Here is a 57,671-nt window from a genome sequence, read left to right as displayed (position 1 = left end):
GAACACGTCGATCAGCGGCGCGAGCAGCGGCGCCAGCACCATGAAGAGGGAGACCAGCGGCAGGCCGACACGGCCGAAGCGGCCGGACGGGCCGCGTTCGACCAGGGCCCCGCGGTGCTTCCAGATCGCCTGCATCGTGCCGTAGCTCCAGCGGTAGCGCTGGGACCACAACTGCTGGACGGACTCGGGCGCTTCGGTCCAGGCGCGGGCGCGCTCGGCGTACACGACACGCCAGCCGTCGCGGTGCAGGGCCATGGTGATGTCGGTGTCCTCGGCGAGGGTGTCGTCGCTCATCCCGCCGACCCGCTCCAGGGCCTGGCGCCGGAACGCGCCGACCGCGCCCGGGATGGTGGGCATGCAGCGGAGCAGGTCGTACATCCGCCGGTCCAGGTTGAAGCCCATCACGTACTCGATGTGCTGCCAGGCCCCGATGAGGGTGTCGCGGTTGCCGACCTTGGCGTTGCCCGCCACGGCCCCGACGCGCGGATCGCCGAACGGCTGCACCAGCTCGCCCACGGTGGAGGGCTCGAAGACGGTGTCGCCGTCCATCATCACGATGATGTCGTGGCGGGCGTGCGCGATGCCGTTGTTGAGCGCGGCCGGTTTGCCGGCGTTCTCCTGGCGTACGACATGGACGTTGGGCAGCCACATCTCCTCGACGATGTCGGCCGTCCCGTCGGTGGAGCCGTCGTCGACGACCACGACCTCGATGGGGTGGCCGCTCTCCATCAGGGAGCGGACGGTGTTGGCGATGCACTCGCGTTCGTTGTACGCGGGGACGAGCACGCTGACCGGTTCGGTGACCGGGTCGCCCCAGCGGAAGCCGCGGCGGCGGACCTTGCGCGCGTGGGCGAAGGACAGCGCCAGCATCAGGCCGAAGCGGAGGAGGACGAGGACACCGATCACGGCCAGGCCGACGACCAGGACATCGGTGACGCTGTCCGAGAGCGCGACCGCGGCGACCCAGGCCTTGCCCTTCCACAGGTCGGCGCCGGTGACCGGGGTGAGGGCGCTGGGCGCGCCGAGCGCCTCGGTGAGATTGACGAAGCGGAAGCCGCGCTCCTGCATGGCGGGCAGATAGCGGCCGAGGGCCTCGACGGTCTGCGAGCGGTCGCCGCCGGAGTCGTGCATCAGTACGACCGAGCCCCGGTGGCCCTTGGGGGTGGCCCACTCCACGATCCTGTCGGCGCCGGGCCGCTTCCAGTCCTCGCTGTCGACGCTGTCGAGGACCGTGATGTAGCCGAGGCTGCCGATGTACCGCGTGACCGGCCAGGACTTGTTGTCCATGGCGTCGGCGAAGGAGGAGTACGGCGGCCGGAAGAGCGAGGTCCTGACGCCGGCGGCGCCCGCCAGCGCCAACTGGTTCTGGGTCAGCTCCCAGTTGGTCCTGGTCCTGGTCTGGTACGAGAGGTCGGGGTGGCTGAAGGTGTGCAGGCCGACCTCGTGGCCCTCGTCCACCATGCGCTTCACCAGGGCCGGGTAGCGCGAGGCCATCGTGCCCGTCACGAAGAAGACGGCGTGGGCGTCGTACTTCTTCAGCTCGTCCAGGACCTTGGGGGTCCACTGGGGGTCGGGGCCGTCGTCGAACGTCAGGACCAGCCGGCCGTCCGGGATGCTCAGCGACTTCGCGGGGGCCGCGGCGGAGCGCGCGTCGATGACGGGGCCGCCGTCGAGGATCCGGTCGGGCACCTGGTCGGTGGCGACCGGGGGGCGGACGCGGTGGTCGGCGAGTATCTCGCTGTGGACGTAGCCGCGGAGCATGAGCATCGCGAGCATGGCGACGAGGACGAGGGACGGCAGCAGGTAGCGCATGGGCAGTCTGCGGCGGGCGGCGCGGTTGGCGCGGTTCTGACGAGAGGTACGGCCCTGAGGGGCGGCGCGGCCCTGACCTGAGGCGCCGTCCTGGCGTGAGGCGCCGTCCTTGCGGGCCCGTCTGCCGGAGGTTCCCCGGCCGTGGGCGGCGGCGCCGTGGGGTGGCCGTCTGCGGGAGGAAGGCATCTAGCGCGCCCCTTCCGCGGCCACTTGCTGGGCGCCCGCCTGGTCCGGCGGCGGATCGGCCGGCGGTGTGGTCGGGTCGACGGGCGGCGGGCTGGAGTCCGGGGAGGCCGGCGGCGACTCGCCGCCGCTTCCTCCGGCGGCGGTCCCGGGGTCGTCGACCGGGGGGCCGCCGGGTATGGACGGGGCCCCGGTCCCCGAATCCGTACCGCCCGCGCCTCCGGCGGCTCCCGCTCCCGCGCCGGCGCCCGCGGCCGTTCCGGCGCCGCCGGTCGGCGCCTTCACCGTGGCCCCGGGCTTCGACACACCGGGGTCGGGCGTGCCCGTGGCGCCGGGCGGGACGCTGCCCGAAGGGCCGGGAACGACCACGCCGTTGGAGTCCGTGGCCGTGGGCAGGACCGCGGGATCACCCGGCGCTCGCGAGCCTGATCGTGTCGCTTTTGGGGCTGGCTTGTTTTCGACCGTATCGGGTTTCTTTTTGTCCGCGAGGCCGGGTATTTGCAGCCACGGCGCGCTGGAGCTGCCGCCTATGACGGCGGCGCCCAGCATCACCGCATAACAGGCACACGCGATCGCCACGACCCAGCCGGCCCGCCGGAACTTCCTGCCCCGCCGGCCGCTGGCGTCGACGAACACCGGGCCGTCGGAACCGTCTACCTGCCCCTCCCGCGCGGGACCTGACTCCTGCGCGGGGTGGGCACCGACGGGCAGCTCCGAGAGCTGACGACCGAGGCCATCCCGTTCGATAGTGACATCAATCGGCTCATGCGAATGCCCGTTTCGGGCGTCATCTCGCCATTTTTCCACTGCTGCGCACATCCCCCACTGACCGTCTTGGGTGCGCAATCGACTGGTCGGGCAGGCCGTCGGTCCAGGCCCCCACCTGAACCGGAATGCCCCCTACCACACCGCACCCGGACGACGAATGTAGCGCAAGGAGGTGTCGCCCGTACCTCGGCTTGACGGACACCATGCATCAATGCTGTGACGGGCGCGGAACCCAACTCATGGGTAACACTTCAAGCCACCTGTTCTTACTGCCGAGTTCGACCGCGGCGGCCCGCAAAGCGTTCACACCGGCATGTTTCAGCCCCTCCCGCCATACCAGAAACACGGGTGACAGAGGTACGGGCGCCACGAGCGGCCGCAGCACCGCTCCCGGCATCTCCGGCGCGTCCACCACCGTGAGGACGGGGGTGCGATGTTTCGCCATGATCCGCCGGAACTCCTCCCGTCCGACGGCCATCGGCGCGGGTCCCTCGACCGCGATGGACCGTCCCGCGAAGAGCTGCCGGGCCAACGCGGTCCACTCCTGCGTCCGCGGATTGCCGGCCCCCGCGTACACGCGCTCCCCGGCGAGCGCGGAGAGCGGCACCTCCGCGCGGTCGGCCAGGGGATGGTCGTACGGCAACAGGACAGCCATCGGCTCGTACCGCACCAGCTGACACCGCAACCCGGCGCGCAGCCCGCGCGCGAGCCCGTCGACGTACCCGAAGGACACGTCGAGCCGGCCTGCGTGGATCTCCCCGGCCGCACCGGTCAGACCGCTCTCGAACCGCGCCATCAGCTCACAGTCCGGCGCGAGTTCACGGGCGCGCGCCAGCACCCGCCCGGAGGTCAGCCCCTCGGAGTTGAGGTCCACGAGCAACGGCCTCGGCACCTGGGCACAGGCGGCGAGCAGGTCGTCCTGCGCCGCCAACACCCGCCGGGCGTACGGCAGAAGCCGCTCGCCGTCCCCCGTGAGCGCCACCCGCCGGGTGGTCCTGACGAAGAGTTCGGCACCCAACTCCCGCTCCAGACGGCGGATGTCGCGACTGAGGGCCTGCTGGGCGACGTACAGCCGCGCGGCGGCGCGGGTGAAGTGGAGTTCCTCGGCGGCGGTGACAAAGGCGCGGAGGAGTCGGGGTTCGATGTCTCGGGACATCCGCCGCATTCAACAACACGGGTGCGTGAATGGCCACCGATGAGGTGTTGGACCGCGCGCCGCACCGGCCGTGAGGGTGGGGCCATGCCTCAATTCACCGGCCGTCCGCCCGAAACTCCTGAGCGCGTAACGGCGTACCGGCGCCCGGCCCGGCGCGTGAATCCGTACGCCCGCCTCTTCGCGCCCCCGGGCGCCCGCGCCTTCACCGCCGGATCCCTGCTCGCGCGGCTCCCCGCCGGGATATTCACCGTCAGCGCGGTGATCATGATCGCCGGGCAGCGGGGCTCGTACGCGCTCGCCGGGGCCGTCACCGCCACCGGTCTCGCCGTCACCGCCCTGGCCGCCCCCGGGGTGGCCCGTCTGACCGACCGGCACGGGCAGGCCCGGATCGCCGTCCCCGCCGCCGCGTCGGCCGTCCTCGGCTCACTCGCCCTGGTGCTCTGCGTCTATCACCGCGCACCGGACTGGACGCTCTTCGCCGCGTACGCCGCGACCGCCACCACCCCCAACACCGGCGGAATGTCCCGCGCGCGCTGGGCCCGGCTGTTCCGGGACGACACCCCGGAGCACCGCGCGGCGCGGCACACCGCCCGCTCCTTCGAACAGGCCGCCGACGAGCTGTGTTTCATGCTGGGGCCGGTCCTGGCCGCCGTCCTCTGCTCGGCACTCTTCCCGGAGGCGGGCACACTGGCCGGTGCGGTCCTTCTGCTGACCGGCATCCTGGTCTTCGCGGGGCAGCGGTCCACCGAACCACCGGCCTCGGGGGGTACGGGGGCGGCGCGCGCCCCTCTCCGCTCCCCCGCGCTGACCTCGCTGCTCGTCGTCCTCCTCGCCACGGGCGCGGTCTTCGGCGCGACCGAGGTCGTGACCCTCGCCTACGCGGACGACGGCGGTCGTCCCGCCTGGGCGGGCGGCGCCGTGCTGGCGCTCCAGGCCGGCGGGTCGTGCGTGGCCGGACTCCTGCTGGGCCTGCTCCCGCCGCCGCGCCGGGCCGCCCGCCGACTGGTGCTCTGCCTCGCCGCGATGAGCGCGCTGCTGGCCGTCCCCCTGCTCGCGGCCATGTCGGGTTCGCTACCGCTGCTGGCCGGGAGCCTCCTGCTAGCGGGTGCGGCGACGGCCCCGACCATGGTGACGGGGATGGGGCTGGTCCAGGGGCTCTCCCCCGCCGGGCGGCTGAACGAGGGCATGACCTTGGCCGTCACCGCCCTGCTCGGCGGCATCGCGGCCGGCTCGGCGGTGGGCGGCTGGACCGTGGAGCGCCTGGGCCCGGCGCTCGGATACGCCGTCCCGCCCGCCGCCGCGCTCCTCGCGCTGCTGGCCGCCGGCATCGGAGCGGGGGTCGGGGTGCTCGCGGCCTCCGGACACGACTGAGGCCCCGCTGCCTTGGGAGCAGCGGGGCCTCGGCCTCACATGGGGTTTGTGGAGATGGCGGGAATCGAACCCGCGTCCAACGGTGCAGAACCAGGGCTTCTCCGAGCGCAGTCCGTTACGATTTTCTCGGCCCCGGAGATCACACGGACAAGTCTCCGACGGGCTCAGTCACTGTTTGATTTCCTTCCAGGTCCCGTGACCGGACCTAGAAGTTTAGTTCCCTAATTGATGCCAGGATCCGGGTCGGGAACAGCCCCGGGCTGACACTCCGCGGAGTCTTCGCTAGCTGCTAATTAGGCAGCGAGAGCGAAGGCGGAGGAATCGCGCTTAGAAGTGGCGATTATTGTTTGCGACATATGGTTTACGAGATCATTGCCGCTTCCTCGGCTCGCTTCACCTGCTTCGACATCCGCTGTCGAAACCGATCATCCCCATGTTGTTTTTTCAAACTGCTTCCTGCATGCACCCTCGATGGAGTGCACGCCCCATCCTACGTGATCAACAGACCACGGTCCACGCGTATTCCCCGCGCGGTGCGCGCCGGCACCCGGAACCGTCAGGCCCGCTGCTTGCGCCGGACCGCCGCGACCGCGCGGTTCGTCTCGCGCAGGTCCTGCTTCTCCCGCAGCGTCTGCCGCTTGTCGTACTCCTTCTTGCCCTTCGCCAGCGCGATCTCGATCTTCGCCCGGCCGTCCTTGAAGTACATGGCCAGCGGCACGATCGTGTGCCCCGACTCGCTCGACTTGGAGTCCAGCTTGTCGATCTCCAGCCGGTGCATCAGGAGCTTCCGCTTGCGCCGGGCGCTGTGGTTGGTCCACGTCCCCTGCGTGTACTCCGGTACGTGCACGTTGTGCAGCCAGGCCTCGCCACCGTCGATCTGGACGAAGCCGTCCGTGAGGGACGCCCGCCCCTGGCGCAGGGACTTCACCTCGGTGCCGGTCAGCACCAGACCGCACTCGTACGTGTCGATAATGAGGTAGTCGTGCCGCGCCTTCTTGTTCTGCGCGATCAGCTTGCGCCCTGTTTCCTTAGCCATAGTCCTTCCATTTTCGCACCTGGACGCGGTTTTCCTTAACCATTTCCGCCGAGGCCGCTGAGCACGGTCCGCGCCCGGTCCTGTGCCCGCTCGCTCACCTGCACGTCGGGGGTGATGCCCCGGCCGTCGACCCCGTGGCCGGCCGGTGTGCGGTAGTGCCCCACGGTCAGCTCGGCGACAGAGCCGTCCGGCAGCTTGCTCGGCATCTGCACCGAGCCCTTGCCGAACGTACGCGCCCCGACCGTGATGGACCGGCCCCGGTCCTGGAGGGCGCCCGTCACCAGCTCGGCCGCGCTCATCGTGCCGCTGTCCACCAGCACCACCAGGGGCCGGGTGGTGTCGCCCCCCGGATCAGCGTTCAACACCCGCTGCTCCCCGTTTATGTCGTACGTGGCGACCAGGCCGCCGTCCAGGAACGCGGAGGCGGCCGTGACGGCCTCGGAGACCAGCCCGCCGCCGTTGCCCCGCAGGTCGAGAAGGACGCCGGCCTCGCCGGGGGCGTCCAGCACCGCGTCCCGTACCCGCGCGCCCGTGCCTTTCGTGAACGCCTCGACCTTGATCAGCCGGGCGCCGCCCGCGAGCGTGCCGACCGTGACCGATTCGGTGGTCAGCTCGGCCCGCCGCAGCGTACGCGTCCAGCGGTGGCCGTCCCGCTCCAGGCCCAGCACCACGGAGGAACCGGCCGGCGCGCTCCTCGTGTCGCCGCGCAGCAGCGCCATGACCTCCGTCACGGGCCGCTTCGCGACGGACGCGCCGTCGATGGTCCGTACGGTGTCCCCGGCCTTGATGCCGGCGCGGGCCGCGGGCGCCCCCGGCTGGACCCGGGTCACCTCGATCAGACCGCCCGCCGCGCCACGGGCCGCGAGCCCGACGCCTGTGTACCGGCCGTCGAGGCCCTGTTCAAACTCTTCGTACTCACTCTTGTCGTACACCGCGCCCCAGCGGTCACCGCTGCGGCTGACGACCTCCTCGGCCGCTTCCGTGGCCGACTTGCCGTCGGCCATGGCCTCGGCGGCGGCCCGGGCGACGTCGTCGCCGTGGACCGTGGAGGAAGCGGCGCGCAGGGGCAGCACCGGCGATTTCTCGTCGCTGCGCGGCAGGGAGTTCGTGGCCGCGGCCGTGGCCAGCACGCTGGCGAATACGAAGGTCAGGGCCGCGCCGCGGCGGACGCCGCGGGATCTTTGAGGCAACTCGGAGCCCGACATGGCGTTGAGTCTAGGACAACGCCCCCCGGCGGACCGGCCCTTGGCGACACGACGCCAGGGGCACTTGTCACACCCTGAGGTACTTGCGCAACGCGATGAAAGCGGCCAGAGCGGGCATCAGCAGCGCGATCGCCAGCACCAGCGGGAGCTTGGTGAGCACGGCGTCCCAGCCGATGAAGTTGACGAGTTCCATCTTGTGCGACAGATCAAGACCATGATCGATCAGGAAGTAACGCCCGAGGAGCAACATCGCGCACGCGACGACACCACCGAGCAGCCCGGCGAACGCGGCCTCCATGATGAACGGCATCTGGATGTAGAAGCTGGAGGCGCCCACCAGGCGCATGATCCCGGTCTCACGCCGTCGGCTGAACGCCGAAACGCGCACGGTGTTGACGATCAGCATGATCGCGATGACGAGCATCAGCGCCATGACGAAGAGCGCGGCGACATTCATGCCCTGCATCAGCCCGAACAGGTTCTGGAGGATGTCGCGCTGGTCCTGCACGGACTGGACGCCGTCCCGTCCCGCGAAGGCGGTCGCCACCACCTTGTACTTCTCGGGGTCCTTGAGCTTGACGCGGAACGATTCCGGCATCTGGTCCGGGGTGATCGTGGCGGCGAGCGGTGAATCCCCGTACTGCTCCTTGTAGTGCTTGTACGCTTCATCGGCGTTCTCGTAGTGAACGGTCTCGACGATCGTCGTCATCTTCTTCAGATCGCCCTCGATCTGCTTCCGCTGCTCCGTCGTGACCGCGCCCTTGGTGCACTGCGGCGACGTCGTCACATCTCCCTTGTTGCAGAGGAAGATGGAGACGTTGACCTTGTCGTACCAGTAGTCCTTCATCGTGCTGACCTGATCGCGCATGAGCAGCGCGCCGCCGAACAGGGCGAGCGAGAGGGCCACGGAGATGATGACGGCGAAGGTCATCGTGAGATTGCGGCGGAGGCCGACGCCGATCTCCGACAGGACGAACTGGGCGCGCATGGCGTCCTTTCAGCTTTCGGTGCTCAATGCGGTCGTGCTCACTGCCCCGTACGTACGCGACGCGGGCGGTGCTCAGTGCTGGTAGCCGTAGACGCCGCGCACCTGGTCGCGCACCAGGCGGCCCTGGTCGAGTTCCAGCACTCGCTTGCGCATCTGGTCGACGATGTTCTGGTCGTGTGTCGCCATCAGCACGGTCGTACCGGTGCGGTTGATGCGGTCCAGCAGCTTCATGATGCCCACGGAGGTCTGCGGGTCGAGGTTACCGGTCGGCTCGTCCGCGATCAGCAGCATGGGGCGGTTCACGAAGGCCCGCGCGATGGCGACGCGCTGCTGCTCACCACCGGAGAGTTCACCGGGCATCCGGTCCTCCTTGCCGCCGAGTCCGACCAGGTCGAGGACCTGCGGGACGGACTTGCGGGTCTCGCCGCGGGACTTGCCGATGACCTCCTGCGCGAACGCCACGTTCTGCGCGACGGTCTTGTTCGGCAGCAGCCGGAAGTCCTGGAAGACCGTGCCCAGCTGGCGGCGCATCTGGGGCACCTTCCAGTTGGACAGGCGCGCCAGGTCCTTGCCGAGGACGTGGACCATGCCGGTGCTGGTGCGCTCCTCGCGGAGGATCAGTCTCAGGAAGGTCGACTTGCCGGAACCGGACGAGCCGACGAGGAAGACGAACTCCCCCTTCTCGATGTCGAGCGAGACATCACGCAGCGCGGGACGGTTCTGCCTCGGGTAGGTCTTGGAGACGTTGTCGAATCGAATCACGAGATACACCACGGTCGGCCGGGAGCAGGTGTGCGTGACCTTACGCGAACCGGACTGGCGCGCGCAGTCCGCTGCGGAGGTTGGGACGGGCTTGGGCGATTTATCACGAGTGCGCGGCGGCCGCCAGTGGGAGCGGTCACACCGGAAACCGGCCGGGCGCGCCGAAACGGCCGGGAACTGGCACAGTGGTAAGGGGAACAGTCACGATTCCCCGAGCGTTGAGCGGGGAGACACTGGCTGCGGCTCCGCCGCGCGGTGAGGAGGGATGCGCATGACCTACGACAGATTGGTGTGCGCCAACTGCGCGGGACCCGTCAGCGAGGGCAGGTGCCGCGTCTGCCGGGCGAACCGGGAGCGCCTCCAGCAGGAGGGCCCCCTCGGCGGCCTGAGCCCGATGGCCCTGTTGACGATGATCGTTGTGCTGCTCGCGGCGGTGGCCTTCGTGGCGGTGCAGCAGACCGCGTAGCGCGCGGCGCGAACGGTGCGTACGAACGAGGAAGGGCCCGGACACCATGCACGGTGTCCGGGCCCTTCTCCATGCGTGTCCTGATGTCCGGGACGACGTCCTCAGACGGCGGTACGCCCGCCGGCCACGAGACGCGGCAGCATCCGGAAGCCGATGCCACCCGCGATCATGGTCGCGGCGCCGATCAGCAGGAACGTGGTCTCGAAGGCACCGGTCTCGGCCAGCTCCTCCTTGGCCTCACCCTGCTGCACCGGCTGCGAGCCGAGGCTGTCGGTGTCGGCCCCGCCACTGGTGGAGCCACCGGTCGTGGAGGCGGAGCCGCCGGCGTCGCCACCGCCGGTGGTGCCCCCGCCGCTCGTGTTGCCGCCCGTGGTCGCGCCACCGTCGCCGGTACCGCCCTGGTCGCCCGAGCCGCCCTGCTCGCCACCACCCACGGCGGCGGCACCACCCTGCTCGCCACCACCCACAGCAGCGGCACCACCCTGCTCACCGCCACCCACAGCAGCGGCACCACCTTGCTCACCGCCACCCACAGCAGCGGCACCACCCTGGTCGGCGCCACCCTGCTCACCGCCACCGACCGCGGCGGCACCACCCTGCTCGCCACCACCCACAGCGGCGGCACCACCCTGCTCGCCACCACCCACAGCAGCGGCACCACCCTGCTCGCCACCACCCACGGCAGCGGCACCACCCTGCTCACCGCCACCCACAGCAGCGGCACCACCCTGGTCGGCGCCACCGTCCACGCCGCCCGGGTCGCCGCCGCCGTCGACGCCACCCGGGTCTCCGTCGTTGCCGATACCGAGACCGGCGTCTACGGTCACACCCGCACCTGCGGCCTGGGCGACGCCCGCGACGGTCAGTGACGCGCCGGCGGCGATCACCGCGCCTGCCGCGATCCGTGCCACGCGAACGCGTGTCTTCTTGGTCATCTGCTTGCTACCCCCAGTAGCTGATTCGTTGAGGTGCAGCGTCCGGGACAGCGGCCGCGCGGGGGGTACATCTGGTCCGCCCCCGGTCACACGCGCCCCAGGAATACGCATGCCACGGGCAGCCTTCCCATTTTCCATATACGCGTCAAGGCCGTTGCGCGCGCGATGACCGCATTCACGCCAGATGTCCCGGGCATGGGCATGCAACTGTGACACAAAAGGGAACTGCCGCCCCTGGGGCGGCAGTTACGGTGTCGACAAAGCGCGTTTCTACCGTTCGCGCTGCTTGCGCCAGCGAATTCCGGCTTCCAGGAAACCGTCGATCTCGCCGTCGAGCACCGCGTGCGGATTGCCGACCTCGAAGTCCGTCCGCAGGTCCTTGACCATCTGGTACGGGTGCAGGACGTACGAACGCATCTGGTTCCCCCAGGAGTTGCCGCCGTCGCCCTTGAGGGCGTCCATCTCGGCCTGCTCCTCCTGGCGGCGCCGTTCCAGCAGCTTCGCCTGGAGCACGTTCATCGCGCTCGCCTTGTTCTGGATCTGCGACCGCTCGTTCTGGCAGGAGACCACAATGCCCGTCGGTACGTGGGTGATCCGCACCGCCGAGTCCGTGGTGTTGACGCCCTGACCGCCGGGACCCGAGGCGCGGTACACGTCCACGCGCAGCTCGGACTCGTCGATCTCGACGTGGTCGCTGGACTCCACGACCGGCAGCACCTCGACACCGGCGAACGACGTCTGGCGGCGGCCCTGGTTGTCGAACGGCGAGATACGGACCAGGCGGTGGGTGCCCTGCTCCACGGAGAGCGTCCCGTACGCGTACGGGACCTTCACCGCGAAGGTGGTCGACTTGATGCCGGCCTCCTCCGCGAAGGACGTCTCGTAGATCTCCGTACCGTAGTTGTGGCGCTCGGCCCAGCGCAGGTACATCCGCTGGAGCTGCTCCGCGAAGTCCGCGGCGTCCACCCCGCCCGCCTCGGCGCGGATGTTGACCAGCGCCTCACGGGCGTCGTACTGGCCGGAAAGGAGCGTACGGACCTCCATCTCGTCCAGCGCCTTGCGCACCGACTCCAGCTCCGCCTCGGCCTCGGCGAGCGCGTCGGCGTCGTCCTCGCCCTCGGCGAGTTCGAAGAGGATCTCCAGGTCGTCGATGCGCCCGCGCAGGGTCTCCGTCTTGCGGAGTTCGGCCTGGAGGTGCGAAAGCTTGCTGGTGATCTTCTGCGCGGCCTCCGGGTCGTCCCACAGGGACGGGGCCGCGGCCTGCTCCTCGAGAACGGCGATGTCGGCCCTCAGTTTGTCGAGGTCCAGGACGGCCTCGATCGACCCCATGGTCGAGGAGAGGGACTTCAGCTCTTCGGATACATCGACGACTGCCACGGGTCCAGCGTAACGGCTGAGCGCGCGAACCCTCCCCGCGCGGGGATCCGGGGTCCCCTCCCCGCGTATCCGCCGTGCCTACGGCCCCGTGTCCACGGCCCCGCTCTCACGGCTCCCGCTCTACGGCTCCGGGGACGCCGTCCGCTTGGAATCCTGCGGGGAGCCGTCCCCGCCGCCGCTCGCCGCCATCCAGCCGCCCACGCCGAGAGCCGCCGCCAGCAGGACCGCGGCCACCGCCAGGGTGATCCGGCGCTTGCGCACGGTCTCCGCCTTGTGCCGGGCCGCGCCCGGCTTGCGCAGGCTCGGCGACCGGGGCGCGCGGGCCGTACCGCGCGCGCCGCCCGCCAGCTCGTCCGGCGCCGGGACGCGCATGCTGGTGTGGGTGTCCCGGTTGGAGTCCGGTACGGCTCCGGGCACGAGCGGGACCGCGCCGCGGCGGCGTGGCTCCTCGGGGGAACCGGGCCGCGGTTCCTCGTACGGCTGCTCGGTCGGCTCGCCGTCCGGCTCGTCCACGTCCAGCGGCGGGATGCCCGCGAGTCCGGGCAGCTGTTCCCGCAGGCGGGCGGCGAGTTCCGAGGCGCGCAGCCGGGAGGCGGGCGCCTTCGCCAGGCACTGGACGAGCAGCTGCCACAGCTCGTCGGGGATGCCGGGCAGCGGGACGACGGTCTCGGTGACGTGGCGGCGCAGGACGGCTCCGGGGTGGCCGCCGCCGAACGGGGTGAAGCCGGCGAGCAGTTCGTACAGGACGGTGGCGAGCGCGTAGATGTCGACGGCCGCGCGCGGCGGGAGTCCTTCGACGATCTCGGGCGCCAGGTAGTCGGGGGTGCCGATGATCCTGGTCGCCTTCGTACGGCGCGGGGTGTCGATCAGCTTGGCGACGCCGAAGTCGGTGAGCAGGGCCGGGTGCGCGCCGCCGGGGCCGAGAGGGCCCTCCATGTCGAGCAGGATGTTCTCCGGCTTGACGTCGCGGTGCACGATCCCGGCCTTGTGGGCGGCCGCGAGCGCGTCGGCGACGTCGGCCACGATCGCGACGGCCGCCTCGGGGGCGAGCCTGCGCTCGCGGTCGAGACGGGTGCGCAGATCGGTGCCGCGTACCAACTCCATCACCAGCGCGAGGTCGTTGCCGTCCACGACGAGGTCGCGGACGCCGACCACCCGGGGGTGGTCGAGCCCGAGCAGGGCCGTGCGCTCCTGGACGAAGCGCCCTACCAGCTCCTGGTCGGACGCCAGGTCCTCGCGCAACAGCTTGATGGCGACGGGGCCTTCGGGCCCCTCGCCGAGCCACACCGTGCCGGCGCTGCCCCGTCCCAGGATCTGGTGGGCGATGTACCGGCTGCCGATATTCCGTGCCAAGACTGCTCCCTCAGCGGCTGGCGTTGCCCCTCAAAGTACGCGGCAATCGGGGTGTTCAGTGCCCAGGCCGGGACACGCCCGCACCTCCGTGGGGCGAAAAGTGTGGTTGTGGGGCGTCCGCGCCGCCGTATTGCCCTCGAAAGGGTCACTACGCGCCGGTCGAATCCGTCAGTCTCGAGAACCAGTCCGTCACCTTCGAGATGCCGTCACCGATCGTCGACAGGAAGCTCTTACTGGTGCCGATCCAGTCCTGGAGCGGGGTCAGCTCCCAGACCAGCCAGCCGGCGACGAAGAGCACCACCAGCGTGAAGAGGCAGCCCTTGAGGCAGCCGAGGCCCGGGACGCGCATCGGGTTGGCGCTGCGCTGACGGGGCTGGCGGGGCTCACGCGGCTGCCGGGGGGCCGGTTGCTGGGGCGGCGGCTGCGGCGGCGCGTACTGCTGTTGCTGCGGGGGCGGCGGGGCGTACCGCTGCTGCTGAGGCTGCTGTTGCTGCTGCTGTTGTTGTTGTTGTTGCTGCTGCTGCTGCCGGCGTGACTGCGGCTGCTGCGGCGGCGGGTATCCCTGTTGCGACGCCTGCCGGTTCGCGGGCGGAGTCGGCGGCTGCTGCTGGCGCGGGGGCTGCGGCCGGTGCGGACGGCGGCGCAGCGGGTCCTGGCTCGGGTCCAGGTACTGGACCTGGGTCTGTTCGTTGCGGTCCCTGGCGGCCTGGAGCTGGCTCTGCCAGGGGTGCTGGCCGTCCGGTTCCCCCGGGGGTACGGGCGGCATGACCGACGTCGGGTCGGCGTTCTGACCGGGCGCGCCGTAGCCCTGTCCGGGGCCGCCGGGGCCGCCCGCTCCCCCGTATCCGCCGGAGGGCAGGAAGCTGGTCGCCGCGTTCGGGTCGAAGGCGGCGGCGTTGCTGGGCAGGACCTGGGTCGGGTCCGCCGCGCCGGGGGTGTCCGGTACGGCGGCGGGCGCCGGGTCGGGCGCGAGCAGCGCGCCGACGCCGAGCGCCGCGTCGATCTGGGCGGCGCTGGAGTGGACGCCGACCCCGGCGGCGACGACCCGCAGCGCGCGGGCCAGGTTCTCGGCGCTGGGCCGCTGGTCGGGGTTCTTGCGCAGGCAGCGCTCGATGACCGTCCAGAGCGGCTCGGGCACGGTGGAGGGCCGGCGCGGCTCCTCGCTCAGGTGGCGGTGCAGCACCTCCAGCGCGGTCGCCCCGGCGAACGGCGGGTGGCCCGTGACCAGCTCGTACATCAGGATGCCCGCGCCGTAGATGTCTACGGCGGAGGTCTGCGGACGGCCCTCGGCGGACTCCGGCGCGACATAGGCGGGCGTGCCGACGAATTCGTGGGTACGGGTCAGGCCCGGCGAGTCCGCGAGGCGCGCGATGCCGAAGTCGGTGAGCATCGGGTGCATCTGCCCGTTGTCGTCCTTCAGGAGGACGTTGGCGGGCTTGAGGTCGCGGTGGACGACGCCGTCGGCGTGGCTGGCGGCGAGCGCGTCCGCGATCTGGGCGGTGAGCAGGGAGGCGGCGACGGGGCTGAACGGGCCGTTGTCGCGCAGGTAGCGGTGCAGGTCGGGGCCGTCGACCAGGTCCATGACGAGGGCGAGGAGATCCCCCTCCACGACCAGGTCGCGGGTGCGCACGATGTTGGGGTGCGTGAGGCGGAGGAGGACGGAGCGCTCCCGCAGGAACCGCATCACGACATCCGCGTCGTTGGCCAGCTCCTCCTTGAGGACCTTGATCGCGACGGTCTCGCCGGGCTGGCCGGCGACGGCCGCCTCGGCACCCGCGGTCTCGCGCTGACGGGCCCGCCAGACGACACCGGTGGCGCCGCGCCCGAGCGGCTCCTCCAGGAGGTACTTGCTGCCTACCGGCCGCACGTCATGGGCTCCCTGCTGCTGGTGTGTCCTCTTGCATCGTCCCGGACCCCCCGGGGTTCCGACCCACTTTAGACCGGCCGAACGAGTCGAAGGCCGGTCATCGGCGGGTCCCGTCGCACACACGGTCGCATGTGTGTCGTACGTCTGTCCCCTCCGGACGAGAGACGCGAACCGGAAGGTGATGGTTGCCGAACGGCTGTCCCCAGGGCGTCCGTGATGATCTCGGCGGCGTCCGAAGGGGCGCCCAAGCAGGCACTTTTGCACGCACAGCCGACCATTCAAGATCACTTGTCTGCGGCCCCCGGGCGTGTTGTCGGTGGCAGGTGCGAGGATGCCCTCAGCGCGTCGTGTGCCGGGCGGGGACGGCACCGTACGCGCCGACCTGTACCGGACGACGCGTCCCGTGCGTGGTGGGGGGAATCACAGGGCAGTACCCCTGCCGGGCACCCCGCGCAGAGCCGGGGACCCCGCGCAGAAGGGACCGCCGACGCGATGCAGATCCGGCTGACCGTCCTCGCGCCGCGCAGCGGCCACGCCGCGGGGCGCGCGTGCGACGTGCTCGTCACCGCACCCGCCGGGACGGCGCTGGCCGCCGTCGCCTCCGCCCTCGCCACCGCCGTGTCGGGACCCGACACGTCGGGCACCGTGGTGCTGTACGCGGGCACGGAGCGGCTCGACGCGCAGCGCTGCGCCCTCGGGGAGCCGCCGCTGATCGACGGCGCGGTGCTCTCCCTCCAGGTCCCGGGCCAGGACGAGACGCACGGGGTGGCGGAGATGGACGCGCCCGCCCAGCTGCGGGTGGTCGCGGGGCCCGACGCGGGCGGGGTCCATCTGCTGCACGGCGGGCAGATCAGGATCGGCCGCTCCGCCGACGCGGATGTCCCGCTGGACGACCCGGACGTCTCGCGGCTGCACTGCGCGGTGACGGTCGCGGACGACGGCGGGGTGTCGGTCGCGGACCTGGGATCGACGAACGGTACGACGCTGGAGGGCGCCGAGGTGGGGCCCCGGCCGGTGCGGCTGCCGCCCGGGGCGCTGCTGCGCATCGGCGAGTCGGCGGTCCGGCTCATGACGGGCGGCCTGACGCCCCCGCTGCCGACGACCCCGGACGGGGAGGGCCATCTGCGGGTGGTGCGCCCGGAGGGCGGGTTCGGGGACGGTGCCGGCGCACACGCGGGCGACGCCGACGGCAGGTCCACGGAGACCGGCGCGTACGGCTCCGGGGGGTACGGCTCGGACGGCTCGGGCCTCGGCCCCGCGGGCGTCTCGCCGGGGCCCCAGTACGGCGGACAGCGGTCCGGGACCGGGTCGTCCGGGTCCGGGGCGCCGTTCCCGGAGCAGCGGTCCGTACCGGGAGCGCGGCAGGGACCGCCCCAGGGTCCGCCGTCGGACGGATCACAGGACGGCGCGTACGGCGACGGATCGTACGGCGACGGATCGCGCGGACCTCAGCACACGCCCGCGCACGCCCCTCAGCCCGGACTACGGCCCGGCACCGGCCGGACCTCCGGCCAGGATCAGCGGTACGGCACCGGGCAGGCCCGGAGCGTGCCCGAGGAGCCGCACGGCCGGACGGTCCACTCGTACGGAAGCCGGTCCCGCGACCCACGGGTGCCCGATCCCCGGAGCGCCGTCGACACGCACTACGGCTTCTCCACCTCCGGACGGGGCCCCGACGGCCGGGGCTCCGAAGGCCGGGGCTCCGAAGGCCGGGGCCCGGACGCCGACACCGGCCCGGGAGGCGCGCACAGCAGGGCGGCGGACAGCGAGCAGCCGTCCGCCCCCGCCGCCGACGACCTCGGAGACGGCCCCCAGTCCCACAGCAGGACCACCGGCACCCGCCGCCAGGGCACGCCCACCCGTGGCACCCAGCTGCCCGACGCGGCGGCCCGGCGGCGCGGCGGCATAGGAGCGTGGGCCAGGCGGCTGGCCGGGAGCCGGGAGGAAGAACCCGCCGAGAGCGCCCCGGGGCCCCGCCCCCCGGCGGACCCGGCGGGGCGCGCGCCGCTCGCGGAGACCTGGCCGGACCCCGCCGAGGTCCTGCTGACGGCCCTCGGCCCGGGACCGCGCCTCTGGGAGCGCGACAGCGACCACCCCGAGGCGCTGGTCGTCCGGCTGGGCACGGCGGACCGCCCGGCGCCGGACGGCGCGGGGCTTCTGCCCGGCGTGCCGGTGACCCTCGGGCTGCGCGAGGCCGGTTCGCTGGGCCTGGCCGGGCCCCGGGAGCGGCTGACCGGCCTGGCCCGTTCGGTCGTCGCCCAGCTCGCCGCGCTGCACTCCCCCGCCGATCTGGAGATCGTCCTGATCAGTACGGACCGGGCGCGCACCCCCGAGCAGCGCGGGCAGGAGTGGGGCTGGCTCGGCTGGCTGCCCCAGGTGCGCCCCGCGCACGGCCAGGACTGCCGGCTGCTGCTCGCCTACGACCGGGACCAGGCCACCGCCAGGACCGCCGAGCTGACCCGCAGGCTCGACGCCGGGCCGCTCGGCACGGGCTGGGCCTCGGCCGACCCGGAGTCCGTCGCGCGGGCCGCCGCGCGCCACGAGGGGCCGTACACGGTCGTGGTGGTGGACGGTGATCCCGGTTCCGCGTCGCTGCGCCAGGTGACCGCGCGGCTGGCGAGCGCCGGCGCCGCCGCCGGCATCCATCTGATCTGTCTGGCCGAGACCCCGGCCGCCTCGCCCCTCTCGCCGGTCGCCGCGACCTACGAGACGGCGTGCGCGGCCTCGCTGCCCTTCCGTGAGTGCGGGGCCGTCGGCCTGCTGAGCGGCGATGTGGCCACCGCGCTGCGCCTGTTGCGTACGGCGGTCGGGGAGCCCGCGGGGCACGGCACGGTCGCCGTGGTGGACGCGGTCTCGCCGGCCTGGGCCGAGCGCTTCGGCCGGGCGCTGGCGCCGCTGCGTACGGCGGTCGGTGGCGGTGGCCCGGGGCGGCCGGCCGCCGCGCTGCCGTCGTCGGCGCGGCTGCTCGACGAGTTGGGGCTGGCGCGTGCCACCCCGGCGTCCCTGATGGCCCGTTGGGCGTCCGCCGCGGACGGTACGGCCGACTGCACGGCGGTGCTCGGCGCGGGGCCGCACGGCCCGGTGAGCGTCGATCTGGCCGAGGAGGGCCCGCATCTGCTGATCGAGGGCCCGTCCGGCAGCGGCCGTTCGGAACTGCTGCGCTCCGTCGCCGCCTCGCTGGCCGCCGCCGAGCGGCCCGACCGGCTGGGGCTGCTGCTGGTGGACGGCGCGGGCGGCGAGCGCGGCGAGGGGCTCGGTGCCTGTACGGAACTGCCGCACGTCCTGGAGCTGTTGGTCGCCTCGGAGCCGGTCAGGATGCGGGAGTTCGCCCAGGCGCTGGGCGCCGAGCTGAAACGCCGCGCGGAGCTGCTGGGCCGGCTGGACTTCACCGAGTGGCACAGCAGGCACGAGGTGGCGGAGCGGATGGTCGGCCCGCGTCCGCCGAGCGGCGGCGAACAGCGCACCCCGCCGAGCGGGACGCTGCGGCTCAGGACGACCTCGGCGCGTACGGAACCGGAACCGGAACAGCCGTCGCTGCCCCGGCTCGTCGTGCTGGTGGACGACTTCGACGCGCTGGTGGCGCCCGCGCTCGGCAGCCCCGGCCGTCCGGCGGCCGGTTCCGTCGTACGGGCGCTGGAGGCGGTGGCCCGGGACGGTGAGCGGCTCGGCGTCCACCTGGTCGCGTCGTCCGCCTGTCCGAACCGCACCAGCGACACGGATCTGGCGCAGGGCGCGCGGCTCCGCGTGGTGCTGGACCCGCCGCCCGCGACCCCGTCCCCGGACGATCCGTCGCCGGGCCGGGGCCGCCTCGGCCATCCGGACGGCCGGGTCACCCCGTTCCAGGGCGGCCGGGTGACGGGCCGCATCCCCCGTACGGCGACGCTGCGGCCGACCGTCGTACCGCTGGAGTGGGAGCGCATGGGCGACCCGCCGGCCCGCAGGCCTGTCAGGGAGCTGGGCAACGGGCCGACGGACCTGGCGCTGCTCGCCAGCGCCCTGGAACGGGCGGCCCGGTCCGTCCACGCCGTACCGGTCGCTCCGCTCGCTCCGGCCCACCCCTAGAAACGGTCGTCGGACCGCCGCCCGCCTCGTCGTCGGACCGCCGCCCGCCTCTAAGACACACAAGATCCCCATACGTCCGCCGAACCCCGTTGTGGCACGTCACGAGCCCATCACGATCAGCGAGTTGGCCATGAGCGCAGTATTGCGGCGCCCGGTCACCCGGCGTAGGACTGTGCCCACGGGACGAGAGCGGCGCCGCCACGTCACGGCTGCGACGCCGGTTCCGTATGCGTAGAACCAGACGCGCACGGGAGAGACGGGGCAGCGATGCGCACAACTCGTACAGCACGTAGGGCTCTTGCCACACGTACCAGCACACGTACCACCCGCACGGTCGCCGTGGCGATCGTCGCCGCGGGCGCCGTGACCCTCGCGGGCTGCGGCGGCTCGGACGACGGCAAGGGCACGGACACGGACACACCGGCGAGCAAGGCTCCGGCGGCCACGGTCCAACTGCCCAAGCTCGACGGGGAGAAGATCGAGGTCGCGGCGGTCTGGACCGGCCCCGAGCAGGAGAACTTCACCAAGGTCCTCACGGAGTTCGAGAAGCGCACCGGCGCGAGCGTCACGTTCGTGCCCGCGCAGGACCCGATCGTCAACTTCCTCGGTACGAAGATCGCCGGCGGCAGTCCGCCCGACGTGGCGATGCTGCCGCAGGTCGGCGCGATCCAGCAGGCCGTGGCGAAGAAGTGGGCCAAGCCGGTCGGCGCGGAGGCGAAGGCCCAGCTCGCGAAGAACTACGACCAGGGCTGGCAGGACCTCGGCGCGGTCGACGGCACCCAGTACGGCGTGTACTTCAAGGCCGCCAACAAGTCGCTGGTCTGGTACAACAACGCCGCGTTCGAGAACGCGGGCGCCACGGTCCCCACGACCTGGAAGGACTTCCTGACGACCGCCGAGACGATCTCGGCCTCGGGAGTCACCCCGGTGTCGGTCGCCGGCGCGGACGGCTGGACGCTCACCGACTGGTTCGAGAACATCTACCTCTCCCAGGCGGGCCCGGAGAAGTACGACCAGCTCGCGCAGCACAAGATCAAGTGGACCGACGGCTCGGTGCGGGACGCGCTGACCACCCTCGGCCAGCTCTTCGGCAAGCCCGCGCTGATCGCGGGCGGCGCGGACGGCGCGCTCCAGACGGAGTACCCCGCGTCCGTCACCCAGACCTTCACCGGCGGCGACCAGCCGAAGGGCGCGATGGTCTTCGAGGGCGACTTCGTGGGCGTCAACATCGGCCAGACCGAGGCCAAGATCGGTACGGACGCCAAGGTCTTCCCGTTCCCCGCGGTCGGCCCCGACGCCCCCGTGGTGACCGGCGGCGACGCGGCGGTGGCGCTCAAGGACTCCAAGGGCGCGCAGGCGCTGCTGACGTTCCTGGCCTCCCCGGACGCCGCGAAGATCTGGGCGGAGTCCGGCGGCTTCCTCTCGCCCAACAAGGGCCTGGACGTGGCCGCGTACCCGAACGACGTCCAGCGGGACATCGCGAAGGCGCTGATCGCGGCGGGCGACGACTTCCGCTTCGACATGTCGGACCAGATGCCGCAGTCGTTCGGCGGTACGCCCGGCAAGGGCGAGTGGAAGGCCCTCCAGGACTTCCTGAAGAACCCGAAGGACGTCGCGGGGGCCCAGCGGAAGCTGGAGTCGGACGCGGCCAAGGCGTACAAGAGCTGACGGGATGTCGGCGACAGCGGAGGGCACCAAGAGCACCACGCCGGTGCCCTCCGTCCCGGGCAACACACGCAAGAGCGTGACAGGCACACGTAAAACGATCGCGGCCGGCTTCCTGCTGCCCGCGCTCGTGCTGCTGGGCGCGCTCGTGGTCTACCCCATCGGGTTCTCGGTCTACCGGTCCTTCTTCGACAAGTCCGGCGGCAGCTTCGCCGGGCTCGACAACTACATCGAGATATTCACCGACGACACCATCCTGACGGCGGTCAAGAACAACGCGATCTGGGTCGTCGTCGCCCCGACGGTCGCCACCGCGCTGGGCCTGATCTTCGCCGTGCTCACCGAACGGGTGCGCTGGGGCACGGCGTTCAAGCTCGTGGTCTTCATGCCGATGGCGATCTCGATGCTCGCGTCGGGCATCATCTTCCGGCTCGTGTACGAGCAGGACCCGGAGCGCGGGATCGCCAACGCCGTCTGGGTGGGCGTGCACGACACGTTCAGCGACTCGGCCGGCTTCCCCAAGGCCCATCCGCTGCCGGTGCACCCGCTGAAGGCGGCGGGCGGCGGCGCGTTCGTCACCAAGGACACGGTCCGGGCGGGTACGGACGTACAGCTGCCCCTGGTCGGGGTGGCCCCGGACGTGATGCCGTCCGACGCCGAGCGGGCGAAGGCGCCGCAGCCGTCGGACAGTTCCGGCTCCGAAGACAAGGTCAACGGCACGGCCTGGCTGGACTTCACCCGGGGCGGCGGCGGAAAGCCCAACGTCATCGACGCGTCCGAGCTGGGCCTCAAGGGCATCAAGGTCGAGGCGGTCAAGGACGGCAAGGTCGTCGCGAGCACCGAAGCCGCCGCCGACGGTACGTTCACCCTCCCCGCCGAGGCGGACGGCGCCCAGCTCCGGCTGCCCGCCTCGAACTTCCGGGAGCCGTACAACGGGGTGAACTGGCTCGGGCCGAACCTGGTCACCCCCGCCATCATCGGCAGCTATCTGTGGATGTGGGCGGGCTTCGCGATGGTCCTCATCGCGGCGGGCCTGGCGAGCGTGCCGCGTGAACTGCTCGAAGCGGCACGGGTGGACGGCGCCAACGAGTGGCAGGTCTTCCGCCGGATCACCGTGCCCCTGCTCGCCCCGGTCCTCGCGGTGGTCATGGTCACCCTGATGATCAACGTGCTGAAGATCTTCGACCTGGTCTTCATCATCGCGCCCGGCTCGTCCCAGGACGACGCCAACGTACTGGCGCTCCAGCTCTACCGGTCGTCGTTCGGCACGGACGCGGATCTCGGCGTCGGCAGCGCCATCGCCGTACTGCTGCTCCTGCTGGTGATCCCGGTGATGCTGTTCAACGTCCGCAGGATGCGAAAGGAGACTCGCCGATGACCACGACCGAGCCCGCGGTCAAGGCGAAGCAGTCCCTCGCGGCCCGGCTCGCGGCCCGGGCGGGGGGCGGCGTCCTGCGTGTCTTCCTGCTCCTGGTCGCGCTGTTCTGGCTGATGCCGACGATCGGGCTGCTGTTCTCCTCGCTGCGCGACTCCACGGACATCAGCGCGAGCGGGTGGTGGCAGGTCTTCACCGCCCCCGCGCAGCTGACCACGGAGAACTACTCCCGGCTCCTCGACAACGACGTCATCACCAACTCCCTGTTCTCCACGATCCTGATCACCGTCCCGGCGACCCTGCTCGTCGTGGTGATCGGTTCGCTCGCCGGATACGCCTTCGCCTGGATGGACTTCCCGGGGCGCGACTGGTGGTTCCTGGTGGTGGTCGGCCTGTTGGTCGTGCCGGTGCAGGTCGCGCTGGTCCCGGTGTCGAAACTCTTCGGCGCCGTCGGCATCTTCGAGACGACCTTCGGCGTGATCCTCTTCCATGTCGCCTTCGGTCTGCCCTTCGCGATCTTCCTGCTGCGCAACTTCTTCGCCGAGATCCCCAGGGAGTTGCTCGAAGCGGCGCGGCTCGACGGGGCGGGCGAGATCAGGCTGTTCACGCGGGTAGTGATGCCGCTGGGCGGGCCGGCCATCGCCTCGCTGGGCATCTTCCAGTTCCTCTGGGTCTGGAACGACATGCTGGTGGCGCTGGTCTTCGCGGACTCCAAGAATCCGCCGATCACGGTCGCACTCCAGCAGCAGGTACGGCAGTTCGGGAACAACGTCGACGTGCTGGCGCCCGGGGCGTTCGTGTCGATGGTGATCCCGCTGGTCGTGTTCTTCGCGTTCCAGCGGCAGTTCGTGACGGGCGTGATGGCGGGGGCCGTCAAGTAGCCGTGAACACAGCCGTCAAGTGACCGCGCGCCGGGGAGGGTTCACTCCTCCCCGGCGCGTTGTCCCGTGCGGGCGTCCCGCGCGTCCTGTCCCCCGTTCGGCCCGTCCCGCGTAACCCCGGCGCCTCTGCGGCCGTTCCCGGGCCATGCCCCGGTTCAGCGTGATCGTCACCGCGTACAAGGTCCAGGCGTACCTCCAGGACTGCCTGGAATCGGTACGGACGCAGACCTGCGACGACCTGGAACTGATTGTGGTGGACGACGGTTCGCCCGACGCCTGCGGCGAGATCATCGACGCGTGCGCGGCCCGTGACCCCCGTCTCACCCCGGTCCGTCTCACCGCGCACGCGGGCGCGGGACCGGCGCGCAACGCCGGACTCGCCCGCGCCACCGCCGATTACGTGATCTTCCTCGACGGCCGGGACACCCTCGTCCCCGGCGCGCTCCAGGCCCTCTCGGACCGGCTCAAGGAGACGGACAGCCCCGATGTCCTCGTCCATGACCACGCCGTCGCGCACCCGTCGGACGGGACCGTACGCACCCCGTGTGTGGCCACACTCACCGAAGAGGTCGCCCCGGACGCGCTGCCCTTCCTGCTGACGGCCACCGACAAGGCGTACCGCAGGGAGTTCGTGGAGAGCGCGGGCCTCACCTTCCCGCCCGGCCGCTTCTCCGACGTCGCCTGGACCTACCCGGCGCTGATGACGGCCGCGTCGATCGTGACACTCGGCCAGGTGTGCGCGGTGGAGCGCCCACTCCCGCTGCCCGCGCCGCCGTCCGCGCACCTGGACGTCTTCGCCCCGTACGACCGCGTCTTCGCCTTCCTCACCGGCCGCCCCGAGGAGGCCCGTTGGCGCCCGGTCGTGCACCGGCGCATGCTCGACCACCTCGCGCTGCTGGCGGCCACCGCCCGGCCGCGCGCCGCGTTCTTCCGCCGGGCCCGCGCCCACCACCGCCGCTACCGCACCCCGGGCACGCTCGTCGGCCATCCCCTGCTGCGTCACGGCGCCCACCGTACGTACGCCGTCCTCCGCGCCGCCCGCGCCCTGCGCGCCCGCGCACGCCGTACGACCACCGCCGTACGCCGCGCCGTGCGCGCGGTGGCCCTGCGCCTCCACTACGCCGTCCAGCGCCGGCTTCCGCTGCGCGCCGACCGCGCGGCCTTCGCCACGTACGGCCCCGGCGGCGACCCCGCCGCGATCGAGCGGAAGGTACGCGAACTGGCGCCGGGCATCCGGACGTCCTGGCTCACCGACCCGGACTCCTTCGCGTACTGGACCGCGCTGGCCAGGTCCGCGTACCTCACCAGCGACACCCTCTTCGACCCCCGGCTGGTCGAACGCCCCGGCCAGACGCTGCTCCAGACCCACCGCGGCACCCCGCTCGGGTCCGTCGGCCTGGACCTGGCGGACCGCCCGGCGGTGCCGATGGACCTCCCCAGGCTCCTCAAGGATGCGGCCCGGTGGGACTACACCCTCTCGGCCAACCGCCACGCGACCCTGACCCACGAGAAGGCGTACCCCTCCCCCGCGACCACCCTCGAATACGGCCACCCCCGCCACGACACGCTCCACGCCCCCGCCGACGTGCCGGGCCTGAGGGAGTCCCTGGGCATTCCGGAGGGCTTCACCACGGTCCTGTACGCCCCCGCGCACCGCGACCACCACCGCGTGCAGACGCCGTCACTGGACCTGGAACGCCTCGCCCGGTCCCTGGGCCCGCGCTACGTCGTCCTGACCCGGGTGGCTCCCGCCGCGCCCCACCCCCGGATCATGGACGTGTCGGAGCACCCGTCCGCGGAAGTCCTCTGTCTGGTCTCGGACGCGCTGATCACGGACTACGCGCCGCTGATGTTCGACTACGCGCACCTGGACCGGCCGATCGTCCTGCACCACGCCGACCGCCAGGTCTTCGAGGCCGTCCGGGGCACCTCCGTGGACCTGAGCGCATTCCCGCCGGGCGCGGTGGCCCGTACCGAGGACGAGCTGATCGACATCTTCACCACGGACCACTGGCGCGGCTCGCGCTCGGCCCAGCTCAGGACGGCGTTCCGGGCGCGCTTCTGCCCGTACGCGGACGCCGGGGCGGCGGAACGGGTGGTGCGCCGCGTCTTCCTGACGTGACACCGCCCCGATCCGGTTCCGATGCCCCGGGCGGGGCCTACGCGCCGCCCTTGAGCGCGGCCACCGCCGACGCCGCCAGCATGTCCAGATACCCCTTGGGCAGGTCGTTCCTGACCACCACGAGCCGCCAGTACAGCGGCCCCACGGTCAGGTCCAGCGCCCGGTCCGGGTCCGTGCCCTCCGGCAGTTCCCCCCGCTCCACCGCCTCCCGCACGATCACCGCCGCGATCCCCTGCTGACCGTCCAGCAGCGCCGTCTTGATCGCGTCGGAGATCTCCGGGTGGCGCGCCGCCTCCACCAGCAGGTCCGGGATCACCTGCGAGGCCACCGGATGGCGCAACGCGTGCGAGGCCACTTCCAGCAGCGCCCGTACGTCCCCGTAGAGCGACCCGGTGGCCGGCGCGGGCAGGCCCTGCGCGGCGAAGACGGACAGCAGGTCCAGCACGAGCGCCAGCTTCGACTTCCACCGGCGGTACACGGCGGTCTTGCCGACCCCGGCCCGCCGCGCGATGCCCTCGATCGACATCCGGGCGAACCCGACCGCGGCCAGTTCCTCGAACACCGCGGCGCGGATGGCGTCGGTCACGTCCTCCCGGAGCACGGCGGCTCCCGCGGGTACGCGGCGTGAAGTGCGCGGATCCGTGGTCATGAGTTGAGCATAGCTTGACCAAGGCGTCACGACGCTACGGTTGCGTTCCGTCGGAAAATCGTCCTAGCATCGACGTTGCGACGATACGGACCCGTTCCATCGCCTGCGTCGACCCAGCCACCGTCGAAAGCGGTACCTGTGAGCCAGACGATCTCCCCCACCACGCCGAACCCCGGACAGGACCCCGACCGGAAAGGCGAGAACGCCCAGGTCGGAACCGGTCTCCTGCCGCCCGGTACGGACCTGGCCGCCCTCGCCGCCCGCCACGGACTGACCGTGAGCGGAGCGCGCCCCTCACTGCCCGCGTACGTCCGCCAGCTCTGGTCGCGCCGCCATTTCATCACCGCGTTCGCGACCGCCCGGCTGATGTCCCAGTACAGCCAGGCGAAACTCGGCCAGGTCTGGCAGATCATGACCCCGCTGCTCAACGCGACGGTCTACTACTTCATCTTCGGCATCCTGCTGAACACCAAGCACGGCGTGCCGGACTACATCCCGTTCCTCGTCACCGGCGTCTTCATCTGGACCTTCACGTCCAGCGCGATCACCTCCGGCACCCGGGCGATCTCGGGGAACCTGGGCCTTGTCAGGGCCCTGCACTTCCCCCGCGCCTCGCTGCCCCTGGCCTTCGCGCTCCAGCAGCTCCAGCAGCTGCTCTTCTCGATGGCCGCGCTGGCCGCGATCCTGGTCTGCTTCGGGCAGTACCCGACGCTCAGCTGGCTGCTGGCGGCGCCCGCACTGCTGCTCCAGTCGGTGTTCCTGGCCGGCCTCTCGATGATCATGGCCAGGCTCGGCGCCAAGACGCCGGACATCGCCCAGCTGACGCCCTTCCTGCTGCGCACCTGGATGTACGTCTCGGGCGTGATGTACAGCATCGACAAGGTGTCCGGGAAGCTGCCGCACTCGGTGGCGCTGCTCCTCCAGTGGAACCCCGCCGCCGTCTACATCGACCTGATGCGCTTCGCCCTCATCGACAGCTTCGGCTCCGACAAACTGCCCGACCACGTCTGGGCCATCGCGCTCGGCTGGGCGGTGGTGGTCGGGGTCGGCGGATTTGTCTACTTCTGGAAGGCAGAGGAGGAGTACGGACGTGGCTGACCTGACCAGGACCGACCTCACCAAGGCCGAAACGCGGGCCGCCCCCGCCCCCGAACCCCCCGCCCCCGAGCCCACCCCCACCGTGATCGTCGACGGTGTCCACATCACGTACAAGGTCCACGGCACCAAGGGCGGCAAGGGCTCCGCGACCTCCGCCCTCAGCCGTATCGCCTCCCGCCGCGCCGCCCCCGGCGTCCGCGAGGTGCACGCGGTCAAGGGCGTCAGCTTCGTCGCGTACAAGGGCGAGGCCATCGGCCTCATCGGCTCCAACGGCTCCGGCAAGTCGACCCTGCTCAAGGCCATCGCCGGGCTGCTGCCGCCGAGCGAGGGCCTGATCCACACCGAGGGCCAGCCCTCCCTTCTCGGCGTCAACGCGGCGCTGATGGGCGACCTCACCGGCGAGCGCAACGTCATCCTCGGCGGACTCGCCATGGGCATGACGCGCGAGCAGGTCCGCGAGCGGTACGCGGACATCGTGGAGTTCTCCGGCATCAACGAGAAGGGCGACTTCATCTCACTGCCGATGCGGACGTACTCCTCGGGCATGGGCGCCCGCCTGCGCTTCTCCATCGCCGCCGCCAAGAACCACGACGTCCTGCTGATCGACGAGGCGCTCTCCACCGGCGACGCCAAGTTCCAGCGCCGCAGCAAGGAGCGCATCGCCGAGCTGAGGAAGGAGGCCGGCACGGTCTTCCTCGTCAGCCACAGCAACAACACCATCACCGAGACCTGCGACCGCGCGCTCTGGCTGGAATCGGGGGTCCTGCGGATGGACGGCCCGGCGAAAGAGGTCGTGGCCGCCTACCAGAAGTTCACCGGTGGCAAGAAGTAGGAACAAGAACCAGGAACAGGACGGCCACGCGCCCCGGCCTCCGTACGAGCTGAGAGACAGCTCGTACGGAGGCCGGGGCGCGGCGCGATTCAGCTGAACGGCTCAAGCTGAACGGCTCAGCTGTGCGTCCGCAGCAGCGTCCGCATCGTCCGCATCGCCACCGACAGATTCGCCAGGTCGAACGCGTCGGAGCTCTGGATCTCCTCCAGTGTCGTACGCGACCGCCCGAGGATCGCCGCGTTCTTCTGCTCCCACGCCTTGAAGCGCTCCTCGGGAGTCGAGTTGGCGTCCCCGACGGACAGCACGTCCGCGGTGAGCCCCGCGTGCGCCGCGTACAGGTCCTCGCGGATGGAGGCGCGGGCCATGGACTGCCAGCGGTCGGCCCGCGGCAGCTCGATGATCCGGTTCATCAGCTGGGTGATCCGCAGCCGGTCCCCGAGGTCGTAGTACACCTCGGCGACGCCCAGCGGGTCCTGTCCCGTACGGTCCGCGATCGCCACGACGTCCAGCGTCGGGAAGGCCGAGGAGAACCCGGCGACCCGCAGGGCCAGCTCCTCCGGCACGTCCGCCGAGGTCAGCTCGTCCAGGATGCGCTGGTACCACTCCAGCTCCGCGCCGCGCAGCATCGTCGGCAGCTGCGCCCAGACGTCCTCCACGCCGGCCGCGAAGAACTCGATCGTGGACGCGATCTCCAGCGGCTGCGGCCGGTTGCCCAGCAGCCAGCGCGTGCCGCGCTCGACCAGGCGGCGCGAGTGCAGCCGGATCCGGGTCTGGACGTCGGCCTCGACCTTGTTGTCGAGCGCCTCGACGGAGTCCCACACGGCGTTCAGGCCGAAGATCTCGCGGGCCGCGGTGTGCGCCCGTACGATCTCCTCGATCGACGCCCCCGTCTCCTCGCGGAGCCGGTGCAGGAAGGTCGAACCCCCTGTGTTCACCGTGTCGTTGACCAGCACCGTCGTGATGATCTCGCGGCGCAGCGCGTGCCCGTCGATCTGCTCGGCGAACTGCTCCCGCAGCGGGGCGGGGAAGTACGCGTGCAGCAGCTTGCGCAGGTACGGGTCGTCGGGCAGATCCGTGTGGATCAGCTCCTCCGCCACCGTGATCTTGGTGTAGGCGAGCAGCACGGCCAGCTCGGGCTGGGACAGTCCCTTGTTGGCGTTGAGCAGCTCCCGGACCTGCCGGTCGGTCGGCAGGAACTCCAGCGCGCGGTTCAGATGCCCGTCCCGCACCAGCCTGCGCATGAAGCGCTGGTGGGCGTGGAGCAGGGACGGCGACTGGATGAGCGCGTTGCCGAGCGCCGTGTTCTGCGCGTAGTTGTTGCGCAGCACGAGCGAGCCGACCTCGTCGGTCATCGCGGCCAGCAGCTTGTTGCGCTGCTTGACCGTCATGTCCCCCTCCGTCACCAGGCCGTTGAGCAGCACCTTGATGTTGACCTCGTGGTCGGAGGTGTCCACGCCCGCGCTGTTGTCGATGGCGTCGGTGTTGACCTTGCCGCCCTCGCCGCCGGCGCCCCGGCGGGCGAACTCGATGCGGCCGAGCTGGGTCAGCCCCAGGTTGCCGCCCTCGCCGACGACCTTGACCCGCAGATCCTCGCCGTTGACCCGGATCGCGTCGTTGGCCTTGTCGCCGACGTCCGCGTCCGTCTCCGTGGACGCCTTGACGTACGTACCGATCCCGCCGTTCCACAGCAGGTCCACGGGGGCCTGGAGGATCGCCTTCATCAGCTCGGCGGGGGTCAGCTTCGTGACCCCGGGCTCGATGCCGAGCGCCTCGCGGACGTGGGTGTTGACGGGGATCGACTTGGCCGTACGGGGGTGGACGCCACCGCCCTGCGAGAGCAGCGCCTTGTCGTAGTCGGCCCACGAGGAGCGCTGGAGCCCGAAGAGCCTGCGGCGCTCCTCGAAGGAGGTGGCCGCGTCCGGGTGCGGGTCGATGAAGATGTGCCGGTGGTCGAAGGCCGCGACCAGCCTGATGTGCTCGGAGAGCAGCATGCCGTTGCCGAACACGTCACCCGACATGTCACCGACGCCGACCACCGTGAAGTCCTCGGACTGGGTGTCGTGCCCCAGCTCCCGGAAGTGCCGTTCGACGGACTCCCAGGCGCCTCGGGCCGTGATGCCCATGCCCTTGTGGTCGTACCCGGCGCTGCCGCCGGAGGCGAACGCGTCACCGAGCCAGAAGTCGTACGCGACCGCGACGGCGTTGGCGATGTCGGAGAAGCTCGCCGTGCCCTTGTCCGCGGCGACGACCAGGTAGGTGTCGTCCTCGTCGTGCCGGACGACGTCCGTAGGAGGCACCACCGCGCCCGCGACCATGTTGTCCGTGATGTCGAGCAGCGCCGAGATGAAGATCTTGTACGCGGCGATGCCCTCGGCCAGCCACGCGTCCCGGTCCGCGGCCGGGTCGGGCAGCTGCTTGGCGACGAAGCCGCCCTTGGCGCCGACCGGCACGATCACCGTGTTCTTGACCATCTGCGCCTTGACCAGGCCGAGGATCTCCGTACGGAAGTCCTCCCGCCGGTCGGACCAGCGCAGCCCGCCGCGCGCGACCTTGCCGAAGCGCAGGTGCACGCCCTCGACCCGCGGGGAGTAGACCCAGATCTCGTACGCGGGCCGGGGGGCCGGCAGGTCGGGGATGGCCTGCGGGTCGAACTTCATCGACACGTACGTGTGGTGCTTGGCGACCGGGGCCTTGTCGGCCTTCCCGGGCTTCCCGGGCTTCTCGGCCCGCTCGGCCTCGCCGGTCTTGTCCGTCGTGCCCGTGTCCAGGCTCGCGGACTGGAAGTAGTTGGTCCGCAGCGTGGCCTTGATGAGCGTGAGGAAGGACCGCAGGATCCGGTCCTGGTCCAGGCTCGCGACCTGGTCCAGCGCCCCGTCCAGCTCCTCCAGCAGCCCGTCCGTCAGCTCCGTGCCGGCGCGCTGGTGGCCCGGCGACATCCGTGCCTCGAAGAGCGAGACCAGCAGCCGGGTGGTGTGGACATTCGTACGGAGGGTGTCCTCCATGTAGTCCTGGCTGAACGTCGACCCGGACTGGCGCAGGTACTTGGCGTACGCGCGCAGCACCATCGCCTGACGCCAGCTCAGCCCGGCCTCCAGGACGAGGGAGTTGAAGCCGTCGTTCTCGGCGGCGCCCGTCCAGACGGCCGCGAAGGCCTCCTGGAAGCGCTCGCGGGCGTCGTCGGCGCGCGTCTCCCCGCCCAGGCCGCTCACCGGCATCCGCAGACCGAAGTCGTAGATCCAGGCGTGGGTGCGGTCCGCGCAGCGCAGCTCGTACGGACGCTCGTCGACGACCTCGACCCCGAGCCTCTGGAGCACGGGCAGGACGCGCGAGAGGGACACCTGCTCGCCCAGCCGGTAGATCTTGAAGCGCCGCTCACCGGGGGCCGCGCCGACCGGTTCGTACAGGGAGAGCGAGAAGTCCTTCCCATCGTTGGTGAGCGCCTCCAGGTGGACGAGGTCGGCGACCGCGGCCCGGGGGCTGTGGTCGGCCTTGTAGCCCTCGGGGAAGGCGCCCCCGTACCGGCGCAGCAGCCCGGCGGCGCGCTCCTCGCCGCATTCGGTGTTGAGCGCCTCGGAGAAGGCGTCCGCCCAGGAGCGGGCGGCCTCGACGAGCCGGGCCTCGATCCGGTCGGCGTCCGCGTCGGTCAGCTCGCCGATCTCGGTGCCCGGCGGGACCCGTACGACAAAATGCAGCCGGGAGAGGATCGATTCCGTGTTCCACGCGGTGAAGTCGACGCTGGTGCCGCCCAGCTCCTCCTTGAGGATGTCGACCAGCCGCAGCCTGACCCCGGTGGTGTACCGGTCGCGCGGCAGGTAGACGAGGGCGGAGTAGTAGCGCCCGTACTCGTCCTGGCGCAGGTACAGCCGCAGCCGCCGGCGCTCCTGGAGATACAGGACGCTGGTGACGATCGAGCGGAGCTGGTCGACCGGCGTCTGGAACAGCTCGTCGCGGGGGTACGTCTCCAGGATCTGCACCAGGTCGCGGCCGTCGTGGCTGTTCGGCGAGTAGCCGGCGCCCTCAAGGACCTCGGCGACCTTGCGGCGCACGACCGGCACCCGGCGGACGGACTCGGTGTACGCGGCCGAGGAGAAGAGGCCCAGGAAGCGGCGCTCGCCGACGACGTTGCCCTTGTCGTCGAACTTCTTCACCCCGACGTAGTCGAGATAGCCGGCGCGGTGCACGGTGGCGCGGCTGTTGGCCTTCGTGAGGACGAGCAGCTTGTGCTCACGGGCCTTGGCGCGCGCGTCGGCGGGCAGCCGGCTGAACGACGGGCTGACCGGGTGGTCGTCGTCCTCACTGTGGTGCGGGTCGGAGCGCAGGATGCCGAGGCCGGTGCCGGCCACGGCGGACAGCGAGTCGGTGTCCGTCAGCTGGTACTCGCGGTAGCCGAGGAACGTGAAGTGGTCGGCGGCCAGCCAGCGCAGCAGCTCCCTGGCCTCGTCGACCTCCTGGACGCGCAGGTCGTCCGCGGTCGGCTCGGTGGGCAGCTCCTCGGCGATGCGCAGCGCGGCCTCGCGCATCTTGTCCCAGTCCTCGACGGTCTCCCGTACGTCGGACAGGACGCGCCGCAGGTCGGAGGTCATCTGCCGGAGGTCGTCGCGGTCGGACTCGCGGTCGATCTCGACGTGGATCCAGGACTCGGTGAGCGCGTCGTGCGGACGCTCCGTCCCGGTGGCGGGGCCGTCGGGGAGCACCTCGATCAGCTTGCCCGTGACGTCGCGGCGGACCACGACCTGCGGGTGGATCACGGCGTGGATGCCGCGGCCCTGGCGGGACAGCTCGTTGGTGACGGAGTCGACCAGGAAGGGCATGTCGTCGGTGACGACCTCGACGACGGTGTGGCTGGACGTCCAGCCGTTCTCCTCGACCGTGGGGGTGTGGACCCGCACGTCGGCGGTCCCCTGCGGGCGGTTCTCGGCCAGTCGGTAGTGGGAGAGCGCCGCGCCGTAGAGGTCGACCGGATCGCGGTCGGCCAGGTCTTCGGGAGCGGTGTGCAGGTAGTAGCGCTGGAGGTACGCGAGAAGCGCGTCCTGTCCGGAACGCCCCTCGTGCGCGGACCCGCCCGCGGCCTGGTCGGCCAGGGGGCTGCCCCCCAGTCCTCCGGTCTCCCCCGCCGGGCTGTTCTCAGCGACCCGGGCCGCCCGTTCGAGCAGCTCGGCCTTGGCTTCGTCCAGCTTGGTCTGCATGTCCTCTGGCTCCTGTCGCGCGCCGTTGCGTGACGTAGATGAAGGAAGCGCCACAACGCCACGACGCGGGGTTTCCGGTCGGGGTCGACGTTATGCCGCGATGAGAGATGTCCGGGACGTTATTGGCCAATTTTGACGGCCGGTCCGGATAACGGCGATCGACGACGGCCCGGGCGCGGTGGCGCTCCGGGCGCAGACGGGGGGCTTCGCTGCCCCCACGGCATATCGCGCTGATCACTGCCCCAGGCTATCGCTCTCCACCGGGGCCCCGTCATGAGCCGCATGTGTACAAAAGCGCACCGCGAAGTTTGACACTCCGGCCAGCGACACAGAGGCTCCGGACTGCTCCGGCCCCATCAAGCCTCACCGGGCGCAATTCAAGCCCGTCCGGCGATTGAGGACATCAGTAAGCGGCACCCACGCACCACGCCGGGCCACAACGGAGCCCGTCCGGCGATTGAGGACGCGGTGACCCGCACCCGCCCACCACGCCGGGGCCGATCAAGCCCGTCCGGCGATTGAGGACATCACTGAGCGGCACGCCCACCGGGCTGACGGCACCGCCCACCGGACAGACGCCGGGGACCCGCTCTCAGCCCACCAGATCCTGCGCCGCCGCCACCGCCTCCTCCAGGGAGTCCACCACCGGCACCCCCGCCGCCGCCAGGCTCGTCCTGCTGTGCGACCCGCCCGTGTACAGCACCGCCCGCGCGCCCACATGCGCCGCCGCCACCGCGTCGTCCACCGCGTCGCCGATGACCACCGTGCGCTCGGGCGATATCGCGCCGACCGACGCCAGGGCGACCAGATGGCGCTCCATGTGCAGCGCCTTGCTCCCCCCGGAGGGACCCGTGCGCCCGTCGACCCGTACGAAATGGCTCTCGATGCCGTACCCCCGCACCACCGGAACCAGCTCCTCGTGGCCGTACATGCTCAGCAGCGACTGGCTGCGGCCCGCCCGCGTCCAGCCCGCGAGCAGCTCCTCGACGCCCGCCGTCAGGGCGCAGCCGACGCGCTGCTCCGTATAATGCCGGTGAAAGGTCTCGTCCATGACGGTCCATTCGGCGTCCGTCGGCAGCCGGCCCATCAGCCGCTCGTAGAAGACCGGCACGGGCACGCAGTACAGCTCGCGGTAGCGCGCCAGGGTGATCGGCTCCAGCCCGATCTCACCGAAGGCGGCGTTGGTCGCCCCGATGACGGCCTGGATGTCGTCCAGGAGTGTGCCGTTCCAGTCCCAGACCAGATGCGTGTTCTGCTTCCCCATGGCAAAACCGTACCGCCCGCCACTGACATCGGTGCAGTGGCCACGGGCCGTACGGGTCCCGGCGGCCCGCTCAGCCGATGAGGTGGCCGATCTCCTGGACGCCGTACCAGAGCAGTTCGTGGTCCTCGGCGCCGTCCACGACGAACTGCGCGTCGTCGTCGCCGTGATCCGCGGCGCCCAGCGCGGCGGCGGCGGCCGAGACGTCGGCGTCCGCGTCGTCCGCGTCGATGTGGACGGCGGCGGCCCCGGCGAGCGGCACGGCCGCGGCGATCCGCACCTCGCCGAGACCGGCGGAGTCCAGGCCGCGGTCCGGGTCGGAGACGGCTTCCCTGTCGGGGACGTCGACGGCGACGACCACCCGGCGGCGGGCGGCGTCCGGGTCCGCGGCGAGGAGGCGGAGGGAGGCGGCGGCGGCCCGGTTGAGGGCCGCGTACTCCAGCTCCTCGATGTCGTCGGAGACGTACCACTCGCGCAGCCCGGGGGTCACCGCGTAGGCCGTCAGCGGCCCGGGGCCCAGCTCGCCCGTCTTGTGCGCCTCCGCGAGACCGGGGAGGGTCGAGGGGACATAGACGCGCATGGGCTGACCGCTTTCCTAGTCGGGTGAGCGCTTAAGGATACGTGCGGGAATCCCTCGTGGGGGTGACGCGTACGAGGTCCCCCGGCGTCCACCCGGGAACCGTCCTCCCTGCCCCCGCCGGGGCCGTACGGACCGCCCGTCACCCGGATAGGTGACATCACGGCCGCGCGGCGCGCCCACGGACGGCTCTTGCCACGGTCTCCCCGGCCCCGTAGAAGATCCCCATCACAAGTTACCGCCCGGTATTCGAACCGGACGGGCAGAACGGGGGCGATCTGCGTGACCACGACAGGAACGACTCGCGCGGCAGGCGCGACGGAGGCGGCGGACACCACCCGCGACCCGGGCGCGACAGGTGCGGCGGGCACGACCCACCACGCGGGGGCGGCCACCTCGGGTACGGCGGAGGCGGCTCGCACAGCGGGCGGTACCAACAGCGCGGGCGGCGCCGCGACGGTGGCGGGGGCCGCGACGGCCACCCGTCCGACCAGGCCGACCGGCACCACCCGCTCCCCCGCCGGTCCGGCCGGCCAGGCCGGCTCCGCGCCCGCCGGACGGCCGGTCGCCGGATCCAGGCCGCCCGGTCGGCGAGACCAGCGCAGGCCCGGCACCGTGGGCCCGCAGCGCCGCCGCCACGTCCCGCCCCACGAACTGTTCGCCGAGCGCCTGCTCGCCGTCCTCAGCGGGCGCCGGCCCGTCCACTGGATGCTCGGCCAGACCGTCGGACCCGCGTACGAGCAGCTCGTACGCCTCGCGCCCGGCACCCCGCTGCGGGCGCGGGGCGTGCACCCCGTCGTCCGTACCTGCCGGAGCTTCGAGCCGCGCCCCGGCGTCCTGGAGGCGTCCGCCAGCATCGCCGCGGGCGCACAGGTGCGGGCCCTGGCCTTCCGGCTGGAGCGGGGCACCGATCTGCGCTGGCGGTGCGCGGCGGTCGAGCTGGGCGGCGACCGGACCTGAGCCGGACATGAGAACGGGCCGGGGCGCGCACCGCGTGTGCGCACCCCGGCCCGGTCCGTGGCCCGTTCCGTCGTGGTCCCTCAGGAGGACCCGTCAGGAGCTACTTCTTGCGGCGGCGCCCGCCCTGGGCCCCGCCCTTCTGCGCCTTGCGGCGCTCCGCGCGCGTCAGCCCGTCCGACGTGGAGCGCGTCGGCCCGTCCGCGTTCTGGAAGTCGCCCTCGACGACACCGCCCTCGCCGTCCACCGTGGGAGCGGAGAAGTGCAGCCGGTCCGGCCGCTGCGGGGCGTCCAGGCCCTTGGCGCGGATCTCGGGACGCGTGGCGGGCACCGTGGCGTCCTTGGTGAGCGACGTACGCTCCGCCGCGTCCTGCACCGGGACCTCCTCGACCTGCTGCTCGACCTGGACCTCCAGGTTGAACAGGTAGCCGACGGACTCCTCCTTGATGCCCTCCATCATGGCGTTGAACATGTCGAAGCCCTCGCGCTGGTACTCGACCAGCGGGTCCTTCTGGGCCATGGCCCGCAGGCCGATGCCCTCCTGGAGGTAGTCCATCTCGTAGAGGTGCTCACGCCACTTGCGGTCCAGGACGGACAGCACCACGCGCCGCTCCAGCTCCCGCATGATGTCGGAGCCGAGCTGGTTCTCCCGGTCCTCGTACTGGTCGTGGATGTCGTCCTTGATGGACTCGCCGATGAACTCGGCCGTGATGCCCGCCCGGTCGCCGGCCGCGTCCTCCAGCTCCTCGACGGTGACCTTCACCGGGTAGAGCTGCTTGAAGGCGCCCCACAGCCGGTCCAGATCCCACTCCTCCGCGAAGCCCTCGACGGTCTCCGCCTGGATGTAGGCGTCGATCGTGTCGTCCATGAAGTGCCGCACCTGCTCGTGCAGGTCCTCGCCCTCCAGGACGCGGCGGCGCTCGCCGTAGATGACCTCACGCTGCCGGTTGAGGACCTCGTCGTACTTGAGGACGTTCTTCCGCGTCTCGAAGTTCTGCTGCTCGACCTGCGACTGGGCCGAGGCGATCGCGCGCGTCACCATCTTGTTCTCGATGGGGACCTCGTCGGGGACGTTCGCCATCGACATGACACGCTCGACCATCTGCGCCTTGAACAGCCGCATCAGGTCGTCGCCCAGCGACAGGTAGAACCGGGACTCGCCGGGGTCGCCCTGACGCCCGGACCGGCCGCGCAGCTGGTTGTCGATACGGCGCGACTCGTGCCGCTCGGTGCCCAGCACGTACAGCCCGCCGAGGTCCTTGACCTCTTCGAACTCGGCCTGCACGGCCTTCTCGGCCTTCTCCAGCGCGGCGGGCAGGGCCGCGGCCCACTCCTCGACGTGCTCGACGGGGTCCAGGCCGCGCTGGCGCAGCTCCGCCTCCGCGAGGTCGTCGGGGTTGCCGCCGAGCTTGATGTCCGTACCACGGCCGGCCATGTTCGTGGCGACCGTGACCGCGCCCTTGCGGCCCGCCTGGGCGACGATCGTCGCCTCCCGGTCGTGCTGCTTGGCGTTGAGCACCTCGTGCTGCACGCCGCGCTTGCTGAGCTGCTGCGAGAGGTACTCGGACTTCTCGACCGAGGTGGTGCCGACCAGGATCGGCTGCCCCTTCTCGTGCTTCTCCGCGATGTCGTCCACGACCGCCGCGAACTTGGCGACCTCGGTACGGTAGATCAGGTCGGACTGGTCCATGCGGACCATGGGCCGGTTCGTCGGGATCGGCACGACGCCCAGCTTGTAGATCTGGTGGAACTCGGCGGCCTCGGTCATGGCCGTACCGGTCATGCCGGAGAGCTTGCCGTAGAGGCGGAAGAAGTTCTGGAGGGTGATGGTCGCCAGGGTCTGGTTCTCGTCCTTGATGTCCACCCCTTCCTTCGCCTCGATCGCCTGGTGCATGCCCTCGTTGTAGCGGCGGCCGGCGAGGATACGGCCGGTGTGCTCGTCGACGATCATGACTTCGCCGTCGATGACGACGTAGTCCTTGTCCTTCTTGAAGAGTTCCTTGGCCTTGATCGCGTTGTTCAGGTAACCGACGAGCGGGGTGTTCACCGACTCGTACAGGTTGTCGATGCCCAGCCAGTCCTCGACCTTCGCGACACCGGGTTCGTGGATGGCGACCGTGCGCTTCTTCTCGTCGACCTCGTAGTCGCCGGTCTCCTCGATGCCCTTGAGGGAGTTGCCGGCCTCACCCTTGGCGAGGCGGGTGACAAGCTTGGCGAAGTCCCCGTACCACTTGGTGGCCTGGTCGGCGGGGCCGGAGATGATCAGCGGCGTACGGGCCTCGTCCACGAGGATCGAGTCGACCTCGTCCACGATGGCGTAGTTGTGACCGCGCTGGACCAGCTCTTCCTGGGACCACGCCATGTTGTCGCGCAGGTAGTCGAAGCCGAACTCGTTGTTCGTGCCGTACGTGATGTCGCACGCGTACTGCTCGCGGCGCTGCGCGGGCGTCATGTTGGCCAGGATGCAGCCGATGGTGAGGCCCAGGAACTTGTGGACGCGGCCCATCATCTCGGAGTCGCGCTCGGCCAGGTAGTCGTTCACCGTGATCAGGTGGACGCCCTTCCCGGACAGCGCGTTCAGATACGCGGGCAGGGTGCCGACGAGGGTCTTGCCCTCACCGGTCTTCATCTCGGCGACGTAACCGAGGTGCAGCGCGGCGCCACCCATCAGCTGGACGTCGTAAGGACGCTGGCCGAGGACACGCCTGGCCGCCTCGCGAACGGTCGCGAAGGCCTCGGGAAGCAGGTCGTCCAGGCTCTCACCGTCGGCGTAGCGTTCTTTGTACTCGTCGGTGAGCGCCCGCAACTCGGCGTCGGAGAGGCTCTCGAAGTCCTCTTCGATGGAGTTGACCTGGTCCGCGATGCGGTGCAGTTTGCGCAGGATCTTGCCTTCGCCTGCACGCATGAGCTTGTTGAAGACGGACACTGAGGCTGGTCTCCTTGCCGGTCGGGCCTGGCACGTGGGTCGTATAGGAACACGGGCGCGGGCACGGCAGGCGGGCCCCACCGCATCGGCCATCGTAAGCGAGGACCCGCCTGCGCCGGGAGGGCCGCTGTCACGCAGGCCTGCTGTCACCCGCAATGAGAACGCGCGGGACGCGTGGAAGGTGCCGGTGAGACACGAAAAGTGCTCGCGCCACGGGCCGGCGATCACCAGAATCCGTACATGGAGCCCCTCACCCTCACGACCGAGCGCCTGACCCTGCGCACCTTCACCCCGGACGACACGGACGCCGTCTTCGAGGCCTGCCAGGACCCCTCGATCCGGCGCTGGACGACGATCCCCTCGCCGTACGCGCGCCGGCACGCGGAACAGTTCGTGGAACGGCTGGTCCCGGACGGCTGGCGCGACGACACCGAGTACACCTTCGCCGTGCGGCGGGGCGAAAGCGCGCTCGGTGGTCCGCTGGTGGCCGCCGTCTCGCTGCACCACCCCAGGGCCGGGACCTGGGAGATCGGCTACTGGACGGCGAAGGAGCACCGGGGCCACGGCTACATGACGGAGGCTGTGACCGCGCTGACCAGGTTCGCCTTCACGACGCTGGGCGCGATACGGCTGGAGTGGCGCGCCGAGGTGGGCAACACCGGCTCACGCGCGGTGGCCGAGAAGTCGGGTTTTGTGATGGAGGGCACGCTCCGCGCGGGGCTGCTCAACAAGGGCACGCTGCGTGACTGCTGGATCGGCGCGGTGCTCCCGTCCGACGTCGGCCTGCCGAGCACCTGTCCGTACCTGCCCGCCCGGCCCTGAGCCGCCCCGCGCGGGCGTCCCCCCGCGAGCGGTCCGCTGTCAGTGCCGCCGTCTATCGTGCGGACATGACGACTGTGCCGCCCCCCGCCGCCGAGCTGTCCGCCGACGAGGCCCGCCGTATCGCGCTGCGCGCCCAGGGATTCCTCGGCGCCCCGGACCGCCGGGGCGGGGTCCGGGGCGTGCTGCGCCACCTCGGGGCCGTCCAGCTGGACACGATCTCGGTGCTGGCCCGTTCGCACGAGCTGATCCCGTACGCGCGCCTGGGCGCGGTGGGCCGCAGGACCGTCGAGGACGCGTACTGGACGCCCCCGGGCACGGACGCGGCGCCGCACGCCTTCGAGTACTGGTCGCACGCGGCCTGCATCCTGCCGATCGAGGAGTGGCCGCACTTCGCGTTCCGCCGCCGCGCGTACCGGAACCGCCCGAACTGGTACCACGAGCTGGCGGACGGCGCGTACGAAACGGTGATCAAGCAGCTGCGCGCGGAGGGCCCCCTGACCGCCACGGAGCTGGGCGGCGCCAAGAACGGCGGCCCCTGGTGGGACTGGTCGGAGGCCAAGGTCGCCGTCGAGCGGGCGCTGATGCACGGCGAGGTGGTCTGCACGGGCCGCCGGAGCTGGAAGCGGGTGTACGACCTGGCGGAGCGCGCCGTCCCCGACGCTCTCCTCCACGACGACCTGGACGACACCGAGTGCCTTCGCCGGCTGGTCCGGCTCGCGGGCCGTTCGCTGGGCGTCGGCACCCGCGCCGACCTCGCGGACTACCACCGGCTCAAGGGCGAGCAGGTCGACGCCGTGATCGCGGACTCCGGGCTGGTCCCGGTGACGGTCCAGGGCTGGACGAAGCCCGCCTGGGCCGATCCGGAGGCGCTGGCGAGCCCGCCGAAGGGCCGGCACCGTACGACACTGATGTCCCCGTTCGACTCCCTGATCTGGGAGCGGGCGCGCACCGAGCGGATCTTCGGCTTCACCCACCGCCTGGAGGCGTACGTCCCCAAGCCCAAGCGGGTGTACGGCTACTTCGCGATGCCGCTGCTGTCCGGCGGCCGGCTGCTGGGCCGCGTCGACCCGGCGCGCGAGGGGCAGACGCTCGTCGCCAAGCACGTCTCCCTGGACACCCCGAAGGCCGTGCTCCCGATGGCCCTGGCGCTGCGCGAGGCGGCGGAGTGGGTCGGCTGCTCGGACGTACGCGTGGAGCGGGTCGACGCGCCCGAACTGCGCGGCGCCCTGGCGGAGGCGCTCACCGCGCTCTGACGTGCCGGCGCGCACACCGGCCGTCAGCGGATCTCGAGGATCTTCTCCCGCATCGCGTAGACCACGGCCTCCATCCTGGAGTGCAGTTGCAGCTTCTCCAGAATGTTGCGGACGTGGTTCTTCACGGTGTTCTCGGAGATGAACAACTCCTTGGCGATATCACGGTTGTTCATTCCCGTGGCGACCAGTTTGAGGACTTCCAGCTCCCGCTCGGTGAGACGCGGCGCCGGAACGAGTCTTCGCTCGTCGGAGCGCTGAATCATCGATTTGAACTCGGTCAGCAGCTTGGACGCCATGGAAGGGCTGATCTGCGACTGTCCGTCGGCCACCGCGCGAATGGCGGTGGCCACCTCGTCGGTGGAGATCTCCTTGAGGAGATAACCGGTCGCACCCGCCTTGATCGCGTCGTAGAGGTCGGCCTCCTCGTCGCTGATCGTCAGCATGATGATTTTGGCACTGGGTGCCACCTCTTTGATGGAGGTGCACGCCTCGATTCCGCCGCGCTTGGGCATCCGTACGTCCATCAGCACGATGTCCGGCAGCAGGTCGGCCGCCTTGTCGACGGCCTCCGCGCCGTCGCCCGCCTCGCCGATGACCTGGATGTCCTCCTCCTGGGCCAGGACGATCTCCAGGCCCCGGCGGAAGAGCGCGTGGTCGTCCACCACGAGGACCCGGATCGGCTCCTTGCGTGACCCGCCCCGGTCCGTGTCGGCGTCCGACCCCGGACCCCCGACCCTGTGGCCGGCGTCGTCCGTGTGGTGCACCGGCCCGAAGCTGTCCGCCATCGTTCCTCCCCCTGAAGGCCATGGCCCGAGTTCATGAGTGCCGGCCAACCGCAGTTCGCAGACCACCGGTTGGCTTGCGACGCCATGATTTCATGCCCGGGCCCCGGAGCGGTGACGCCGCTGCCACACGGTGGTGCCCTTGAGGGCTCACGGAGTCCTCAAGGGCACCACCGGGGGGCATGTCTCAGCCGGATCCCGACCGTTCGGTCTCAGCCACCCAGGGCCCCGCCGGCGTCGCCGGCCCGCGACTCGGCCAAGGGGTCCGTCTGGAGGTGGATGACACCGTAGTCGTACGCGTGGCGCCGGTAGACGACGCTCGGTTCCTTGGTGTCGGAGTCGATGAACAGATAGAAGTCGTGCCCGACCAGCTCCATCTCGTAGAGCGCCTGGTCGAGCGACATGGGTGCGGCGACGTGGTTCTTCTCCCTGACCACCAGGGGGCCTTCACCCTGCACCTCCAGCGAACCGATCCTGGTGGTGGGCACCGCGCGTACCTCGTCGGCGACCGTCGCGCCGTTCGCGTTCAACCGGGCCACCCCGGGAACGACGTCGACGACCTCGGCCGCCGAAAGCCGCCCGGTACCGCGGCGGTTGTGCCGCTTCTCGTGCTGCTTGCGCAGCCGCGCCTCCAGCTTGGTGGTGGCGAGATCCAGGGCCGCGTACGGGTCTGCGGCCGCCGCCTCCGCCCTGATGACGGGCCCGCGGGAGTGGAGCGTGATCTCCACCCGGTCGCATGTGCTGGCCTGACGCGGGTTGTGCTCCTTCGAGACCTCGACGTCCAGGCTGATGACCTTGCCGTCGAGCTGCTGGATTCTCTCCAACTTCAGCTTCTCGGCCACGTGCTTCCGGAACCGCTCGGGCACCTCTGTTTTGCGGCCCTTGACGACGATGTCCACGCAGAACTCCGTTCCCGGATCACTCCGCCTCGTTGCGGAGTTACTCCCTGTTGCACCAGACCCCGGTAGTCACCGGAGCCTCGGACTTGGCGACTTTCACCTCCTCCTCCCCCGACGGCATGCTCCCCACTCCCCCGAAATTCCGAGGTGCTGAAAAACGCCGTAGCAGACCAGTGCATTCAGTGAGTCACGGCTTCCACCATTCCTCACAACCGAACATAGCTCGCCCGGACGGGTGTCGGCACCTGCTACCGGCATGTAGCTCCGTTCAGGTGATTCCCTTCCCCCTCCACCAGGAAGGATGCAAGATCGGCTTCAGTTCCGGTTTATTTCGAAGGACAGCGGCGGCGCGGCCACCACCGCCGCGCTCACCTGCGCGAATCCCGGAACGCCGGGCCGGGTGCCGGCCCGCACCGCCCGCGCCGCCTCGACCAGCGAGGCGCCCGTGGTCATGAGATCGTCCACCAGCACCACTCTGCCGCCCTCCAGCAGCCGCGCACCGCCGACCGCGACCTCCAGGGCCCCTGACAGGTTCGCCAGCCTCTGAGGGGCGCCCAGGCCCGCCTGGTCGGCGACCGCGCGCCGCTGCCGCAGCACCGGCAGCACCCGGGCGGAGCGGCCCGCGCGCCGCAGCTCGGCCGCGGCGGCCAGCGCCGTACGCCGCGTGGCGTCGTGCCCCCGCGCACCGACCGCGCGCCGGGACGACGGCACCGGGACGAGCAGCAGCGGCCCCACGCCCGTACCGGGCGGCACAGCGGCCTGTACGGCGCCCGCCAGCGCCCTGCCCAGCGGACCGGCCAGCCCGAGCGCGCCGCGCTCCTTGTGCGCCAGGAGCACCGCCCGTACCGCGTCCTCGTACGGCGCGGCGGCGTGCACCGGCGGCAGCCCCGGCGGTTCCGGCACCGGCCTGACCCGGCACGGCCACATCCCGTACAGCGCCCGCCGGCAGTCCTCGCACAGCGGAGTCCTGGGGCTGCCGCAGCCGCCACAGGCGACCGGAAGCACCAGGCCGGTGATCTCCCGCCACCACCCCCGCATGGCACTCACTGTGCCAACGCCGAAGGCACCCGGCCACCCCTGTGGACAACCAGATCGGGCAAAGTCCGCTCAGCCCGGGTAGACGGGCGAAGAACCGGCCGGCACGACCGTCTGCCAGTTCGCCCCGGTGGGCAGCCGTACGATCCCGGCGTCCTCGGAATCGGCGACCAGCGGCTGCTGCTCGTCGTCCGCCGCCGCGATCGCCGTCACCTGGTTCAGCCCCGGCAGCACACTCGCCGCCGACGTCGACCCGTCGGTCTGGAGGTAGCGCACCTGCTGGACCCCGCCGGCCTCCTTGCCGACCACCACCAGCCGGCTGGGACCCGCCCAGGAGACGGCGGTGACCGTGTCCATCTGCGGGGCCGCAGCTTGCAGTTCCACCACGGACACCTGTGTGTCGGCGCCGGAGCCGTGCCGCTCCACCCGGCCGATCTGGAGGGTGGTCCGCCCGTCCTTGGACAGCAGCAGCGCGATCCGCACCCCGTCCGCCGACACCCGGAGCGCCTCCACCCGCGCGCCGCCCAGTCCGTCGACCGTGACCTCCTGCGGCGTCCCCACGCCGTCCGCCAGCCGGAGCAGCCGCGGCTTGGCGGGGTCGCGGTCCGCGACCCACAGGTCGCCGTGCCCGTCCCAGCTCGGCGCGGACAACCGGTCCTTCGCACCGACGCCCTGACTGGTCACCAGCGGCTGCCCCAGCTCGCCCGCCGCCATCACGGGCGCCACATACAGCGACTTGGAACCGTTGGTGACCGCCGCCGCGCGCCGCTCGTCCCTGGCCACCGCGACCGAGTCGAGCTTCACCGTGCCGTCACCGAACGGCCCCCTGACCCGGCTCTGTTCGGAAGAACCGTCGCCGCCGGACGCGAGCAGCGACAGCCGCCCCTCCTGGTCGACGAAGTACGGCGTGTCGGCCCGGCCCGCGCTGTGGTCCGGGGCGAACTCCTCCGCCTGGTCCCCGTCCAGGACACAGAGCGAGGAACCGTTCGCCAGCAGCTCGACCCGCCCCACCGGGGTGGACGTCAGGTCCCGCAGGGTGAAGAGCAGTTGCGCCGCCATCTTCCGGCACTGGTCGTGACCCGCCTTGGCCGCCTTGTCGTTCAGCGGCACCTTCAGCCCGTTCCGGTCGTCGAACTCCAGCGTCCGGGTGCCCTTCCGCAACGCCGTACCGGTCGGGAACGGCGAATCCACCACCGGCTTCAACCAGTTCGTCGGCCCGTCCAGCAGCGCCTTGACCGCCTGCGTGACCGGGTCCATCCGCGTCGTGGGGTCTATTCGCTGCCGGATGTAGACCGGATCGGCCACCAGCCAGCTCTCCCCCGAGGCGAAGTAGTACTTGTTCACCGAGCGGTAGTTCCGCTGGAAGTCCGACTCCCCGAGCACCAGCCCCTGCGGCAGGTCGTCGATCCGCCACTCCTTGCCCTCGGAGCCGACGTTCTGCTGCACCAGATGGATCGTGCCCGTGTACGGGATCGGCGCGACCTGCTCGTACGAGTGCGTGGAGTCCACGTCGGCGATCTGGTCGCCGTACAGCTGGAACGTCTTCCCGGACGGCTCCGCGCCGTCCGGCTGCTTGGGCGCCGCCGCCGCGGGCGCGTCCCGCAGCACCGTCGTACCGGCCTCCGGCTGCCAGGCCTTGGACCGCTGGTCCGTCAGGTACTTCCTGGCCATCGCGAAGTCGGGATCGTCACTGGTCATGGCCTCCAGGAAGCCGTCCACGATCTCGTCGGGAGCGGCCTTCGCGCGCGGCGGCACCGCGTACACGCGCACCTGCGACTCGCCCCCGCGCGGGGACGCCTTCACCGGCTCCACGTCGCCGCTGTCCGGGATCGACGCACAACCCGCCAGCAGCAGAGCGGCGGTCCCCAGCACCACGGGCACCCTCACCGCCGCTCCCCGGCCCTGACGGCCGCGGTCAGCGCCCACGTGTGTCCTCCCGCTCCGAAGCCTTGTGCAGTGGATCATCGCCGTCGCCGGCTCCGTCGGCGGGGCGCTCGCCCGCCGGCCGCGCCACCACCCGGGCGCCGCTGCCCGGCAGGGCCGTCGGATCGACCGCCGCCCCGGTGGGAGGCGGCGCCGCCAGATGGGGCGGTACGGGCAGCGCGGAGCGGTCCCCGCGCGGCTGCGACGGCACGCTCATCAGCCGCTGCGCCTGTTCGGTGCGCTGCTCGGCGGCGGCCCGCTCGCGGTTGCGCCGCGAATCCTCGGGTTCCAGCGGTATCGGCGAGCCGCGCAGCGACTCGTCCGCCGTACGGGGCAGCGTGAGCCGGAACTGCGACCCGCCGCCCGGCTCGCCCCAGGCCTGCAACCAGCCGCCGTGAAGCCGCGCGTCCTCGACGGCGATCGACAGCCCGAGCCCAGTGCCGCCGGTGGTCCGGGCACGGGCCGGGTCGGCCCGCCAGAAACGGTTGAACACCCGCGTCGCCTCGCCGGGCTTGAGCCCCACCCCGTAGTCGCGCACCGCGACCGCGACGGCACCGCCGGCCACCGCCATCCGCACGATCACGTCCTTGCCCTCGCCGTGCTCGACCGCGTTGACCAGCAGATTCCGCAGCACCCGCTCGACGCGCCGGGCATCGGCCTCGGCCACCACGGGCTGCCCGTCCCCGAGCACCCGGATCCGGCTGCCCTTGTGCTCGGCCAGCGGCGCCGCCCCGCCGATGACCCGGCGCACGACCTCCCGCAGGTCTATCGGCTCCGCCTCCAGCGCGGCGGCCCCCGCGTCGAAGCGGCTGATCTCCAGCAGGTCCGAGAGCAGCGACTCGAAGCGGTCCAGCTGGTCCCCGAGCAGCTCCGCCGAGCGGGCCGTCACCGGATCGAAGTCGGCGCGCGCGTCGTGGATGACATCGGCGGCCATCCGTACGGTCGTCAGCGGCGTACGCAGCTCGTGCGACACGTCGGAGACAAAACGCCGCTGCATGCGGGAGAGCTCCTCCAACTGCTGGATCTTGAGCTGGAGGTTCTGCGCCATCTTGTTGAAGGCCTCACCGAGCCGGGCGATGTCGTCCTCGCCGGTGACCTTCATCCGCTCCTGGAGCCGGCCCGTGGAGAGCCGCTCGGCGATCCCCGCGGCCATCCGCACCGGCGTGACCACCTGGCGCACCACCAGCCAGGCGATGGCCCCGAGCAGCACGATCACAAAAAGTCCCGCGGTGGCGAGCGTGCCCTTGACCAGGTTCAGCGACTGCTCCTCCTGCGTCAGCGGGAAGAGGTAGTACAGCTCGTACGCCTTGCCGTCGGGGTCGTTCAGCCGCTTGCCGATCACCAGCCCCGGCTCCGGCGCCCGCGCCTCCGTGGCGTCCGTGTACCGGATCTGCGCGTAGACCTGGAAGGGCTCCGTGCCCCTGGCCACCTCGTCGCGCAGATCCGCGGGGATGCTGGTGAAGTCCACCCCGTTCGACGCGCGGGGCGCACGGCTGGTGGACACCGCGTCGTCCTGCGAGTCGGCGCTCAGCGCCACCACGTTGAACGCACCGGGACCGCCACTGGCCAGCTGCTCGACCAGTTCGGTCCGCCAGTTCACCGAGTTCTTCCCCTGGACACCGCCGGAACCGTCGGTACCCTGCTTGCCGGGCGCCGACGGAGCGTCGGCGATCTCCTTGGCCACCGTGAAACCACCGGCGGCCTGGCTCTGCGCCGCCTTCTCCTTGGCTTCGAGCAGACCGTTGCGCATCTGCCCGATGACCACGAACCCGAGCAGCAGCACCACGCCGAGCGACATCAGCAGGGTGGCCGCGACCACCCGCAGCTGGATGTTGCGCCGCCAGAGCCGTACGGCGGGCAGCAGCGGACGCCGCACCCACCGCACCAGCAACCGCAGCACAGGCCCGCCCGGCGAGCCGTCCTGGAGCAGCCTGCCGTCCCGGAACAGCCGCCCGAAGCGCGCGAACGCACGCCCGGGCCCGGCAGCCCGCCCCGCACGGACTCCCGGCTCCCCGGGCTTCGGAGCAGCGCTGCCGCCGGTCATGTCAGCTCGGTCCTGCCTTGTAACCGACGCCTCGGACGGTCACCACGATCTCCGGGCGCTCCGGGTCCTTCTCGACCTTGGAGCGCAACCGCTGGACATGCACGTTCACCAGCCGGGTGTCGGCCGCGTGCCGGTATCCCCACACCTGCTCCAGGAGCACCTCACGCGTGAACACCTGCCACGGCTTACGAGCCAGCGCGACCAGCAGATCGAACTCGAGCGGCGTCAGGGCGATCGACTGCCCCTCCCGCTTCACCGAGTGACCCGCCACGTCGATCACCAGATCGCCGATGGTCAGCTGCTCCGGCGCGGGCTCCTCGGAGCGCCGCAGCCGCGCCCTGATACGGGCCACCAGCTCCTTGGGCTTGAACGGCTTGACGATGTAGTCGTCGGCCCCCGACTCCAGCCCGACCACCACGTCGACCGTGTCGCTCTTGGCGGTGAGCATCACGATCGGCACCCCGGACTCGGCCCTGATCAGCCGGCACACCTCGATACCGTCCCGGCCGGGCAGCATGAGATCCAGCAGCACCAGATCCGGCTTGGCCTCACGGAAGGCGGCCAGCGCCTTGTCACCGTCCGCTACGAACGACGGTTCGAACCCTTCACCACGCAGCACAATCCCGAGCATCTCGGCCAGTGCGGTGTCGTCATCGACGACAAGGACGCGTCCCTTCATATCGACATCATCCCATTTATCTAATCGTTACCCGGCGTGACCTGGCACACAGCTCCGCGATTCCGTCCCCGGTCACCGGGGACAGCGCGCCGTATTCGGTGACGATCGCCGTCACCAGTTCAGGGGGCGTGATGTCGAACGCCGGGTTGTACGCCTGCGTTCCCAGCGGCGCCACCGGCATCCCACTTCCCGCCTCCACTCCCGCCACCGCAGTCTGCGGCGCCGTGAGCTCCGTCACTTCCTGCCCCGGTCGCTGCTCCACCTCGATCGACGCCCCGTCCGGGGTGCCGAGGTCGATCGTCGTGGTCGGGGCGACCACGACAAACGGCACATGGTGATATGCCGCCAGCACCGCGAGCGGATAGCTCCCGATCTTGTTCGCCACCGAACCGTCGGCCGCGATCCGGTCCGCACCGATGAGGACGGCGTCGACCTCACCCGCGGCGAAGAGCGAACCAGCGGCGTTGTCCGTCAGCAAGGTGTACGCCATCCCGCTGCGCGCCGCCTCGTACGCCGTCAGCCGGGAACCCTGCAACAGCGGACGAGTCTCGTCCACCCACAGCCGCCGCAACCGGCCGGCCCGGTGAGCCGACAGCGCCACGGCGAACGCGGTGCCCTCCCCGCCCGAGACGAGCGCCCCGGTGTTGCAGTGGGTCAGGATCCGGTGATTGCCACCTGGCAGCAACTCATCGAGGAGCGTAAGCCCAAACCGCGCCATCCGCGCGCTGGCCTCGGCATCCTCCCGGTGCAGCAGCCTGGCCTCGGCGAGCGCCGCCGCGGCCGCCTGCTCCAGACCGGCGCCCCCGTCGGCCGCCGCCCGGTACGCGTCCCGGGCCCGCCGCACCCCGTACCCGAGGTTCACCGCGGTGGGCCGCGCCTGCGCCAGGATCTCCGCCGCGTCCTCCACGTCGAAACCCCGCACGGCGGCCAGCGCCACGCCGTAGGCACCCGCGATCCCCAGGAGCGGCGCCCCGCGCACCGCCAGCGTCCGGATCGCACGCACCAACGCGGGCACGTCCGTGCAGACCAGCTCGGCCTCCTCCACCGGAAGTCTCGTCTGGTCGAGGAGGACCAGTACCGGGCCCTCCGGCGGCTCGTCCCAGCGGATCGACGGAAGCATGGACGGCTCCGGGCCGGCCGGGGTTGGTACGTACTGATCAGCCATCCGCCCAGTCTGCCCGCTACACCACCCACAATGAAGGCAGGAATCGAGGTGAGAAGGAGATACAACCCCAGGTCCACCAACGGGCAACGCGTGGCACGATGGCTGGCAGCCCGCCGTCCCGTACCGCGGACAGGCACCTTCGAACCGCCGACTCGCCGAGCCGGCCCCACAACCAAGCCACGAGGTGGACGACCGTGAACGACACTCCGGGCTGGGCCTCGCCCGGATCCGCCCCGTCCGACGGCCAGGACGCTTCCGTTCCGCGGCCGGCCGAGCCCGCCGACGACACCGGTACTTCCTCCAAGTGGTCCAAGACCCAGCCGCCCGCCGGCCAGTGGTCCCCGCCCAGCGCGCAGCCCCCCGGCCAGCCCGGACCCGCCGCGCCCCGCCCGACCCCCGGCTGGGGTCCCGGCTGGGGCGCGCCCGGCCAGGGCGGCGGCCCGGGCCCCGCGTGGGGCCGCCCGCCCGCGGCCAAGCCCGGCGTGATCCCGCTGCGCCCGCTCGGTGTCGGCGAGATCCTCGACGGCGCGGTGTCCACCCTGCGCGCCCACTGGCGCACGGTGCTGGGCTTCACCCTCGCCGTCGCCGTCGTCACCCAGATCTGCGACATACTCGTCGTCCGCTACCTGGTCCCCGACCCTCAGCAGGTCGACCCGGAGGCGACCCCCTCCGAGGCACTCCGCCAGGCCGGCGACTCCGTCCGGGACAGCCTGTTCTCGCTGGCCCCCACGACGGTCATCACCCTGCTGGGCACCCTCTTCACCACCGCCATCCTGACGATGGTCGTCAGCCGCTCCATCCTCGGACGCCCCGTCACCCTCTCCGAAGCGTGGCAGGAGGCCCGCCCCCGGCTCCTGCAACTGCTCGGACTGACCGTGCTGTTGCCCCTGGCAGCCGTCGTGATCATGGGCGTCGGCGTGACCCCCGGCATCCTGGTGGGCTCCACCGCCGGCATCCTCCTCGCCATCCTGGGCGGACTGGTCGCGCTGGTCGTCATCTCGTGGCTGATGGTCCGCTACGCCCTGGCTTCCCCGGCCCTGATGCTCGAACGCCAAGGCATCGCGGCCTCGTTGCGCCGCTCCGCCAAGCTCGTCAAGGGCTCCTGGTGGCGGATCTTCGGCATCCAGTCGCTGACCCTGCTGCTGACCTTCCTCGTCGCGATGATCGTCTCCATTCCGTTCGCGATCATCGCCTTGGCCGCGGACGGCTCCGGCATCGACGGCCTGGTCTCCGGCTCCACCCCCGAGTACGGCTGGACCTACCTGGTCATCACCGGCGTCGGCGCGGTCATCTCCTCCTCGATCACCTACCCGATCTCCGCGGGGGTGACCGTGCTCCTCTACGTCGACCAGCGCATCCGCCGCGAAGCCCTCGACCTCGAACTGGCGCGCGCCGTCGGCCTGACGGGCAACGGCACCGCCGCACCGGGTACCGAGACCCCCGGGAGCTGACGGGGTGTCCATCACGGGGGGCCCGGCACCAGCACGCGCGGCACTCGGCACGGCGGCGGACGGCCCGGTGGACCCGTCCCGCCTGCCCGCCCGCGAGGCCGCGGAGCGGGAACTGTCCAAACCGATGTACCACGAGAACGACCCGAACCTGCTCCAGCGCGCGATGAACCGCTTCTGGGACTGGGTCGGCGACCTCCTCTCCTCCGTCTCCGGCGCGGCCCCCGGCGGCGTGCTCGGCCTCGTCGTCATCCTGCTGGCCGTCACGGCCCTGGTGGCCGCGCTCTGGTGGCGGCTGGGCACCCCCCACCGCACCCCCGCCAGGCCCGGCTCGCTCTTCGACGACCGGCCCCGCAGCGCCGCGGAACACCGCACCGCCGCCGACACACACGCCGCCGCGGGACGCTGGAACCAAGCCGTCCAGGAGCGGATGCGCGCCATCGTCCGCTCCCTGGAGGAACGGACCCTGCTCGACCCCCGCCCGGGCCGCACCGCCGACGAGGCCGCCACCGAGGCAGGGCGCCCCCTCCCCGCCCACGCGGACCGACTGCGCGCCGCCGCCCGGGAGTTCGACGACGTCACATACGGCGGCCGCACCACGGACCAGCAGGCATACCTGCGCATCCAGGGACTCGACCTCGACCTGGAACAGGCCAAGCCGCAGCTGAGCAACGCCGCCGGGGGAACGGCCACATGACCCTCACCACCAGCCCCACCTCCCTGTCCCTCACCCCCCGCCAGATCTGGACACGCGGGCGAGGGCTCCTGCTCGCCCTGGTCATCGTCCTGACGGCGGGAACGGCCATGGCGGCCCTCCGCTCCGGCGACCAGCACGGCCGCCTCGACCCACGCTCCGCCGACGCCCTCGGCAGCCGGGCCGTGGCCGAACTCCTCAAGAACGGCGGAGTCTCCACCGACGTCGTCACCACACTCGACGAAGCCACCGCCGCCGCCCGCCCCGACACCACACTCCTGGTCACCGCCCCCGAACTGCTGACCCCCTATCAGCAGGAGATCCTGAACGCCGCGACGACGTCCTCCGGCGGCCGCACGGTCCTGCTCGGCGCCGGCCCCTACTCCGTCGACGCACTCGCCCCCGGCGTCCGCACGCACACCCCCGCCGAGGTCACCGCCCGCGCACCCGACTGCTCCCTGCCGGCCGCCCTGCGGGCCGGCACGGTCGACATCGGCGGCGAGCGCTACAGCACCGACTCGCCCGGCGCCGAGGCCTGTTACCCGGTCGACGGGGCGCCGACCCTGCTCGTCCTGGCCGACCGGAACGACGGCGACACCGTCCTGCTCGGCTCTCCCGACCTCCTCTACAACGAGCGCCTGGACCAGCAGGGCAACGCGTCGCTGGCCCTTCAACTCCTCGGCTCCCGGCCTCATCTCGTCTGGTACCTCCCTTCGCTCAGTGATCCCACTTCTTCCGAGGACCCCGGCACCGACCGCGCGGCCGGCGGTGAGAGCGGCTTCCTCGACCTGATCCCCTCCGGCTGGCTCTGGGGTGCCTTCCAGCTCTTCCTCGCCGCACTGCTCGCCGCCGTATGGCGCGGCCGCAGGCTCGGCCCGCTCGTCGCCGAACGACTCCCCGTCGCCATCCGCGCCTCGGAGTCCACCGAGGGCCGCGCCCGCCTCTACCGCAAGGCGAACGCCCGGGACCACGCGGCCTCGGTCCTGCGCGCCGCGTCCCGCGACCGCCTCGCGCCCCTCCTCGGCGTGGCCCCCGGCAGAGCCCACCTTCCCGAGATCCTGCTTCCCGCGGTCTCCGTCCGGCTCCCGGACACCGCACTGGACCCGCACACGCTGCTCTTCGGGCCGGCCCCGGCCGACGACAGCGCCCTCATCCGCCTGGCGGACCAACTCGACGCCCTCGAAAGAGAGGTACGTACCTCATGAGTGCCCCGACCACAGAGACCGCAGAAGAGACCACGGAGCCCGCCGCGAACGCGGCGAAGGCCCGCGCCTCCCTGGAGGCCCTGCGCACCGAGATCGCGAAGGCGGTGGTCGGCCAGGACCCCGCCATCACCGGACTGGTCGTCGCACTCCTGTGCCGCGGCCACGTGCTCCTCGAAGGAGTCCCCGGTGTCGCGAAAACCCTTCTCGTCCGGGCACTCGCCGCCTCACTGGAACTCGACACCAAGCGCGTCCAGTTCACCCCTGACCTGATGCCGAGCGATGTCACCGGCTCCCTTGTCTACGACGCCCGGACCGCCGAGTTCTCCTTCCAGCCGGGACCCGTCTTCACCCATCTGCTGATCGCGGACGAGATCAACCGCACCCCGCCCAAGACCCAGTCGTCGCTTCTGGAGGCGATGGAGGAGCGTCAGGTCACCGTCGACGGCACGGCGCGCATGCTGCCCGACCCGTTCCTCGTCGCCGCGACACAGAACCCGGACGAGTACGAGGGCACGTACCCCCTTCCCGAAGCCCAGCTCGACCGCTTCCTCCTGAAACTGACCGTGCCGCTACCCTCCCGCGACGACGAGATCAGCGTCCTGACCCGCCATGCCGAAGGCTTCGACCCGCGCGATCTCCGGGCCGCCGGGGTGCGGCCCGTCGCCGGGCCGGCCGACCTGGAAGCGGCGCGCGCCGCCGTCGCCAGGACGTCCGTCTCACCCGAGATCGCGGGCTATGTCGTCGATATCTGCCGTGCCACGCGTGATTCCCCCTCGCTCACCCTCGGCGCCTCCCCGCGAGGCGCCACCGCTCTGCTGTCCACCGCCCGGGCCTGGGCCTGGCTCACCGGCCGTGACTACGTCATACCGGACGACGTGAAGGCTCTCGCCCTGCCCACGCTCCGTCATCGCGTACACCTGCGGCCCGAGGCGGAAATGGAAGGCGTCACCGCCGATTCCGTCATCACCGCGATCCTCGCCCATGTCCCCGTCCCCCGATGAGGCGATGACCCGTGGCCCTCACCGGACGAACAGCGCTCCTCGCCGCCCTGGGCACGCTGCCCGTCGGGATCCTCGCCCCCAGCTGGGCGGGGATCCTCGCCGTCAACGCGCCTCTCTCACTCGCAATTCTGTGCGACTACGCCCTCGCGGCGCCAGTGAGATCGCTCCAATTCACCCGAAGTGGTGACACTTCAGTTCGACTCGGCGAGAGCGCGGAAGTCCAGCTGACCGTCACCAACCGCTCAACCCGGCGCCTGCGCGCCCACCTCCGTGACGCCTGGCCGCCCAGCAGCTGGCCGACCGGCGACGAACAGGCCGCGTCCCGGCACGAGTTGACGGTCCCCGCCGGCGAACGCCGCCGCCTCACCACCTTCCTCCGCCCCACCCGCCGCGGCGACCGGCACGCCGAGCGCGTCACCGTACGCTCGCTCGGTCCGATGGGCCTGGCGGCCCGCCAGAGCAACCACGAGGTCCCCTGGGCGCTCCGCGTCCTGCCGCCCTTCACCAGCCGCAAGCACCTGCCCTCCCGGCTGGCGCGGCTGCGCGAACTCGACGGCAGGACCAGCGTCCTGATCCGAGGCCAGGGCACCGAGTTCGACAGCCTCCGCGACTACGTGCCGGGGGACGACACCCGCTCCATCGACTGGCGGGCGACCGCACGCCAGTCAGCGGTCGCGGTACGCACCTGGCGCCCCGAGCGGGACCGGCACATCCTCATCGTCCTCGACACCGGCCGCACCTCGGCCGGCCGGGTGGGCGACGTCCCGCGCCTGGACGCCGCCATGGACGCCACCCTGCTCCTGGGCGCACTGGCCGCCCGCGCCGGGGACCGGGTGGACCTCCTGGCGTACGACCGCCGCATCCGCGCCCAGGTCCAGGGCAGGGCTGCGGGCGATCTTCTGCCCTCCCTCGTGAACGCCCTCGCCCCGCTCGAACCGGAGCTGGTGGAGACGGACGCCCGCGGCCTCAGTTCGGCGATATCGAAGAGCGCCCCACGCCGCTCCCTGATCGTGCTGCTGACAAGTCTCGACGCGACCCCGATCGAAGAGGGCCTGCTCCCCGTCCTCCCGCAGCTCAGCCAACGGCACACCGTGCTCGTGGCCTCGGTCTCCGACCCGTACATCGAGAAGATGAGCGCCGGAAGGGGCACAGTGGACGCGGTGTACGAAGCTGCCGCCGGCGCCCAGTCGCAGGCCCAGCGCCGCCGCACGGCGGAACAGCTCCAGCGCCACGGGGTCACGGTCGTGGATGCGACACCCGACAAACTCGCTCCCGCGCTGGCGGACGCCTACCTGGCACTCAAGGCCGCTGGCCGCCTCTGAGGCGCTATCCCCTCGAACGCAAGAAAGGCCCCGACGATGCCGGGGCCTTTCTCTTTCCTTCGAGCCGCTGACGCGGATTGGTCCTGAACGCAAGAGTGCCCTGTACCAGAAGGTACAGGGCACTCTTGCGATCAAAGATTGTTCGGCGGCGTCCTACTCTCCCACAGGGTCCCCCCTGCAGTACCATCGGCGCTACGAGGCTTAGCTTCCGGGTTCGGAATGTAACCGGGCGTTTCCCTCACGCAATGACCACCGAAACACTATGAAGACATCGAAAAGCTGGATGACAACACGGCTCTTCGTTACTTCAGAACTAACACAGTGGACGCGAGCAACTGAGGACAAGCCCTCGGCCTATTAGTACCAGTCAGCTTCGACCGTTACCGGTCTTCCACATCTGGCCTATCAACCCAGTCGTCTACTGGGAGCCTTAACCCCTCAAGGGGGTGGGAGTTCTCATCTCGAAGCAGGCTTCCCGCTTAGATGCTTTCAGCGGTTATCCCTCCCGAACGTAGCCAACCAGCCATGCCCTTGGCAGAACAACTGGCACACCAGAGGTTCGTCCGTCCCGGTCCTCTCGTACTAGGGACAGCCCTTCTCAAAACTCCTACGCGCACAGCGGATAGGGACCGAACTGTCTCACGACGTTCTAAACCCAGCTCGCGTACCGCTTTAATGGGCGAACAGCCCAACCCTTGGGACCGACTCCAGCCCCAGGATGCGACGAGCCGACATCGAGGTGCCAAACCATCCCGTCGATATGGACTCTTGGGGAAGATCAGCCTGTTATCCCCGGGGTACCTTTTATCCGTTGAGCGACGGCGCTTCCACAAGCCACCGCCGGATCACTAGTCCCGACTTTCGTCCCTGCTCGACCCGTCGGTCTCACAGTCAAGCTCCCTTGTGCACTTACACTCAACACCTGATTACCAACCAGGCTGAGGGAACCTTTGGGCGCCTCCGTTACTCTTTAGGAGGCAACCGCCCCAGTTAAACTACCCATCAGACACTGTCCCTGATCCGGATCACGGACCCAGGTTAGACATCCAGCACGACCAGAGTGGTATTTCAACGACGACTCCACCTGAACTGGCGTCCAAGCTTCACAGTCTCCCACCTATCCTACACAAGCCGAACCGAACACCAATATCAAACTATAGTAAAGGTCCCGGGGTCTTTCCGTCCTGCTGCGCGAAACGAGCATCTTTACTCGTAGTGCAATTTCACCGGGCCTATGGTTGAGACAGTCGAGAAGTCGTTACGCCATTCGTGCAGGTCGGAACTTACCCGACAAGGAATTTCGCTACCTTAGGATGGTTATAGTTACCACCGCCGTTTACTGGCGCTTAAGTTCTCAGCCTCGTCACACCGAAATGTGACTAACCGGTCCCCTTAACGTTCCAGCACCGGGCAGGCGTCAGTCCGTATACATCGCCTTACGGCTTCGCACGGACCTGTGTTTTTAGTAAACAGTCGCTTCTCGCTGGTCTCTGCGGCCACCCCAAGCTCAGGAAGAAAATTCCGTCACCCAAGATGGCCCCCCTTCTCCCGAAGTTACGGGGGCATTTTGCCGAGTTCCTTAACCATAGTTCACCCGAACGCCTCGGTATTCTCTACCAGACCACCTGAGTCGGTTTAGGGTACGGGCCGCCATGAAACTCGCTAGAGGCTTTTCTCGACAGCATAGGATCATCCACTTCACCACAATCGGCTCGGCATCAGGTCTCAGACTATATGCACAACGGATTTGCCTATTGTGCGTCCTACACCCTTACCCCGGGACAACCACCGCCCGGGCTGGACTACCTTCCTGCGTCACCCCATCGCTTACCTACTACCACCTTGGTCCGACGGCTCCACCACTCCCCTTTGCCCGAAGGCTCCAGGACGGCTTCACGGCCTTAGCATTAATGGATTCGATACTGGGCGTTTCAAAGCGGGTACCGGAATATCAACCGGTTGTCCATCGACTACGCCTGTCGGCCTCGCCTTAGGTCCCGACTTACCCTGGGCAGATCAGCTTGACCCAGGAACCCTTAGTCAATCGGCGCACACGTTTCTCACGTGTGTATCGCTACTCATGCCTGCATTCTCACTCGTGAACCGTCCACCACTAGCTTCCGCTGCGGCTTCACCCGGCACACGACGCTCCCCTACCCATCCCAGCAGGCGTTGGCCCTATATGCTGGAATGACACGACTTCGGCGGTACGCTTGAGCCCCGCTACATTGTCGGCGCGGAATCACTTGACCAGTGAGCTATTACGCACTCTTTAAAGGGTGGCTGCTTCTAAGCCAACCTCCTGGTTGTCTCTGCGACTCCACATCCTTTCCCACTTAGCGTACGCTTAGGGGCCTTAGTCGATGCTCTGGGCTGTTTCCCTCTCGACCATGGAGCTTATCCCCCACAGTCTCACTGCCGCGCTCTCACTTACCGGCATTCGGAGTTTGGCTAAGGTCAGTAACCCGGTAGGGCCCATCGCCTATCCAGTGCTCTACCTCCGGCAAGAAACACACGACGCTGCACCTA

General features: G+C 70.8%; 41 protein-coding genes, 2 rRNA genes and 1 other RNA gene (2 of these 44 cut by a window edge). 18 read left to right on the top strand and 26 right to left on the bottom strand.

The window, feature by feature from the left end; translation table 11 throughout:
- The 3 genes from OG349_RS22995 to OG349_RS22985 all read right to left on the bottom strand — a co-directional run.
- A protein-coding gene (locus OG349_RS22995) for a bifunctional polysaccharide deacetylase/glycosyltransferase family 2 protein (protein ID WP_327238681.1) crosses the window boundary here: on the bottom strand, nucleotides 1–1,812 show its 5' portion. It extends 315 nt beyond the left edge of the window; the window shows 1,812 of its 2,127 coding nt (coding positions 1–1,812); the start codon lies at nucleotides 1,810–1,812; the stop codon falls past the left edge of the window.
- Between the two features lie 186 nt (nucleotides 1,813–1,998).
- The gene (locus OG349_RS22990; protein WP_327236400.1) at nucleotides 1,999–2,364 is read right to left on the bottom strand and encodes a hypothetical protein; all 366 of its coding nucleotides are present in this window, start codon (nucleotides 2,362–2,364) and stop codon (nucleotides 1,999–2,001) included.
- A gap of 607 nt (nucleotides 2,365–2,971) precedes the next feature.
- Nucleotides 2,972–3,919: a LysR family transcriptional regulator gene (locus OG349_RS22985; protein ID WP_327236399.1), complete on the bottom strand. Its 948-nt coding sequence runs from the start codon at nucleotides 3,917–3,919 to the stop codon at nucleotides 2,972–2,974.
- A gap of 84 nt (nucleotides 3,920–4,003) precedes the next feature.
- On the opposite strand from OG349_RS22985, the gene OG349_RS22980 reads away from it, so the two are divergent.
- On the top strand, nucleotides 4,004–5,290 hold the full coding sequence (locus OG349_RS22980; protein ID WP_327236398.1) for an MFS transporter: 1,287 nt from the start codon (nucleotides 4,004–4,006) through the stop codon (nucleotides 5,288–5,290).
- A 46-nt stretch (nucleotides 5,291–5,336) separates the two neighbouring features.
- On the opposite strand, the gene ssrA is transcribed toward OG349_RS22980, so the two are convergent.
- The 5 genes from ssrA to ftsE form a co-directional block, all read right to left on the bottom strand.
- Nucleotides 5,337–5,723: a transfer-messenger RNA gene (gene ssrA, locus OG349_RS22975) on the bottom strand.
- Between the two features lie 123 nt (nucleotides 5,724–5,846).
- Complete coding sequence (gene smpB, locus OG349_RS22970) at nucleotides 5,847–6,326, bottom strand: SsrA-binding protein SmpB (protein WP_161307876.1); 480 nt, start codon at nucleotides 6,324–6,326, stop codon at nucleotides 5,847–5,849.
- Nucleotides 6,327–6,361: 35 nt separating this feature from the next.
- A complete protein-coding gene (locus tag OG349_RS22965; protein WP_327236397.1) occupies nucleotides 6,362–7,531 on the bottom strand; it encodes a S41 family peptidase in 1,170 nt (389 codons plus the stop codon).
- A 67-nt stretch (nucleotides 7,532–7,598) separates the two neighbouring features.
- The gene (gene ftsX / locus OG349_RS22960; RefSeq protein WP_161311573.1) at nucleotides 7,599–8,519 is read right to left on the bottom strand and encodes a permease-like cell division protein FtsX; all 921 of its coding nucleotides are present in this window, start codon (nucleotides 8,517–8,519) and stop codon (nucleotides 7,599–7,601) included.
- A gap of 72 nt (nucleotides 8,520–8,591) precedes the next feature.
- Nucleotides 8,592–9,281 (bottom strand): cell division ATP-binding protein FtsE, encoded by a 690-nt coding sequence (gene ftsE, locus OG349_RS22955; RefSeq protein WP_161311574.1) that lies wholly within the window; start codon nucleotides 9,279–9,281, stop codon nucleotides 8,592–8,594.
- 271 nt (nucleotides 9,282–9,552) lie between these two features.
- Between ftsE and OG349_RS22950 the strand changes: the two genes are divergently transcribed.
- A complete protein-coding gene (locus OG349_RS22950; RefSeq protein WP_327236396.1) occupies nucleotides 9,553–9,747 on the top strand; it encodes a hypothetical protein in 195 nt (64 codons plus the stop codon).
- 101 nt (nucleotides 9,748–9,848) lie between these two features.
- On the opposite strand, the gene OG349_RS22945 is transcribed toward OG349_RS22950, so the two are convergent.
- On the bottom strand, nucleotides 9,849–10,247 hold the full coding sequence (locus tag OG349_RS22945) for a hypothetical protein (protein WP_327236395.1): 399 nt from the start codon (nucleotides 10,245–10,247) through the stop codon (nucleotides 9,849–9,851).
- Nucleotides 10,248–10,262: 15 nt separating this feature from the next.
- Between OG349_RS22945 and OG349_RS22940 the strand changes: the two genes are divergently transcribed.
- The gene (locus tag OG349_RS22940) at nucleotides 10,263–10,616 is read left to right on the top strand and encodes a hypothetical protein (RefSeq protein ID WP_327236394.1); all 354 of its coding nucleotides are present in this window, start codon (nucleotides 10,263–10,265) and stop codon (nucleotides 10,614–10,616) included.
- Between the two features lie 336 nt (nucleotides 10,617–10,952).
- On the opposite strand, the gene prfB is transcribed toward OG349_RS22940, so the two are convergent.
- From prfB to OG349_RS22925, 3 genes are all read right to left on the bottom strand, one after another.
- Nucleotides 10,953–12,059 (bottom strand): peptide chain release factor 2, encoded by a 1,107-nt coding sequence (prfB, locus tag OG349_RS22935; RefSeq protein WP_327236393.1) that lies wholly within the window; start codon nucleotides 12,057–12,059, stop codon nucleotides 10,953–10,955.
- 120 nt (nucleotides 12,060–12,179) lie between these two features.
- Nucleotides 12,180–13,412: a serine/threonine-protein kinase gene (locus OG349_RS22930; RefSeq protein ID WP_327236392.1), complete on the bottom strand. Its 1,233-nt coding sequence runs from the start codon at nucleotides 13,410–13,412 to the stop codon at nucleotides 12,180–12,182.
- A 148-nt stretch (nucleotides 13,413–13,560) separates the two neighbouring features.
- Entirely contained in the window at nucleotides 13,561–15,279 is a 1,719-nt protein-coding gene (locus OG349_RS22925) for a serine/threonine-protein kinase (RefSeq protein ID WP_327236391.1), read from the bottom strand.
- Between the two features lie 492 nt (nucleotides 15,280–15,771).
- Between OG349_RS22925 and OG349_RS22920 the strand changes: the two genes are divergently transcribed.
- The 5 genes from OG349_RS22920 (at nucleotide 15,772) to OG349_RS22900 (ending at nucleotide 25,384) form a co-directional block, all read left to right on the top strand.
- Nucleotides 15,772–19,341 carry an FtsK/SpoIIIE domain-containing protein gene (locus OG349_RS22920; protein WP_327236390.1) on the top strand — a complete coding sequence of 1,190 codons (3,570 nt, stop codon included), beginning with the start codon at nucleotides 15,772–15,774 and terminating at the stop codon, nucleotides 19,339–19,341.
- 267 nt (nucleotides 19,342–19,608) lie between these two features.
- Nucleotides 19,609–21,009, top strand: a complete 1,401-nt coding sequence (locus OG349_RS22915; RefSeq protein ID WP_327236389.1) for an ABC transporter substrate-binding protein — start codon at nucleotides 19,609–19,611, stop codon at nucleotides 21,007–21,009.
- A 4-nt stretch (nucleotides 21,010–21,013) separates the two neighbouring features.
- A complete protein-coding gene (locus OG349_RS22910; RefSeq protein WP_327236388.1) occupies nucleotides 21,014–22,384 on the top strand; it encodes a carbohydrate ABC transporter permease in 1,371 nt (456 codons plus the stop codon).
- Entirely contained in the window at nucleotides 22,381–23,262 is an 882-nt protein-coding gene (locus OG349_RS22905; RefSeq protein ID WP_161308693.1) for a carbohydrate ABC transporter permease, read from the top strand. The genes OG349_RS22910 and OG349_RS22905 overlap by 4 nt, the downstream gene beginning before the upstream one ends.
- A gap of 145 nt (nucleotides 23,263–23,407) precedes the next feature.
- Nucleotides 23,408–25,384: a bifunctional glycosyltransferase/CDP-glycerol:glycerophosphate glycerophosphotransferase gene (locus OG349_RS22900; protein WP_327236387.1), complete on the top strand. Its 1,977-nt coding sequence runs from the start codon at nucleotides 23,408–23,410 to the stop codon at nucleotides 25,382–25,384.
- Between the two features lie 37 nt (nucleotides 25,385–25,421).
- Here OG349_RS22900 and OG349_RS22895 read toward each other — a convergent pair whose 3' ends face one another.
- On the bottom strand, nucleotides 25,422–26,033 hold the full coding sequence (locus OG349_RS22895; protein ID WP_327236386.1) for a TetR/AcrR family transcriptional regulator: 612 nt from the start codon (nucleotides 26,031–26,033) through the stop codon (nucleotides 25,422–25,424).
- Between the two features lie 225 nt (nucleotides 26,034–26,258).
- Here OG349_RS22895 and OG349_RS22890 point away from each other — a divergent pair, with 225 nt between their 5' ends.
- Complete coding sequence (locus tag OG349_RS22890; protein ID WP_327238680.1) at nucleotides 26,259–27,131, top strand: ABC transporter permease; 873 nt, start codon at nucleotides 26,259–26,261, stop codon at nucleotides 27,129–27,131.
- Between the two features lie 82 nt (nucleotides 27,132–27,213).
- The gene (locus tag OG349_RS22885; protein ID WP_327238679.1) at nucleotides 27,214–27,963 is read left to right on the top strand and encodes an ABC transporter ATP-binding protein; all 750 of its coding nucleotides are present in this window, start codon (nucleotides 27,214–27,216) and stop codon (nucleotides 27,961–27,963) included.
- A gap of 116 nt (nucleotides 27,964–28,079) precedes the next feature.
- Here the strand turns inward: OG349_RS22885 and OG349_RS22880 are convergent, their stop codons facing one another.
- From OG349_RS22880 to OG349_RS22870, 3 genes are all read right to left on the bottom strand, one after another.
- Nucleotides 28,080–33,149 carry an NAD-glutamate dehydrogenase gene (locus OG349_RS22880; RefSeq protein WP_327236385.1) on the bottom strand — a complete coding sequence of 1,690 codons (5,070 nt, stop codon included), beginning with the start codon at nucleotides 33,147–33,149 and terminating at the stop codon, nucleotides 28,080–28,082.
- Between the two features lie 592 nt (nucleotides 33,150–33,741).
- On the bottom strand, nucleotides 33,742–34,413 hold the full coding sequence (locus tag OG349_RS22875) for an HAD family hydrolase (RefSeq protein ID WP_327236384.1): 672 nt from the start codon (nucleotides 34,411–34,413) through the stop codon (nucleotides 33,742–33,744).
- A 70-nt stretch (nucleotides 34,414–34,483) separates the two neighbouring features.
- Nucleotides 34,484–34,990 (bottom strand): DUF6912 family protein, encoded by a 507-nt coding sequence (locus tag OG349_RS22870; RefSeq protein ID WP_327236383.1) that lies wholly within the window; start codon nucleotides 34,988–34,990, stop codon nucleotides 34,484–34,486.
- 612 nt (nucleotides 34,991–35,602) lie between these two features.
- Here OG349_RS22870 and OG349_RS22865 point away from each other — a divergent pair.
- Entirely contained in the window at nucleotides 35,603–35,947 is a 345-nt protein-coding gene (locus OG349_RS22865; protein WP_327238678.1) for an Rv3235 family protein, read from the top strand.
- A gap of 100 nt (nucleotides 35,948–36,047) precedes the next feature.
- Here OG349_RS22865 and secA read toward each other — a convergent pair whose 3' ends face one another.
- Nucleotides 36,048–38,870 carry a preprotein translocase subunit SecA gene (secA, locus tag OG349_RS22860; protein WP_327236382.1) on the bottom strand — a complete coding sequence of 941 codons (2,823 nt, stop codon included), beginning with the start codon at nucleotides 38,868–38,870 and terminating at the stop codon, nucleotides 36,048–36,050.
- A gap of 240 nt (nucleotides 38,871–39,110) precedes the next feature.
- Here secA and OG349_RS22855 point away from each other — a divergent pair, with 240 nt between their 5' ends.
- Both OG349_RS22855 and OG349_RS22850 read left to right on the top strand, forming a co-directional pair.
- Nucleotides 39,111–39,692 (top strand): GNAT family N-acetyltransferase, encoded by a 582-nt coding sequence (locus OG349_RS22855; RefSeq protein ID WP_327236381.1) that lies wholly within the window; start codon nucleotides 39,111–39,113, stop codon nucleotides 39,690–39,692.
- A 65-nt stretch (nucleotides 39,693–39,757) separates the two neighbouring features.
- Nucleotides 39,758–40,945 (top strand): winged helix-turn-helix domain-containing protein, encoded by a 1,188-nt coding sequence (locus OG349_RS22850; RefSeq protein ID WP_327236380.1) that lies wholly within the window; start codon nucleotides 39,758–39,760, stop codon nucleotides 40,943–40,945.
- Nucleotides 40,946–40,968: 23 nt separating this feature from the next.
- Here the strand turns inward: OG349_RS22850 and OG349_RS22845 are convergent, their stop codons facing one another.
- From OG349_RS22845 to mtnA, 7 genes are all read right to left on the bottom strand, one after another.
- Nucleotides 40,969–41,730, bottom strand: a complete 762-nt coding sequence (locus OG349_RS22845) for a response regulator (RefSeq protein WP_161307283.1) — start codon at nucleotides 41,728–41,730, stop codon at nucleotides 40,969–40,971.
- A gap of 209 nt (nucleotides 41,731–41,939) precedes the next feature.
- Nucleotides 41,940–42,626, bottom strand: coding sequence for a ribosome hibernation-promoting factor, HPF/YfiA family (gene hpf / locus OG349_RS22840; RefSeq protein ID WP_327236379.1), 687 nt, complete (start codon nucleotides 42,624–42,626; stop codon nucleotides 41,940–41,942).
- Nucleotides 42,627–42,941: 315 nt separating this feature from the next.
- Entirely contained in the window at nucleotides 42,942–43,664 is a 723-nt protein-coding gene (locus OG349_RS22835; protein ID WP_327236378.1) for a ComF family protein, read from the bottom strand.
- Nucleotides 43,665–43,733: 69 nt separating this feature from the next.
- Entirely contained in the window at nucleotides 43,734–45,587 is a 1,854-nt protein-coding gene (locus tag OG349_RS22830; RefSeq protein ID WP_327236377.1) for an LpqB family beta-propeller domain-containing protein, read from the bottom strand.
- Nucleotides 45,577–47,628 (bottom strand): MtrAB system histidine kinase MtrB, encoded by a 2,052-nt coding sequence (gene mtrB / locus OG349_RS22825; protein WP_327236376.1) that lies wholly within the window; start codon nucleotides 47,626–47,628, stop codon nucleotides 45,577–45,579. The genes OG349_RS22830 and mtrB overlap by 11 nt, the downstream gene beginning before the upstream one ends.
- Before the next feature lies 1 nt (nucleotide 47,629).
- Nucleotides 47,630–48,307 carry a two-component system response regulator MtrA gene (mtrA, locus tag OG349_RS22820; RefSeq protein WP_003968748.1) on the bottom strand — a complete coding sequence of 226 codons (678 nt, stop codon included), beginning with the start codon at nucleotides 48,305–48,307 and terminating at the stop codon, nucleotides 47,630–47,632.
- Nucleotides 48,308–48,323: 16 nt separating this feature from the next.
- A complete protein-coding gene (mtnA, locus tag OG349_RS22815; RefSeq protein ID WP_327236375.1) occupies nucleotides 48,324–49,472 on the bottom strand; it encodes an S-methyl-5-thioribose-1-phosphate isomerase in 1,149 nt (382 codons plus the stop codon).
- Between the two features lie 194 nt (nucleotides 49,473–49,666).
- Here mtnA and OG349_RS22810 point away from each other — a divergent pair, with 194 nt between their 5' ends.
- From OG349_RS22810 to OG349_RS22790, 5 genes are read left to right on the top strand one after another with little or no spacing between them, the layout of a single operon-like run.
- On the top strand, nucleotides 49,667–50,923 hold the full coding sequence (locus OG349_RS22810; RefSeq protein ID WP_327236374.1) for a DUF7544 domain-containing protein: 1,257 nt from the start codon (nucleotides 49,667–49,669) through the stop codon (nucleotides 50,921–50,923).
- A 4-nt stretch (nucleotides 50,924–50,927) separates the two neighbouring features.
- A complete protein-coding gene (locus OG349_RS22805; protein ID WP_327236373.1) occupies nucleotides 50,928–51,617 on the top strand; it encodes a DUF4129 domain-containing protein in 690 nt (229 codons plus the stop codon).
- The gene (locus OG349_RS22800) at nucleotides 51,614–52,819 is read left to right on the top strand and encodes a DUF4350 domain-containing protein (protein WP_327236372.1); all 1,206 of its coding nucleotides are present in this window, start codon (nucleotides 51,614–51,616) and stop codon (nucleotides 52,817–52,819) included. Before OG349_RS22805 ends, OG349_RS22800 begins: the two co-directional genes overlap by 4 nt.
- A complete protein-coding gene (locus tag OG349_RS22795; RefSeq protein WP_327236371.1) occupies nucleotides 52,816–53,820 on the top strand; it encodes an AAA family ATPase in 1,005 nt (334 codons plus the stop codon). The genes OG349_RS22800 and OG349_RS22795 overlap by 4 nt, the downstream gene beginning before the upstream one ends.
- 11 nt (nucleotides 53,821–53,831) lie before the next feature.
- A complete protein-coding gene (locus OG349_RS22790; protein WP_327236370.1) occupies nucleotides 53,832–55,142 on the top strand; it encodes a DUF58 domain-containing protein in 1,311 nt (436 codons plus the stop codon).
- 140 nt (nucleotides 55,143–55,282) lie between these two features.
- Here the strand turns inward: OG349_RS22790 and rrf are convergent.
- A 5S ribosomal RNA gene (gene rrf, locus OG349_RS22785) occupies nucleotides 55,283–55,399 on the bottom strand.
- Nucleotides 55,400–55,479: 80 nt separating this feature from the next.
- A 23S ribosomal RNA gene (locus OG349_RS22780) occupies nucleotides 55,480–57,671 on the bottom strand; it runs 932 nt beyond the window's last position.

Source organism: Streptomyces sp. NBC_01317, assembly GCF_035961655.1.
In the GTDB taxonomy this organism is placed as follows: domain Bacteria; phylum Actinomycetota; class Actinomycetes; order Streptomycetales; family Streptomycetaceae; genus Streptomyces.
Note: the sequence above shows the minus strand (reverse complement) of the source record. Positions and strands in the feature narration are given on the sequence as shown.

Coding starts and splice junctions, on each gene's coding strand:
- OG349_RS22985 (WP_327236399.1), bottom strand. CDS start 3,919: ATGTCCCGAGACATCGAACCCCGACTCCTCCGCGCCTTTGTCACCGCC.
- OG349_RS22980 (WP_327236398.1), top strand. CDS start 4,004: ATGCCTCAATTCACCGGCCGTCCGCCCGAAACTCCTGAGCGCGTAACG.
- smpB (WP_161307876.1), bottom strand. CDS start 6,326: ATGGCTAAGGAAACAGGGCGCAAGCTGATCGCGCAGAACAAGAAGGCG.
- OG349_RS22965 (WP_327236397.1), bottom strand. CDS start 7,531: ATGTCGGGCTCCGAGTTGCCTCAAAGATCCCGCGGCGTCCGCCGCGGC.
- ftsX (WP_161311573.1), bottom strand. CDS start 8,519: ATGCGCGCCCAGTTCGTCCTGTCGGAGATCGGCGTCGGCCTCCGCCGC.
- OG349_RS22950 (WP_327236396.1), top strand. CDS start 9,553: ATGACCTACGACAGATTGGTGTGCGCCAACTGCGCGGGACCCGTCAGC.
- OG349_RS22920 (WP_327236390.1), top strand. CDS start 15,772: ATGCAGATCCGGCTGACCGTCCTCGCGCCGCGCAGCGGCCACGCCGCG.
- OG349_RS22915 (WP_327236389.1), top strand. CDS start 19,609: ATGCGCACAACTCGTACAGCACGTAGGGCTCTTGCCACACGTACCAGC.
- OG349_RS22910 (WP_327236388.1), top strand. CDS start 21,014: ATGTCGGCGACAGCGGAGGGCACCAAGAGCACCACGCCGGTGCCCTCC.
- OG349_RS22905 (WP_161308693.1), top strand. CDS start 22,381: ATGACCACGACCGAGCCCGCGGTCAAGGCGAAGCAGTCCCTCGCGGCC.
- OG349_RS22900 (WP_327236387.1), top strand. CDS start 23,408: ATGCCCCGGTTCAGCGTGATCGTCACCGCGTACAAGGTCCAGGCGTAC.
- OG349_RS22895 (WP_327236386.1), bottom strand. CDS start 26,033: ATGACCACGGATCCGCGCACTTCACGCCGCGTACCCGCGGGAGCCGCC.
- OG349_RS22880 (WP_327236385.1), bottom strand. CDS start 33,149: ATGCAGACCAAGCTGGACGAAGCCAAGGCCGAGCTGCTCGAACGGGCG.
- OG349_RS22875 (WP_327236384.1), bottom strand. CDS start 34,413: ATGGGGAAGCAGAACACGCATCTGGTCTGGGACTGGAACGGCACACTC.
- OG349_RS22870 (WP_327236383.1), bottom strand. CDS start 34,990: ATGCGCGTCTATGTCCCCTCGACCCTCCCCGGTCTCGCGGAGGCGCAC.
- OG349_RS22855 (WP_327236381.1), top strand. CDS start 39,111: ATGGAGCCCCTCACCCTCACGACCGAGCGCCTGACCCTGCGCACCTTC.
- OG349_RS22850 (WP_327236380.1), top strand. CDS start 39,758: ATGACGACTGTGCCGCCCCCCGCCGCCGAGCTGTCCGCCGACGAGGCC.
- OG349_RS22845 (WP_161307283.1), bottom strand. CDS start 41,730: ATGGCGGACAGCTTCGGGCCGGTGCACCACACGGACGACGCCGGCCAC.
- OG349_RS22835 (WP_327236378.1), bottom strand. CDS start 43,664: ATGCGGGGGTGGTGGCGGGAGATCACCGGCCTGGTGCTTCCGGTCGCC.
- mtrB (WP_327236376.1), bottom strand. CDS start 47,628: ATGACCGGCGGCAGCGCTGCTCCGAAGCCCGGGGAGCCGGGAGTCCGT.
- mtrA (WP_003968748.1), bottom strand. CDS start 48,307: ATGAAGGGACGCGTCCTTGTCGTCGATGACGACACCGCACTGGCCGAG.
- mtnA (WP_327236375.1), bottom strand. CDS start 49,472: ATGGCTGATCAGTACGTACCAACCCCGGCCGGCCCGGAGCCGTCCATG.
- OG349_RS22800 (WP_327236372.1), top strand. CDS start 51,614: ATGACCCTCACCACCAGCCCCACCTCCCTGTCCCTCACCCCCCGCCAG.
- OG349_RS22795 (WP_327236371.1), top strand. CDS start 52,816: ATGAGTGCCCCGACCACAGAGACCGCAGAAGAGACCACGGAGCCCGCC.